This window comes from Streptomyces sp. NPDC001222, from assembly GCF_042896945.1.
GTDB lineage: Bacteria > Actinomycetota > Actinomycetes > Streptomycetales > Streptomycetaceae > Streptomyces > Streptomyces gibsoniae.
Genome location: NZ_JBIAXT010000018.1, coordinates 1 through 55,495, shown reverse-complemented (window position 1 = coordinate 55,495; position 55,495 = coordinate 1). Strand labels below are relative to the sequence as shown.

Below are 55,495 nucleotides of genomic sequence, written 5' to 3'. Positions count from 1 at the left end.
AGCGGTGACGACGTCATCGTGGACGCGCTGCGTACCGTGGTGCCCTGGGCGGCCATCGCGGGCGGCGTGGCCTCGGCGGCGGCGGTGCTGCCGCTCACCCGGACCGTGCAGCACCATGTCAACCAGACCCTGAGCGTGCTGCTCATCTTCGTGGTGACGCTGACGGCCGCCCGGGTCATCGCGGGCCTGGTGCGGACGGTCACCCAGTCCCGGTCCGGGGTCGCCGGCTCGGCCACGATCTTCGTCAACATCACCCGGGTCGTGGTGCTGGCCATGGGCTTCCTGGTGATGCTGCAGACGCTGGGCATCTCCATAGCGCCCCTGCTCACCGCCCTGGGTGTGGGCGGTCTCGCCGTCGCCCTGGCTCTTCAGGACACCCTGGCGAACCTGTTCGCGGGCATCCACATCCTCGCCTCCAAGACCGTTCAGCCCGGTGACTACATCCGGCTGAGCAGCGGCGAGGAGGGCTACGTCGTCGACATCAACTGGCGGCAGACCACCGTGCGCCAGCTCTCCAACAACCTGGTGGTCATCCCCAACGGGCAGCTCGCCAAGTCGAACATGATCAACTTCACCCGTCCCGAGCAGCGGTTGACCGTACTGGTGCAGGTGGGGGTCGGCTACGACAGCGACCTGGAGCATGTCGAGAAGGTCACCATGGAGGTCGTCGCCGAGGTGATGACGGAGATCACGGGCGCCGTTCCGGAGCATGAACCGGCCATCCGGTTCCACACCTTCGGCGACTCCCGGATCGGCTTCACGGTGATCCTGGGCGTCGGTGAGTTCAGCGACCAGTACCGGATCAAACACGAGTTCATCAAGCGCCTGCACAAGCGGTACCGGGCCGAGGGCATCCGGATCCCGGCGCCGGCCCGTACGGTGGCGCTGCAGCAGGGTGCGGCGCTCATACCGCAGCCGCGCAACGGCGCCGACCTGGTGATCGAGCACGGCGGCCCGGACGCCTCCTGACGCGCCCCCGCCGCCGGCCTCGCGCCGCCGGCCTGGACCGGTGGTCCCCCGCGGGAGACCGCCGGTCCTATGCTCGAAAGGAGCATGCACCCCTTCGCCGAACCCCCGATGCCCGACCGGACGCCCGGCCCGACGGCCCATCCGCTCGACGGGCGGCTGGACCGGATCGCGCGCCATCCCTTCCGCGCCAAGTTCCATCTGCGCGGGCGCGACCTGGCCACCGCCGAGCTGAAGGGCCCCGCCACGATCCGGTGGCACGCCTACGACCTCATCGCCAGGCGGCTGGCGCCGGCCGAGCCGTACAAGGACGGCAAGCAGACCCCCTACCGGGGCCACCCGGTCTTCGTCGCGCAGCATGCGACCGCCACCTGCTGCCGTACCTGCCTGGAGCGCTGGCACGGGATCCCGAAGGGGCGGGAACTGAGCCGTGCCGAGCGCGCCTACGTGGTGAACGTGATCTGCCGCTGGATCGAGCGCGAGGTGACGGGCGCGCCGGGCCCGGGACCCGGCGCACCGAGCGCGGACCGGCCCTGAGCCGCCCCGGCCGACCGCCTCGCGGCACGCCGGAGGCCGGGGGCGTGCGTACGGGTGGCCGTCCGCGGTGTCCGTGGCGTGGGCCACTGTCGAGAGGGGTCCGCACACGAGATATCTTGATGTCGAGCAATGTTGCAGACGTGGAGCGGAGCACCCGGTGACTGACTCGACCATCATCTACACGCACACTGACGAGGCCCCGGCCCTGGCGACGTATTCCTTCCTGCCGGTGGTCCGGGCATACGCCTCGCAGGCCGGTGTCGCCGTGGAGACGCGTGACATCTCGCTGGCCGGGCGCATCCTCGCGGTCTTCCCCGAATACCTGAACGAGGACCAGCGGGTCAACGACGCCCTCGCTGAGCTGGGCGAACTGGCCAAGACCCCCGCGGCCAACATCATCAAGCTGCCCAACATCTCGGCGTCCGTACCGCAGCTGAAGGCGGCCGTGGCCGAGCTGCAGGCCCAGGGCTACGCGCTGCCGGACTACCCGGACGAGCCGAAGACCGACGAGGAGCGGGAGATCCGCGCCCGTTTCGACAAGGTCAAGGGCTCCGCCGTGAACCCGGTGCTGCGCGAGGGCAACTCCGACCGCCGCGCCCCTGCCTCGGTGAAGAACTACGCCAAGACCCACCCGCACCGCATGGGCGCCTGGACCTCCGAGTCGAAGACGAACGTCGCGACCATGGGCGCGGACGACTTCCGCTCCACCGAGAAGTCCGCGGTGATCTCCGAGGCCGATTCGCTGCGCATCGAGCTGAAGGGCGACGACGGCTCCACCACCGTGCTGCGCGAGTCCGTCCCGGTCCTCGCCGGTGAGGTCGTGGACGCCTCCGTGATGCGCGTCGCCGCGCTGCGCGAGTTCCTGACCGCGCAGGTCGCCCGCGCCAAGGAGGAGGGCGTCCTGTTCTCGGTGCACCTGAAGGCCACGATGATGAAGGTCTCCGACCCGATCGTCTTCGGCCATGCGGTGCGCGCCTTCTTCCCGAAGACGTTCGCGAAGTACGGCGAGACGTTCGCCGCGGCCGGCCTGACCCCGAACGACGGTCTGGGCGGCATCTTCAAGGGCCTCGAGGGCCTGCCGAACGGCGAGGAGATCAAGGCCTCCTTCGACGCCGAGCTGGCCGAGGGCCCGGCCCTCGCGATGGTCGACTCCGACAAGGGCATCACCAACCTGCACGTGCCGTCCGACGTCATCGTCGACGCCTCCATGCCCGCCATGATCCGCACCTCCGGCCACATGTGGGGCCCGGACGGCCAGGAGCACGACACCCTCGCGGTGCTGCCGGACTCCAGCTACTCCGGCGTGTACCAGGCCGTGATCGACGACTGCCGCGCGAACGGCGCCTACGACCCCTCCACCATGGGCTCGGTGCCGAACGTGGGCCTCATGGCGCAGAAGGCCGAGGAGTACGGCAGCCACGACAAGACCTTCGAGATCCCCACCACGGGTACCGTCCGTCTCGTCGACCAGGCCGGCAATGTCGTCCTGGAGCAGACCGTCTCCGCCGGTGACATCTTCCGCGCATGCCAGACCAAGGACGCCCCGATCAAGGACTGGGTGAAGCTCGCCGTCACCCGCGCCCGCGCCACCGGCGACCCGGCGGTGTTCTGGCTGGACGAGACCCGCGCCCACGACGCCAACCTGATCGGCAAGGTCGAGGAGTACCTGCGGGAGCACGACACCGAGGGCCTGGACATCCGCATCCTGCCCCCGGTCGAGGCCACCAAGCTGTCCCTGGAGCGCATCCGCCGCGGCGAGAACACCATCTCCGTCACCGGCAACGTGCTGCGTGACTACCTGACCGACCTGTTCCCGATCCTGGAGCTGGGCACCAGCGCCAAGATGCTGTCGATCGTCCCGCTGATGGCGGGCGGCGGCCTGTTCGAGACGGGCGCCGGCGGCTCCGCCCCGAAGCACGTCCAGCAGCTGGTCAAGGAGAACTACCTGCGCTGGGACTCGCTCGGTGAGTTCTTCGCGCTCGTTCCGTCCTTCGAGCAGTACGCGAAGTTCACCGGGAACCAGCGCGCCCAGGTCCTCGCCGACACCCTCGACCGCGCCACGGCTACCTTCCTCAACGAGGACAAGTCCCCGACCCGTCGCGTCGGCGGCATCGACAACCGCGGCAGCCACTTCTATCTGTCCCTGTACTGGGCGCAGGAGCTGGCGCGGCAGACCGACGACGCGGAGCTGGCGAAGGCGTTCGCCCCGCTCGCCGAGTCGCTCACCGAGAACGAGCAGAAGATCGTCGACGAGCTGGTCGCCGTCCAGGGCAAGCCGGCCGACATCGGCGGCTACTACCAGCCCGACCCGGCGAAGGCCGCCGAGGTCATGCGCCCGTCGGCCACCTGGAACCAGCTGCTGACCACGCTCGCGTAAGCGGCGTCCGCGCGGCAGCCGCACCGGTGTGACCACCGCCCCGGCCGGATCCGATCCGGCCGGGGCGGTCGTGTCCGCGCAGCCCGGTGCGCTGGGGGCGCTACGAAGCCGCCCGCTCGGCCGCCGCCCCTGCGTCGGGGTGGGCCAGGCCCAAGTGGTCGCGCAGGGTCGTGCCCTCGTACTCCGTGCGGTACACACCGCGCTCCTGCAGCAGCGGCACCACGGTGTCCGCGAAGGCGTCGAGGCCGCCGGGGGTGAGGTGCGGGACCAGGATGAAACCGTCGGACGCGTCGGCCTGGACGAAGGCGTCGATCTCCCGCGCCACGGTGGCCGGGGAGCCCACGAAGCTCTGGCGGTTGCCGGTGTTGATGACCAGGTCCCGGATCGACCAGTGGTGCGCGGCGGCCAGCTCCCGCCACTCCCGGGCAGTGGTCAGCGGATCGCGGTACATCCGCACCTGGGCGCGGCCGCGCGCGATGGTGTTCTCGCCGGGCAGCGGGTCGATGTCCGGGAGCGGGCCGTCCGGGTCGTAGGCGGACAGGTCGCGGTTCCAGACGAACTCCAGGTGCTTGATCGCGGTGGCCCCGCTGACCTGCGCCCTGCGCACCTCGCGGGCCACTTCCTCGGCCTCCTCGTCGGTGTCGCCGAGGACGAAGGTCGCGGCGGGCAGGATGAGCAGCTGGTCGGGTCGGCGGCCGTGGGCGGCCAGGCGGCGCTTGACGTCCGCGTAGAAGCTCCGACCGGACTCCAGGGTGCTGTACCGGCTGAAGATGGCGTCCGCGCTCGACGCGGCGAACTCGCGGCCCTCGTCGGAGTCCCCGGCCTGGAAGATCACCGGGCGGCCCTGGGGGCTGCGCGGGACGTTGAACCGGCCGTGGATGTCGAAGTGCCGGCCGTGGTGGACGAAGGCTCCGGCCTCGGCGTCGCGCAGGAAGGTACCGGTCGCCGGGTCGGCGACGATCTCGTCGCCGTGCCAGGAGTCGAAGAGTTCGTTCGCCGTGGCGAGGAACTCCTTGGCCCGGGAGTAGCGCTCCTCCTGCGGCAGGAAGCCGCCGCGGCGGAAGTTCTCCCCTGTGAAGGCGTCCCAGGAGGTGACGACGTTCCAGGCGGCGCGTCCGCCCGAGAGGTGGTCGAGGCTCGCGAACTGGCGGGCCACCTCGTAGGGCTCGTTGAAGGTGGAGTTGATGGTGCCGGTGAGGCCGAGATGTTCGGTGACGGCGGCCAGTGCGGCGAGCACGGTGAAGGTGTCGGGGCGGCCGACGACGTCCAGGTCGTAGATCTTCCCGTCCTGTTCGCGCAGGCGCAGCCCCTCGGCGAGGAACAGGAAGTCGAACCTGGCTCGCTCGGCGGTCCGTGCGAAGTGCGCGAACGAGCTGAACTCGATATGGCTGCCGGCCTTCGGGTCGCTCCACACGGTGGTGTTGTTGACCCCGGGGAAGTGGGCCGCGAGGTGGATCTGCTTGAGCGGCTTGCTCATGGTCCGTCGGGTTCCTTCCGGCTCAGGCGGCGGGCGCGGCGTAGCGGTTGGCGGGGCGGGCGAGTCCGAGCAGCCCGCGCAGGGTGTCGGCCTCGTAGGCGGTGCGGAACGCGCCACGGCGCTGGAGTTCGGGGACGAGGCCCCGGGTGATCAGCGGCAGATCGTGCCGGGCGACGGCGGGGCGCAGCCGGAAGCCGTACAGCCCGGCCGACCTCAACTCCTGGATAAGGTCGGCGAGTTGGGCGGGAGTGCCGGTAAAGATCCGGGCGTCGCCGATGTACGGCTCTCCGGCGGCGGCGTCGAGGCGTTCCCGGCGGGCGGCGGCCTCGGCGGGGGTGTCGCCGAGGAAGACCACCAGGTCGCCGAAGAGGTGCAGCGGTTCGTCGGCCCGTCCCGCGGCGGCCTGCTCGGCCCGGACCTCGGTGACGATCGCGCGGGCCTGTGCGGCGTCGTGCGGGGTGACATAGCCGAGGTCGGTGGCGCGGGCGACGAGCCGGAACGGCAGGGTCTGGTGGGCGAGCGCGGTCACCAGGGGCTGGCCCTGGGGCGGCCGGGGGGTGATGGAGGGGCCCTTGACGCTGAAGTGCCGGCTTTCGAAGTCGATGTAGTGGAGCTTGTCGCGGTCGACGAACCGGCCGGTGGCCACGTCGCGGATCTCCGCGTCGTCCTCCCAGCTGTCCCAGAGCCGGCGTACGACCTCGACATGGTCGGCGGCCTCGTCGAAGAGGTCGGTGACCAGGTCCCACGCGCCGGGGCTGTCGTAGGCGTCGATACGGGGCAGGGTGCGGCGGCCGAAGTGCGCGGCCTCGTCCGGGCGCGCGCTGATCCGGACCCGCACACCCGCCCGGCCGGTGCTGACGTGGTCCAGGGTGGCGATGGCCTTGGAGATGTGGAACGGCTCGGTGTGGGTGACGACCACGGTCGGCACCAGCCCTATGTGCCGCGTCAACGGGGCCACCCGGGCGGCGACGAGGACGGCGTCGAGACGGCCGCGGACCTGGTCGGTGCGTTCGTCGGGGCCGAGGAGGTGTGAGGACTGGGGGCCGAGCCCGTCCTCGAAGGTCACGAAGTCGATCAGGCCGCGTTCGGCCTCCCGGACCAGATCGGCCCAGTAGCCGGCGGTGAACAGGTCCCGGGGCCGGGCCCCCGGCTCGCGCCAGGAGGCGGGGTGCCAGCCGGTGCCGTCGAGCGCGACCGCCAGATGCAGGGGGGAAGCAGAGGTTGAGGACACGAGTGGACGCCTTCCTGGATGTCCGTGACGAGATGGCCGGGCCCCCGCGCGACCGAGCACGGCGACGGGGGCGGTAATTTCGCGACACGCCCTGGCTGGCGGTCAGGAGTTGCCGAGCGGCAGGCCCGGCGGGTTGGTCTCCGACTTGGTGACGGCCTCGTTCGACAGGTTCCAGGCGGCCAGCCATCGGCCGTACTGGCCGTTCCGGATCAGGTGGTTGATGGCGTCGGCGACCGGCCTGGCCAGACCGCTGCCCTTCTTGGACGTCGCCGCGATCAGCCCCTGGAGCGTCTCGCCGGCGCCGGAGAACGTGCCCGCGTCGCGGGTGGCCCTGGGCGTGTGCGCGGTCCGGGTGAGGTGGTAGGCGACGGCGGGGTTGGGGCCGAAGTACGCGTCGATCCGGCCGGCGGCCAGCGCCAGATAGGTGCTGTTGTTGTCCTGGAAGTACTTGACGGTGAGCTTCTTGCCCTCCTTGGCGAGCTTCGCCTTCCAGGTCAGGAGGATCCGCTCCTGGTTGGTGCCGGAACCGACGGAGACAGTCCTGCCCGCGAGGTTCTCGTAGTCCCCGTCGAAGTTCCAGGTGCTCTTCTCGGGCACCTCGAAGGCGAGGGTGTCCTGGCGGTAGGAGGCGAACTCGTACTTCTTCTTGCGTTCCTCGGTGTCGGTGACATTGGAGAAGGCGACGTCCGCCCTGCCGCTGTCGATGCCGACGAAGAGGTTCTCCCACGTCGAGTTCTTCACCTCGGGCCTGAGTCCGAGGACCGCGGCCACCAGACGTCCGAGGTCGGGTTCGGCGCCGGTGAGGGTCCTCTGGTCGCTGCCGACGTACGCCAGGGGCGGGAAGCCGGAGGGCAGCGCGCCGACGCCGATCTCCAGGGTGCCTCTTCTGCGCACGGCCGCGGGCAGCTCGGCGCTGATCGACTTCACCTCGGACACCTTCAACGTGGTCTGCCGGGCCGCGCCGTCGGAGAGCTGTCCCACGGTGACCGTTCCGGGGGCGGCGCTGCCCACGGAGGTGGCGGCGTCGCTGTCGCCCCCGCAGGCGGCGAGCCCGGCGGCGAGGGTGACGACGGCGGTGCCCGCGGTGAGGCCGCGGCGCAGACGGATGCGGAGACTGAGGGTACGCATGGGTGTCCTTGTTCGGTGAAGGGTGACGGGAGGGGTGGAGGTGAGGTCAGAGCACCTTGCTCAGGAAGTCCCGGGTCCGCTCGTGCCGCGGGTGGTCGAGAACCTGGGCGGGCGGCCCCTGTTCGACGATCCGGCCGGCGTCCATGAAGACCACCTGGTCGGCGACCTCGTGGGCGAAGCCGATCTCGTGGGTGACGACGACGAGGGTGGTGCCGCCACGGGCCAGGTCCTGAATGACGGCGAGCACCTCGCCGACGAGTTCGGGGTCGAGGGCGGAGGTGGGTTCGTCGAAGAGGATGACTCCGGGGCGCAGGGCGAGCGCCCGGGCGATGGCCACACGCTGCTGCTGACCGCCCGACAACTGCCGGGGATACGCCCGGGCCCGGTCCGCGAGTCCGACCCGCCCGAGCAGGTCACGGGCCAGTTCCTCGGCCTCGGGTCTGCTCAGCGCGCCGGTCGCGACCGGGGCGGCGGTCACGTTGTCCAGCACGGTCAGATGCGGGAAGAGATTGAAGTTCTGGAAGACGAACCCGATACGGCTGCGCTGGGCCAGGATCGTCCGCTCGCTCAGCTCCTTCAGATGGTCGCCGTGCCGGCGCACGCCGATGGGTTCGCCGTTCACGCTGACATAGCCGCGTTCGGGCTTCTCCAGGTGGTTGATCACGCGGAGCAACGTCGACTTGCCGGAGCCGGAGGGGCCGAGGATCACCGTCACCTCACCCGGCCGTACGGTCAACTCGATGCCGTTCAGCACCCGGTGGGTGCCGAAGGACTTGTGCACGTCGTGGACCTCGACGGCGGCGGGAGGAGTCGAAAGCGCCTCGGTGGTCATACGGCGGCCTCCCTGCGCGCACGTTCCCGCAGGTCGCGAAGGCCGTTGCGGAGTCGGTGGAACGGGGTCGGCGGCAGGGACCGGGTGGCGCCCCGGGCGTAGTGCCGCTCGACGTAGAACTGGACGACCGACACGAGGCTCGTGAGGACCAGGTACCAGACGGTGACGACCAGCAGCAGCGGGACGATGTCGCCGGGGTAGGTGCTGCCCATGGTCTGCGCGGCGCCGAACAGGTCCAGCAGGGAGACGTAGAACACCAGCGAGGTGCCCTTGATCAGGCCGATCAGCTGGTTGACGTAGGCGGGGACGATGGACCTGAGGGCCTGCGGCAGGACGATCCTCCTGAACTGGTGGCCCCTGGGCAGCCCGAGGGCCGCGGCCGCCTCGTGCTGGCCCTGGTCGACGGAGAGGATGCCGCCGCGGACGACCTCCGCGGCGTAGGCGGCCTCGTTCAGGCTCAGGCCGACGACGGCGACGGCCATGTCGGTGGCGAGCCGTGACTCGTCGAAGGTGAGGAAGGCCGGGCCGAAGGGGACGCCGATGCTCAACGTCTTGTACAGCGCGCCGAGGTTGTAGAGGAAGATCAGCACCACGATCAGGGGTACGGAACGCAGCGCCCACACATAGGTCCAGCTCACCGCGCGCAGTACGGGGCTCCGGGAGAGCCGGGCCAGGGCGAGGAGGATGCCGCCGAGCAGGCCCAGTACCGCGCTGAGCGCGGTCACTTCGAGGGTGACGAGCAGTCCGTCGAGGAGGGTGGGCCGCAGGAACCAGTAGGCGAAGCGGTCCCACTGGTAGAAGGGGTTGGACACCAGCCCATGGACGAACTGGGCCACCAGCACGAGCACGACGGCGGTGGCGAGCCAGCGGCCCGGTCGGCGCAGGGGCAGCACCCGCTGTGCCGTCGGGGGCCCCGCGCTGATGGCGTCGGGCGGTGGCGGGGCGAGGGACACGGCGGCGCCGAGGGGTTCACTCAAGGCAGGCTCCAGCGGAGTCGGACACCCCGGGCGGCGCGCGCGACCGCACGGCCCGGCAGCAGGAGCGGCGGCCGGGAGTGAGGGGGCGTGGGAGGCGCACGGGACCGGGGGCGGGAGGGAAACGCGGGCGCACCGCGGCGGCGGTGCGCGTCAGGGAGGGGAAACGCCGTCAGCCGTGACAGCGGGCAGAGCCCGGGGTGGTACACAGTGCGCTGTTGACGCGCAGCAGATCGACGGAGCGGTTCGCGCACAGCAGGACGCAGCCCCGGGGCCGCGAAGCGGCTGTCCTCGAAGCTGCGTACATCACTGTCACCGTCACTCTTCCGGCCTGTGGGGCCACGCGCTTACCGAAACGTCATCCGGTCGGGTCGTCACCTGGGGCACCCCACCGCGGAGCGAGGGTTGCCGGTCAGCAAGCCAGGGCTTGTCGCTGACGCTCATGACCTTTCTGGCCGCTAGTTAAGACAGGCGCCCGAAGCGCTGTCAATGTGCGTCCGTCAGGTGATACGTGGGCGGGAGCGCCGGTTCCCGGTCAACAGGAGGCCGCCGCCGTGCCGTTGGGGATGTGCGCCGCCCAGTCGAGGATCTGCACGGCCGCGCCCGCTGCCTCGAGTCCGCGGCAGTGCGTGTGATGCCGTCGGGCGATCCCGTCGAGGTCGAGATGCGGGCCGAAGGCGGGATGGGCGGCCAGTCGGCGGGCGTAGGCCCACAGATGCGGATGGCCGGCCACACGGTGCACGGCGGCGGCGTCCAGGTGCCAGCGGTGCACGGTGTCGAGCTGCACCAGGCTGACCCACAACTCCACGTCTCCAGCGGTGAGTTGATCGCCCAGAAGGTGTTCCTGGTGGGCCAGCCGGCCGTCCAGTGACCGCAGGGTGCGCAGCAGCGAGGTGAGTGCGGCGCCCCGCTCCTCGTCGTCGGCGTCGGCGCGTCCGGCGCGCTGGGCGGCCGCGTCGATGCCCTGGGCGCACAGCCGCCGGACGCCCTCGATCTCCGCGTCGGCGCCCTTCGGACGGAGCCGGGGGCGGCCTGCGCCGAAGCGGCGTGCCAGATCGCGCGTGATGTCCGGGGCGTGCGTGCTGACGATGCGGCCCGACCAGTCGTCACTGAGCACCGGTGCCACGGCGGCTCCGGAGTAGCGATGGGCGCTCGCCTCGTACAGCGGGCGCAGCACGGAGTGTTCGCCGCCGGGCCCGTCGGGCACCGTGGGCAGCAGGGTGACGGGCAGGACCTCGTCGAGGCCGAGCAGGCTGTGGGTGACGGCGATCCGAAGACAGTCCGGACAGGACGGCGACAGGTGGAGGCGGTAGCGGCGCGGTACGGCGTAGTGGCCGCTGCGGGCGTCGCGGCCGATCCTGCCCCGGAAGGCGGGGGCGGGACGGGCGAGCGGGAGTGCGGTCGGGGCAGGGGCGGACATGTCTCTCCCAGGGGTTCGGTCGCGCGAGGGTGCGGTGGGTGGCGGCCCACGGGCGGGCGGCACTCCCCGGATGCGGGGCGGGACGGGACGGGCGCGGGCCCGGCGCCGCCGGTTCAGCGCAGGGGAGCGGACGCGCTGCAGACACGCAGCAGGTCGATGTGACGGCGGGAGGTCAGAAGGAGGGACGGCCGGCGGGGGCGGTGCACTCGGCCGAGGGCCGGCTCCAGGCGTCCCATGCTTCCCTACCTGTTCACTAGGAAATCCCTACTGGAGTGTCGATCGGGCTACGGCCCGCGTCAAGAGGGTGGTCCACGGAGTGAGAGCGCCGCATAGATGCCCAATTGGGGCGGATTACGGTGGTTGGTTCTGTTCTCCGGGCCGCCGACGGTCGGCCAGTAGACTGGGGAACCATGGCCGACTCCCCCGCCCCCGACGACCAGCCCGGACCCGACGGGACGGACGAGGACGGGCTGCTGCCGGCCGAACTGCGCGCCTGGATGCGGCTGCTGGCGGCGGCCGGAGCCATCGAGCAGCGACTGCGCTCCCAGGTCAAGGACGCTCTCGGGGTCTCCCACGACGAGTTCCTGGTGCTGTGCCTGCTGGCCGATCAGCCGGGCGCGGCCCTGCGGATGACACAGATCGCCGAGCTGCTGGGCCGCCCCAAGACCCGGCTGACCTACCAGATCGCCTGTCTGAACCATGCGGACCTGGTGACCCGCCGCTCCGTCTGCGGCGACAAGCGCGGTATCGAGGTCGCCCTCACCGACAAGGGACGGGGACTGCTGCGCGAGGTCTCTCCGGCGCTGGCCGAGACCGTCTCCCAGGCCGTCCTGGAGATGGTCGACCACCGGGAGTGCGACACCCTGCGCGGGCTGCTGTCGGAGGCGCCGGAGGCCACCGGGTGACGGCAGGGCCGAGCCGAGGGCCGTCTTGACAGGACAAAGTGTGACTGATTGACTACTCACATGCAGAAAGACCGCCCCCGCCAGCTGTCCACCGCCGAGGAGCGCCGCGAGACCGTGCTGCGCACCGCGATCGGGGCGTTCGCCGCGCGCGGCTACTTCGGCACCACCACGGCCGAGGTCGCCAAGGCTGCCGGCATCTCCCAGGCGTACGTCTACCGGCTGTTCCCCAACAAGGAGCTGCTGTTCGTCGCCGTGGTCGAGCACTGCTTCGTCCAGGTGCGGGCGAGTCTGGAACGGGCGGCGGCCGAGGCCGAGGGAAGCTCCCCCGAGGTGGTGCTCTCCGCCATGGGAGACTCCTACGCCAAGCTCATCAGCAACAACGACCTGATGCTGATCCAGCTGCACGCGCAGGCGGCGGCCGTCTCGGAACCCGCGGTGCGCGAGGCCGTCCGGCAGGGGTACGCCCGCATGGTGGAGTACGTGCGCGGCGCGTCCGGTGGCAGCGAGCAACAGGTGCAGGACTTCTTCGCCATCGGGATGCTGTGCCATCTGATCGTGTCGATGGGGGCCGACGAGGTGGAGGCCCCGTGGACGCGGACGCTGACAGCGGGGATCACCCACTACTGAGACCGAGACAGCGGCCGATCCCCCCTCGCTACCGCCCGAACGCGCGCTGACCAGCCATTTCCCTGATGTGTTCAGGTTGCTTTCAGGCTGGAGCGCCCCTGTGGCAACTCATGCACCAGAAGCCCCAAAACATTCGCAAAGAGGCCTGGGAGAGCGACGGTTGGGCATGTCATCGTGCGGGCCATGAGCATGTCCGCTCGGCGCCTCGATCGCCGACTGGATGGCCGTCGGTCCGGGCCGTGGCGGTCTGGGCTGGGGCCTGGGCCCGGTCACCCTGTCCTGGACGGTGGCCATCCTCGGCTTCGTGACCTATCTGGCGGTGTCGCGCCGGGACATCGCCACCGTCTGAGGCGGCGAGGCCGGCTCGTCGCATCGGTCCAAAACGGAGAAAGGCCGTGCGGAGGGGACACGAAACCCTCCGCACGGCCATCTTTGACGATGTGTCAGCTTGTCGCGCGGACGGCGTCGCGGATCAGGGCCGCGACCTCCTTCGGCTCCGAGACGGCGACGGCGTGCGAGGCGCCCGAGAGCTCGACGACGGTCGCCCCGGCCCGTTGGGCGCCGAAGCGCTCCACCTCCGGGTTGATCGCCTGGTCCGCGCCGGCCACGAGGGCCCAGGACGGCTTGGTCCGCCACGCGGCCGCCGAGGCGGTCTCCGTGAACGCACCGGCGGCCAGCGGGCGCTGCGCCACCGCGAGGACCTTCGTGACGTCCTCGGGCACGTCCGCGGCGAAGACCGAGGGGAAGGCGTCCTCGGCGATGGTGACCTCGACGGCCGTGTCACCCTCCCCGACGGGGTACGTCCATTCCTTCAGGTTGTTCACCAGCGGGGAGGCGGGGAAGCGGCCCTGCAGCTCGCCGAGGCTCTCGCCCTCCTCCAGGACGTAGGCGGCGACGTAGACGAGGCCGACGACGTTCTCCGTGGTGCCGGCCACGGTGATCAGCGCACCGCCGTAGGAGTGGCCGACCAGCACGACGGGACCGTCGATCCGGGAGGCCACGGAGGCGATGTACGCGGCGTCGGAGGCGAGGCCGCGCAGCGGGTTCGGGGGCGCGACGACCGCGATGCCCTCGCTCTGCAGCTCGGCGATGACCCCGGACCAGCTGGCCGCGTCGGCGAACGCGCCGTGGACCAGGACGACGGTGGGCGTGGAGGTGCTCATGTGTGCTGTCTTCCTCTGGTTCAGGCGGTGTGCAGGGCGGCGTGCAGGGTGCGGACCGCCATGGTGATGGCGGCCTCGGCGCCGTGCGTCTCACGCAGCGCGTTGAGCATCACGAAGTCGTGGATGACGCCCTGGATCCGTACGGCGGTGACGGGGACGCCGGCCTGGCGCAGCTTGTTGGCGTACGCCTCGCCCTCGTCGCGCAGCACATCGGCCTCGGCGGTGATGACCAGCGCCGGGGGCAGACCCGCGAGCTGCTCGGTGGTGGCGCGCAGCGGCGAGGCGGTGATCTGGGCGCGCTCGGCCTCGTCGGTCGTGTACTGGTCCCAGAACCACTGCATGCCGTCCCGGCGCAGGAAGTAGCCGGTGGCGAACTGGTGGTAGGAACCGGTGTCGAAGCTCGCGTCGGTGACCGGGTAGAACAGCACCTGCTGCACCAGCGGCACACCGCCCCGCTCCTTGGCCATCAGCGTCAGCGCCGCGCTCATGTTGCCGCCGACGGAGTCACCGGCCACCGCGATCCGGGTGGCGTCCAGGCCCTTGGAAGCGCCCTGCTCCACGACCCATCGGGCGACGGTGTAGTTCTGCTCGATGGCGACCGGGTAGCGCACCTCCGGGGAGAGGTCGTACTCGGGGAAGACCACCGCGGCGTCCGCCCCGACGGCCAGTTCCCGCACCAGGCGGTCGTGGGTGTGGGCGTTGCCGAACACCCAGCCCGCGCCATGGATGTAGATGATCACCGGCAGCGTGCCCTCGGCACCGGCCGGCTTGACGATCCGTGCCCGGACACTGCCCGTCGGACCGCCGGAGACGGTGATCCACTCCTCGTCCACCGCCGGCTTCTCGATCTCACCGGACTGCACCTCGTCGACCGCCTTGCGCCCCTCCGCGGGGGCCAGGTCGAACAGATAGGGCGGGTTGGCGGTGGCTTCCGCGAAGGCGGCCGCGGCCGGCTCAAGGACCGGCGTGACGGGCTCGATCAGTTCGACGCCATCGGACATGACTATCTCCTGCGTACTGAAGGGCGTTGCTTGTCGTTCCGCACGCTATAACCGGCTGACGGCCGGTATTTGACCCCGAGTGCACGGCCGCTGTGCCCACAGCGCACGGAATGGTGCAGCAGACGGCCCCGCTGGGAAAGGACCGGGGAATTCCTGTGCACTGTCGGTACGCATTCAGTGCACTGGGAGACCACTCGATACGGCGGAGCGGTTCTAGCGTGGCGCTCGAAGCATCCGCGGTCCATTCACTCGGGTTCGATTCCAGGAGGGTCACAAGGTGTCACCCATGCCGGTCGGGGGGCTGGTTCCCCGCACCACCGACGACGAAGCCGCGGAGCTGGTCGTCCGCAACGCGAAGATTCACACCGGGGATCCGCGCCGCCCCCAGGTGGAGGCGCTGGCCATCCGCGACGGTGTCATCACCGTGCTCGGGGACGACGAGGACATGGCTCCCCACATCGGCGCGCACACGAAGGTGGTGGACGCGCTCGGCCGCCGGGCGGTCCCCGGCCTCAACGACGCCCATCTCCATGTGATCCGCGGGGGGCTCAACTACGTACTCGAGCTGCGCTGGGACGGTGTGACCACCCTGCGGCAGGGCCTGGCGATGCTGCGTGAGCAGGCCGCGCGCACACCCAAGGGCCAGTGGGTACGGGTGGTGGGCGGCTGGTCGGCCGAGCAGTTCGCCGAACGGCGGCTGCCGACCGTCGCGGAGCTGAACGCCGCCGCCCCCGACACCCCGGTGTTCGTGCTGCATCTCTACCAGTCGGCGGTGCTCAACCGGGCGGCGCTCAAGGCCGTCGGCTACACCAAGGACACCCCCGACCCCAGGGGCGGGCAGATCGTCCGCGGCCGGGGCGGGGAGCCGACGGGCATGCTGCTGGCCGCGCCGAGCGCGCTCATCCTCTACTCGACCCTCGCCAAGGCGCCGGTGCTGGAGGGCGAGGACCGGAAGACGTCGACCCGTCATTTCCTGCGGGAACTCAACAGGTTCGGGCTCACGTCGGCGATCGACGCCGCCGGCGGTTTCCAGAACTTCCCCGAAAATTACAGCACCGTTGTGGAACTGGCCGCGGAAGGCCGCCTTTCCCTGCGTATCGCCTATCACCTCTTCCCGCAGACGGCGGGGCAGGAGATCGACGATCTCACCCGCTGGATTGAAATGGCCGATCCCGCGGACGGTGACGAATGGCTACGGCTCAACGGCGCGGGTGAGAACCTCACCTGGGCGGCCGCCGATTTCGAGAACTTCAACCAGCCCCGCCCGGAACTCTCCCCCGATTACGAGGCGGAGTTCGAGAAGGCGGTCCGGCTGCTCATGGAGAACGGCTGGGGCTTCCGGCTCCACGCGACCTATGACGAGACCATCCGCCGTGACCTCGCGGTGTTCGAGAAGCTCGCCGCGGAGGGGCTCTTCCCGGCCGGCAGCCGCTGGCTGTTCGACCACGCGGAGACGGTGTCCGCGGACAGCCTCGACAGGGTCGTGGCCCTCGGCGGCGCGCTGTCCGTGCAGAACCGTCTCTCCTTCCAGGGCGAGGCGTTCCTGCGCCGTTACGGCCCCGGCGCCGCCGCGGTCGCCCCGCCGATCCGGTCCATGCTGGAGCGCGGACTGACGGTGGCCGCCGGCACCGACGCCACCCGGGTCTCCACGTACAACCCCTGGGTGGCCCTGCACTGGCTGGTCAGCGGCCGCACCGTCGGGGATCTGGTGCTGCGCCCGGCGTCGAGCCGTGTCGACCGGCACACCGCCCTCGCGATGTTCACCCGCGCGGGCGCCGCGCTGACCGGCGAGGAGGAGGTCAAGGGAGTGCTGCGGCCCGGCTGTTACGGTGACCTCGCGGTGCTGTCCGACGACTACTTCACCGTGCCGGAGGCGGAGATCCCGCACATCGAGTCGGTGCTGACCGTCACCGGCGGCCGGATCGTCTACGCCGCCGCCGAGTACGAGGGCCTCGACGAGGAACTGCCTCCGGTCAGCCCCGCATGGAGCCCGGTGGCGCACTTCGGCGGCTACCAGGCGGCGCCCCGGACGGGCCTCGCGGGCGCCCGCCAGGCGGAGTTGCTCGGGCAGGCCGCCGCCGAGTCGGAGCAGCACCGGCAGTGGCGCGTACGGCGCGGCCTCACGGCCGACACCGCGAGCGCGCCTTTCGACCCCTGCTTCGACCTCTAGAACCCCCGGTCGGGGCCGGGCCCCTCGCCGCCCTGCCCGGGGCACCACCCCGCTCCCGTCCGCCGTACGGACGGTGCTTCGCGGCGCGGACGACCGTCCGCGCCGCTCCTCATGGAAAGGTACTCCCATGGTCGACATCTCCGAGGTCACCGCGGCCCCCAGCCCGGACCTGCTGACCCCCGACAACTGCGCGGTGCTCTTCGTTGACCACCAGCCGCAGATGTTCTTCGGGACGGGCAGCGGCGACCGCACCGCGATCATCAACGCCACCGTGGGCCTGGCCAAGGCCGCCAAGGTGTTCGACGTCCCGGTCGTCCTGAGCACCGTGGCCGCCGAGTCCTTCTCGGGCCCGATCATGCCGCAGCTGCCGGCCGTCTTCCCCGACCACAAGATCATCGACCGCACCTCGATGAACGCCTGGGAGGACGTCGCCTTCGTCGAGGCCGTCAAGGCGACCGGCCGCAAGAAGCTCGTGATCGCGGGCCTGTGGACCGAGGTCTGTGTCGTACTGCCCGCACTCTCCGCTCTCGCGCAGGGCTACGAGGTGTACGTCGTCACGGACGCGTCCGGCGGTGTCACCCCGCAGGCGCACGAGCACGCCGTCCAGCGCATGATCCAGGCCGGCGCGGTCCCGGTCACCTGGGTGCAGGTGCTGCTGGAGCTCCAGCGCGACTGGGCGCGGACGGAGACGTACGGCCCCGTCACGGACGTGGTCAAGGAGAACGGCGGGGCCTACGGTCTCGGCATCGTGTACGCGCAGGCCGTCATCGGCGCGCACGCCGCGGGCTGAACCCACCCTTCGACACAGTGAGGACGAGTCAGGAACAGGCAGGAACACGATGAACGCTGGACTGCTGCTGCTCCGGCTGGCGGTGGGCCTTCTCATCGCCGGCCACGGAGTGCAGAAGGTGAGTTTCCACCTCGGAGGCCACGGCCTGGCAGGCGGTACGGAGGAGTTCCGTCACGACGGGTTCCGAGGCGGCCGACTGACCGCGCTGGTCGCGGGAGGCGGTCAGATCGGTGCCGGCCTGTTCCTGACCGCCGGGCTGCTCACCCCGCTGGCCGCCATGGCGGCGATGGGTGTGATGACCGTGGCGGCCACCGTCAAATGGTCCAAGGGGCTGTGGGTGCAGAACGACGGCTACGAGTACCCGCTCGTCCTCGTCGTCGTCTCCGCGGCGCTCGCCCTGACCGGGCCGGGCCGGTGGTCCCTCGACCACACCCTGGGCATCACGTCCTGGCCGGTGTGGATCGCCGTCGCAGTGATCGTGATCGGGCCGCTGAGCGGACTGCTCACCCGGGTGGTGCTGCACCAGCCGTCCCCCACCGTGGAAAGGGCACCGCATGCGCGGCCTGCTGACTGACGCCTACCGTACGATCGTCCCGCCGCGGGGAGAGCGCCACGGCCCCCTGCCTCCGCTGATGCTGACCCTGACGGTGGTGACCGGCCTGGTCGACGCCGTGAGCTACCTCGGTCTCGGCCATGTCTTCGTCGCCAACATGACGGGCAACGTGGTCTTCCTGGGGTTCGCGCTGGCGGGAGCCCCGAACCTGTCCGCGGCGGCCTCCGTCGTCTCGCTGGCGTCGTTCCTCGTGGGCGCGCTGACCGGCGGCCGGCTGGGCACGCGGTTCGCGGACCACCGGGGCAGGCTGCTCAAGACGGCCACGGCCGTGCAGACGGTCCTGGTCGCCGTCGCCGTGGCCGCCGCCGCGATCGGCGACGGCAAGGTCACCACCGGCGTCGAGTACACGCTGATCGTGTTCCTCGGGCTCGCCATGGGCCTGCAGAACGCGGTGGCCCGGCGGCTCGGCGTTCCGGATCTCACCACGACCGTACTCACGCTGACCCTGACCGGGCTGGCCGCGGACTCGGCCCCCGCGGGTGGCGCGGCGCCCCGGCCGGGCCGTCGGACCCTGTCGGTGCTGGCCATGTTCCTCGGCGCCTTCATCGGGGCCCAGCTTCTGCTGCACGTCCGTCTCGTCCTGGCCCTGGGGCTCGCCCTGGCGCTGCTCGCGGTCACCTCCCTGGCCACGCACCGCCTGTCGTCCGGCGACGCCGACTGGGTCCGGGCACAGGCCTGAGACCGGGTCGTCACGCCCGGGTGCCCTCGGGTGCCCGGGCGGGTCAGGCCGTGGCCCGGCGCTGTTCCCGGGCCGCGCGCTCGACGGCACGCCGGATGGGCCCGTACCCGGTGCAGCGGCAGATGTTGGAGCCGACCACGTGGTCCATGGCCTCCGGGTGGTCGGCGAGGTCGGGGTCGGCGTCGAGCGCTCCGGCGGCCACCATGAGGAACCCGGGGGTGCAGAAGCCGCACTGGAGGGCGTGTTCGGCCGAGAACGCCCGCTGCAGCGGGTGGGGTTCGCCGTCCGGGCCGGCCAGGCCCTCCACCGTGCGCAGGGAGCGCCCGTCGGCCTGCACGGCGAGCACCAGGCACGAGCGGACCGGTTCGCCGTCCATGAGGATCGAGCAGGCCCCGCAGATGCCGTGCTCGCACCCCAGGTGCGTACCCGTGAGCCCGAGGCCGTCCCGCAGGACGTCGGCGAGCAGACGGCGGGGCTCCACGTCGAGCAAGTGGCCGGTGCCGTTTGTCGACGACGAGCTCCGGCCGGATGCGCCGTGAACGTCGGAAGCAGATAGTCCAGGAAGCCGCCGGCCAGATGCGGTACGCCGTCGTCGTCGAACCGCATGCCTTCGTAGAGCGCCTGACCGATGCCCTGCAGGGCCGATCCGTACGCCTGCCCGCGCACCACCGCGGGGTTGAGGATCACTCCGCAGTCGTGGACGGCCACGAGGCGCAGCATGTGCACGGTGCCCAGGTCCACATCCACCTCGACCACCGCCGCGTGCGTGCCGAAGGGGAACGCCTGACTGCTCTCGAACCGGTCCTCGACGCGCAACGGCCCGGTGTGCTTCACCAGTTCGCCGAGGTCCATGAGGGGCGTGCCGTCGTGGGCGGTGTGCACGGAGCCGTCCGTCCACTCGATCCGGTCGACCGGCAGATCCCACAGCCCCGCCGCCCGGGTGCGGTTCGTCGATCAGCAGGTCCGCCAGGTGCCGGAAGAGGGCGCCGTCGATCTGCGCCGAGCGGCTGGCGAACGAGCCCAGCCCTTCAGGCTGTTCGCCCTCGATGAGGCGGACCTGTGTCTCCGGCCCTCCGAGGCGCTTGGCGATCAGTGCGGGGAAGACCGTCTCGTGCCCCTGACCGCTGGCCGCGGCACCGCATCGCGCGGTGACCCTGCCGTCCTCGCCGACCTGGAGGCTGCCGGACTCGTGCAGGCCGCCGGCCTCGCCGCCGGAGCGCTCCGCATAGCAGGAGACTCCGATGCCCGGCGGAAAAGCGTCCGGAGCAGCCGCTCGTCCTCACGCCTGGTCCATTTCTCCACATCAACACCTCGATCGTGTCTTTGCGGGAATTCAGCCACCACGGTGTCACGGCCGACGCGCGGGGACGAGTCGTGTGGGGAACAGTGCGCTGTGGGCAAAGAAGTGTGCACTGCGGGGAAAGGCCGCCCGGCCGACGCCGGGCGGCTCGACGGTCAGCCGAGTTCCGTGTCCAGCCAGGCGAGAATCTCGGGCGTCACCGGGTCGGTGATGTCGGAGAACTCCTCGTGCTTCTTCAGGAACTTCGCCACGTAGGGGCAGACCGGCACGATGCGCTTCCCCTGGGCACGGACATCGGTGAGCGCCTCCTCGACCAGGCGGCCGGCCAGACCCTGGCCGGCGAAGGCCTCGTCGACCTCGGTGTGGTAGAAAACGCGCTGCGCGCCGTGGTCGCGGTACGCCGTCAGACCGGCGCGCTTGCCGTCGACCAGGATCTCGTAGCGGTGCCTGGCGTCTGCCCGCTCGACGACCGGAGCGGCGGAAGGCTGGCTCATGGGGTGCCTTTCGACTGAGTGTCGGGTGTTTCGACTGTTGGTCGACTGTCTCGACTGTGGGTCAGTGCTTTTGACTGGATGTCAGTGAATTGCGGTGCGCCTCAGGGCATTGGACTGTGCCCGTGACATCGACGGCGCGTCAGTCGCGCGGTGGATTCCTGCGCGGCGTAATGATGGCATTCGGCAGGGCGGGCGCGGGAAGGCGGTTCCCCGGATATCCCTCGACGGCGCCGAAGCGGTCGGAGTTGCTCTCCCAGTCCGCACGCGCCTCGACGATGTCGTCGTGGCTGCGGCCGATGAAGTTCCACCACATGACGATCTCCTCCTCGAAGGGAGTTCCGCCGAGCAGCACGGTCCGCGCGGGCTCCGCCGACTCGTTCGTCAGGGTCAGCGACTCGGTTCCGGGGTGGACGTAGGCCAACTCGGCGGGGCGCAGGGCCACATCGGCCACCCGCACATCCCCTCGGTCGACAAGGAGACCGTGCTCGAAGCCGGGGTCGACGGCGAGCGTGACCGTCGTACGGGGCTGGAGGACGATCTCCGCCCCGAGCAGCGGGGTGAAGGTCCGCACCGGGGACGACGCTCCGGCCAGGCTGCCGAGGAAGACGCTGATCTCGGCGCCCTCGACCCGCAGGGGCTCGGGCACATAGTGCTGGAAGTCCCGCGCGGTGTGCCGGTGTTCCTCCGGCAGCGCCACCCACAGCTGGACGCCGTGCAGGACCGTGGTGCGCGGGGTGGAGACCTCCGAGTGGCAGATGCCGTGGCCGCCCGTCATGAGGTTCAGCTCGCCGGGCTTGACGAGGGCATGGCTGCCCAGGCTGTCGCGGTGCTCGATCTCCCCGCTGAAGAGCCAGCTCACCGTCTGCAGCCCGGTGTGCGGATGGGGGGCGACATCCATGCCGCCGGTCGCGGCGACATCGTCGGGCCCGTAGTGATCGGCGAAGCACCAGGCCCCGATCAGGGTCCGGGCCCGCTGGGGCAGGGTGCGCCGCACGGTCATCGCGCGCGGGCCGCCGAGCGGTACGTCGCGCGCGGTGATCACATCGACCCGCGGCCCCTGTGCCGGCTGCCCGCTGTTCTCCGCCGCCCGGCAGCGCACCTCGACCGGCTCTGTTTCGACGTTGCTCACCGTGACCGCCTCCCGACCTTCCATAATGGTTTTACATTAAACAACTATCGCTCTGATCATAGGACGATGGTGATGTCACGTACACGATGGAACGACGGGTCGGAAGCGGCCGCCAAAGGAGTCCCGAGTTGACCACCCCCACGACGCACCCCGCCCACCAGCGCATCTACCTCGACAAGCAGAGCCCTTCGGCCTACCACGCGCTGGTCGGGACCTCGGAGGCGGTGCGCACCGTCGCCGCCGATGCGGGGCTCGAACGCACCCTCGTCGAGCTGATCAACCTCCGGGTGTCCCAGATCAACGGGTGCGCGTACTGCCTCAACGTACACACCCGCGCCGCCCTGCGCGCCGGCGATACCCCGCAACGGCTCGGGGTGCTGCCGGCCTGGCGGGACACCGAACTGTTCACGCCCGAGGAGCGCGCGGCCCTCGCCCTGGCCGAGGCCACCACCGAGCCGAGGGACGCCGCCGCCCAGGAGGCCTCGTACGAGGAGGCCCGGCAGGTGTTCACGGACGACCAGATCTCCGCGGTGATCTGGGTGGCGATCACCATCAACGCGTTCAACCGGCTCTCGATCATGAGCAAGCACCCGGTGCGCGGGATCGACGGCCAAAGCCGCACGATCATCGCCGGACGAGATGACTGACATCTGAAGCCATCTCCCGGAACGAGGAAGCAACGGGAGCCGCCGAGCGCTTGGTCCCGTGAGAGCACCGAGGAAGCTGCTCGACACCGCGTCTCCCCGAGCCGGCCCCGGCCGGCTCTGTTCCCGAAGAAGGTCCCGTGTCCCAGTCGTCCGCTCTGCGCACGCCCCGTAGCACCGAGACCACCGCCCAGGCCGCCCCCGGCGTCCCGGGCTGGCTGGTCGCACTGCTCGCCGTCGCCTCCGGAATGACGGTCGCCAACCTGTACTACGCCCAGCCGCTGCTGTCGTCGCTGCGCGACGTCTTCCACATCAGCACCGCCACGGCCGGCGTACTGATCACGCTCACCCAGGTCGGCTATGTGATCGGCATGCTCTTCCTGGTCCCGCTCGGCGACCGGCTGGAGAAGCGCGGCCTGGTCACCGTGCTGCTGGCGGTGACCACCCTGGCCCTGGTGGCGGCCGGCCTCGCGACCGGCTTCCCCATGCTGCTGGCCGCCTCCCTGGTCAGCGGGGCCACCTCCGTCGTCGCCCAGATCCTGGTCCCGTTCGCCGCGAGCCTCGCCCCGGACCACGCCCGCGGCCGGATCGTCGGCCGGGTGATGAGCGGGCTGCTCACCGGCATCCTGCTCTCCCGGACGCTGAGCAGCCTGGTCTCCGACCTCGCCGGCTGGCGCGTCGTCTACCTCGGCTCCGCGGTCCTGATGGCCCTCCTGGCCGTGGCCCTGCGTGCGGCACTGCCCCAGCACGCGCCCACCACCTCGGTGCCCTACCACCATGTGCTGCGCTCCACCGTCCGCCTGGTGCGCACCCACCCCGCGCTGCTGCGCCGAGGCCTCTACCAGGCCGCCATGTTCGGTTCCTTCAGCGCCTTCTGGACCACCGTCTCGTACGTCCTGACCGGCCCCCGCTTCCACTACTCCCCCGTCGGCGTCGGCATCTTCGCCCTCGTCGGAGCCGCCGGAGCCGCCGTGGCCCCGTTCGCCGGGCACTGGGCCGACCGGGGGCTGACCCGGCCCGTCACGGGCGTCGCGTTCGCCGTCGCCGCCCTGGCCTTCGCCGTCGCGGGTCTCGGCGGGCACAGCATCGTCCTGCTCGCCCTGGCCGCCATCGCAGTCGACATGGCCGTACAGACCACGCTGATCCTCGGCCAGCACACCGTCTACCAGCTCGACCCCGCCGCCCGGGCCCGGCTCAACAGCGCCTTCATCGCCACCTTCTTCCTCGGCGGCGCCCTCGGCTCACAGCTCGGCTCGGTCGCCTACCGCTCCGGCGGCTGGGGCGCGGTCACCGTCCTCGGCGCGGCCCTGCCGGTCCTCGCCCTGCTCTACTGGCTCACCGAGCACCGCGCCGCGGGCCGGCGGCAGGACCGGGACGCCGTGTGACGCGGCACGCTGTGGCGGTGCACCGGGGGACAACACCTCGTGCGCCCCACAGCAATCCGACCGCGCACACCCTCCTACGGTCGTCCTGAACCACACGAACGGTCGCCGACAGGGGACAGCATGCGACAGATTTCCACCGGTGCCGCGCACCAGCGCTCGATCACCTTCCGGCTGAAGGTCGAGGTCGCCGTCGCCCCGGACGGGCGGGTACCACTGCCGGCCGAGCTGCGGTACGACCGGACCGACCCGTATGCGGTGCGCCTGGACCTCGGCGCCCTCTCGCCCTTCAGCGTCGAGTGGGTGTTCGCCCGCTCTCTCCTCGCGGACGGCCTCCGGCGGCCCGCGGGGAGCGGAGACGTCCTGGTGACTCCACCGCGCGGCCGCCATCCGGAGGCGATCCGTGTCGTCCTCAGATCGCGGACCGGGTCGGCGGTCCTGGAGATCGCGGAGTCCGCGGTGGCCGCGTTTCTCCGGCAGACCGAGGCGGTGGTGCCGCAGGGCCGCGAGCACGACCACATCGATCTGGACGACCTCGTCGCTCGGCTGACGGCGCGCGGCGGCTGAGCCGCGCGGAACCGGCTCCATGGTCCGGCAGACGTCCGGGTGCGGGCGGCGCGTTCGGTGCGCGCACGGGCATCAGCACATGCGCTGCCGGACAAGGCGCGGCCCGCTCCGGCGCCTAACGTCGCCTCGTATCCACAGCACGGCACCGCAGGAGGCGCTTCATGACCACCAGCTCCAAGCCCACGAGCAGCCAGCCCTGGCTGCATCAGAAGGGCGAGATCATCCAGGAGTTCGGCACCGTCAAGCAGTTCCCCCTCGGCCTCTCCTACGACGCCCGGATGTATGCCTGTCAGCGGCTGAACCAGGTGCTGGCCGACACGCAGATCCTCCACGGCCTCTACAAGAAGCACCACTGGCTGCTGCGCGGTGCGACCTTCTACCAGCTGCATCTGCTCCTGGACAAGCACGCCGGGGAACAGCTGGAGCTCGTCGACACCCTCGCCGAACGGGTGCAGACCCTGGGCGGTGTCGCGGTCGGCGACCCGCGGCACGTCGCCGAGATCACCTCGATCCCGCGTCCGCCGGACGGCGTGGAGGAGGTCCCGGCGATGCTCTCGCGGCTGCTGGAGGCCCACGAGACGATCCTGGTGGACGCCCATGACGCCGCGGCCCGGACCGCCGAGCTGGGCGACGACGGCACCAACGACCTGCTGGTCTCCCAGGTGATCCGCACCGGCGAACTGCAGGCCTGGTTCCTGGCCGAGCACCTGGTCGACACTCCCCTGGTCCGCGCCTGAGCGGAGCGGGAACGGGCCGTACGTCCCCGCCCGCCGGGGACATACGGCCGCCGCCCGTCCGCGTACCATGCGACGAAGATCGTCGCCGGATCGGACGGGCGGGACATCACCGGGAGCGCATGATGGACCTGCGGCAGATGGAAGTCGTCGTCGCCGTGGCTGACACGGGCGGGTTCACGGCCGCGGCGAGGCAGCTGCACGTCGTCCAGTCCGCGGTCTCCGGCACCGTGCGAGCGCTCGAACGCGAGCTGGGCACCCCCTTGTTCACCCGCACCACGCACCGGGTGGCCCTCACCCCCGCCGGGGAGGCCTTCGTGCCCGCCGCCCGCGCGACGCTCCGGGCCGCCGAACACGCCCGCGAGGCGGTCGACGCGGCCAAGGGAGAACTGCGCGGCCAGGTCACCGTGGGCATCATGCAGGGCGTCTGGGCGGGACTGCACCAGGCCCTGGCCGAACTGCGCGCGGAGCACCCGGGCGTGGTGCTCCGGCTGCGGCAGGCACCGGTGGCCGACATCCGGCAGGCCCTGCGCGAGGGCACGGTGGACCTGGCCGTGGTGGCGCTGGACCGCCAGCAGCAGCGGGGGCTGGTGACCCGGCTGCTGTCCCGCGAGGCGATGGTCCTGCTGGTCTCACCCAGGCGGCGGCTGGACACGGCGACCGCGGAGGCCACGGTCACCTGGCCGGACGTCGCCCGGCTGCCGCTGGTGGACTTCACCCCCGGTTGGGCCATCCGCTACGCCGTCGACCGGGCCGCCCGCGCCGCCGGTGTGGAGCGCGGTACGACCTTCGAGGTCAACGACATCGTCGCGGCGGCCGAGTTGGTCCGCCACGACCTGGGCGTGTGCATCATGCCTCCGTCGATCGCCTCGCGCTTCCCCGACCTGGACCGTTACCGCTTCGCCCGGCACGCGCCGACCTGGCAGGTGATGGTGGTACGGCCGCCCGGCGAACCCCCCGTGGCGGTCGCGGCACTGCTGCGGCACATCACCTGACGCCGCCGATGTCCGGGGCCACGCGGCTACCCTTCCGTGTGACTTGTGTCTGACCTGGAGTGACACGCGCGCCGCGCGAGCTGTTGACCGTACGATCAGGCAATGCCTGACACGACCGAAACCACGCCCGGCTGGCTGTCTCCCGACGACCTCGAGCTGGCACGTGCCCGTATGCCGATCCTGTACGTGGAAGCCGTGCCCGTACGCGTCGACGACAGCGGTGAAGTCATCAGCGTCGGACTGCTGTTGCGGATCGGGCCCGAAGGGACCGTCAGCCGCACGCTCGTCTCCGGGCGGGTGCTCCACCACGAACGGGTGAGGGACGCGCTGCTGCGGCATCTGGAGAAGGACCTCGGACCGGTGGCACTCCCCCGCGTCCCGTCCTCCCTGCAGCCCTTCACCGTCGCGGAGTACTTTCCGACGCAGGGGATCACGCCGTTCCACGATCCCCGCCAGCACGCGGTGGCCCTCGCCTACATCGTCCCGGTGGCCGGGGACTGCCGTCCCCGTCAGGACGCGCTCGACCTGGAGTGGTTCAGCCCCCAGGAGGCGTCCTCGGCCGTGGTCCAGAACGACATGCCCGGGGGCCAGGGGGTCCTCCTCAAGCAGGCCCTGGCCCATGTCGGCTGTCTGCTGTGAGCGACACGCCGGCTGCACCGTCCGCCGGATCCCTTCCGTCCGGACCCTGGGGCCACGGGTCCGGACGGAAGGGGAGGTCTCCGCTGTCTCTGACGGACGCGTTGACCTCCTGACGTGAGGCCTCGGCAGCCGGGTCCCACTCCGGCCGGCCCTTGAACGGGCGACGGTGGCCCCGGCCACGCACTTCCCGGCCGTGGTCGACGATCTGCCGGTGGCGCGCGATCAGGTCCTGAGTCGTCACACTGCGGTCACCGGGAGGGAGTTGACGGGCGATGCGCGTCGCGGGGGTTGCCCCGAATGCGGAGCCATGTGACATAGTACTGGCGTGACCGAGCGACTGACCTGCGATGTCGTGGTCGTCGGCGCGGGCATGGTGGGCGCGGCCTGCGCCTGGTATGCCGCCCGGGCCGGGCTGGACGTCGCGCTCGTGGACCGCGGGCCCGTGGCCGGCGGCACGACCGGGGCGGGCGAGGGGAATCTGCTCGTCTCCGACAAGGCACCCGGACCGGAGCTCGAACTCGCCCTGATGTCCCTGAGGTTGTGGGCCGAGCTGGCCGAGGAGCTGGGTCCGGCCGTCGAGTACGAGACCAAGGGCGGTGTCGTCGTCGCCTCGGCCCCCGAAGATCTCGCCGCCCTCACCGACTTCGCCGCCGGGCAGCGGGCGGCCGGGGTGAGCGCCGTGGAGGTCGCCGCCGACGGGCTCCATGAGCTGGAGCCGCGACTGGCGCCGGGACTCGCGGGCGGCGTGCTCTACCCACAGGACTGCCAGGTGATGCCGGCCCTCACCGCCGCCCATCTGGTACGGGCGTCGGGCGTCCGCCTGCTGACCGGCCGGACGGTGACCGAGGTGCCGCGCACCCCGCGGGGTGCCGTGCGCGGGGTGCGGACGGACCGGGGGACGATCCACGCGGGGGCGGTCGTGAACGCCGCGGGGACCTGGGGAGGTGAGCTGGCCGAACGGGCGGGGGTGGGCCTGCCGGTGCTGCCCCGTCGCGGATTCGTCCTGGTCACCGAGCCGTTGCCGCGCACGGTCCGGCACAAGGTGTACGCGGCCGACTATGTCGCGGACGTGGCGAGCGACTCCGCGGCCCTGCAGACGTCTCCGGTGGTCGAGGGCACGGCCGCGGGACCGGTCCTGATCGGAGCGAGCCGTGAACGGGTCGGGTTCGACCGGTCGTTCTCGCTGCCGGCGGTGCGAGCCCTCGCGGCGGGGGCGACCCGGCTTTTCCCCTTCCTGGAGCGGGTGCGGGCGATGCGCGCCTATCTGGGCTTCCGGCCGTATCTGCCCGACCATCTGCCCGCGATCGGCGCCGATCCGCGGGCGCCGGGGTTGTTCCACGCCTGCGGTCACGAGGGCGCCGGGATCGGACTCGCCACCGGCACCGGACAGTTGATCGCGCGGCTCCTGAGCGGCGGGGTGCCGGAACTCGACCTCGCGCCCTTCCGGCCGGAGCGTTTCGAACAGGAGGCCCGGTGAATCCCCTGAACCGCACGCGGCCCCGGCCCGGCCCCGCCTTCACGGTCACCTTCGACGGCCGGGCGATCGAGGCCCGGCCGGGCTGGACGGTCGCCGCCGCGCTCTGGGCGGCGGGCATCGTCTCCTGGCGCACCACCCGGTTCGAGGGCCGGCCGCGCGGGGTCCTCTGCGGGATCGGCGTCTGCTTCGACTGTCTCGTGACCGTCAACGACCGGCCCAACCAGCGCGCCTGCCTGGTGCCGGTACGCCCCGGCGATGTGATCCGTACACAGGAGGGCACCCGGCATGCGGACTGACCTCGCGGTGATCGGCGCGGGCCCGGCCGGACTGGCCGCGTCCCTCGCGGCGGCGGCACGGGGCGTACGCGTCGCGCTGGTCGACGCCGCACCCGAGGCGGGCGGCCAGTTCTATCGGCAGCCCGCCCCCGCGCTCGGGGCGGCACGGCACCAGGGGCGCACCTGGAGGCGGCTGCGCGAGGAACTCGACCGGCACATCGCCGCCGGGCGTGTCCGCCATCTGAAGGATCATCATGTGTGGTGCGTGGAGCGGGAGTCCGCCGTATTCGCCGTGCACGCGCTGCTCGGTCCGGAGCAGGAGGATCCGGCCCTGGTGCGCGCCGCGGCCGTGCTGCTGGCCACCGGCGCCCATGAGAAGGTACTGCCCTTCCCCGGCTGGACGCTGCCCGGGGTCGTCACCGCCGGGGGCGCCCAGGCGCTGCTCAAGGGCGGACTCGTGGTGCCGGGGAGCCGGGCGGTCGTGGCCGGGACCGGGCCGCTGCTGCTGCCGGTGGCGACGGGGCTCGCCGCGGCGGGGACGACGGTCGCCGCGCTGGTGGAGTCCGCCGACCCCGGGCGGTTCGTCCGGCAGGCTTGGGCCCTGGCGGTGGAGCCCGGCAAGGCCGTCGAGGCGGCGGGGTACGGGGCGCGGCTTCTGCGCCACCGGGTACGCGTCCTGGTGCGCCACACCGTGGTGGCGGCGGAGGGCACCGGCCGGCTGACGGCGGTGACAGTGGCCGCACTCGACGCCGACGGCCGGGTACGGCCCGGCACCGGACGCCGCATTCCCTGCGACTCCCTGGCCGTCGGGCACGGCCTGCTGCCGCACACCGATCTCGCCGAGACACTGGGCTGCCGGGTCGACGGCGGGCGTGTGGGCGTCGACGACGAGCAGCGCACCGACGTCCCGGGGGTGTGGGCGGCGGGCGAGGCCACCGGGGTCGGCGGCGCGGCGCTCGCGCTCGCCGAGGGGCACCTCGCCGGACGGTCGATCGCCGCGCGGCTCGCGGGCGGCGCGCCCGATCCGCGCGATGGGGAGCAGGCCGCCGAACGCCGGGCCGCGCTCCGGAGGTTCGCCGCCGCGCTCGACCGTGCCTACGCGCCCCACGTCGGCTGGGCCGAGCGAATCACCGACGACACGGTGGTGTGCCGCTGCGAGGAGGTGCGGGCCGGGGCCGTACGGGAGGCCGTACACGATCTGGGCGCGGGCGATCTACGCACCGTCAAACTGCTCACCCGGGCCGGGATGGGGTGGTGTCAGGGCCGGATGTGCGGGACCGCGGTCGCCGGGGTCGCCGGCTGCCCGGAGACGGTGACACGCAGACCCTTCGCCCGGCCGGTGCCGTTGGGCGTGCTCGCCCGGGAACCGGAGGAGGGACGGCGGTCGACGGAAGGACAGTCGCAACCGCGGCAGGACGGGCCCAGTTGAGCGAAGGCATGGACGAGGGGAAAGGCACGGCATCAGTAATATGTCACACATCATCGAGGGGGGACCGCCCATGACCGTCCCGCAGCACCGGCCCTGGCACGGCGTTCTCGTGGCCACCGCGCTGCCGTTCACCGACCGGCTCACCGTCGACCACGCCAGATTCGCCGAGCACTGCGCCTGGCTCGTGGCGAACGGCTGCGACGGCGTCGTGCCGAACGGCTCGCTCGGCGAGTACCAGGTCCTCACCCCCGAGGAGCGCGCCAAGGTGGTGGAGACGGCGGTGTCCGCCGTCGGCGGGGCGCGGGTGATGCCCGGCGTCTCGGCTTACGGATCGGCGGAGGCCCGCCGCTGGGCCGAGCAGGCACGCGACGCCGGCTGTGCGTCGGTGATGCTGCTGCCGCCGAACTCCTACCGCGCCGACGAGCGGTCCGTGCTCGCCCACTACGCGGAGGTCGCGCGGGCGGGGGTCCCGGTCGTGGCATACAACAACCCTGTCGACACCAAGGTCGACCTGGTCCCCGAACTGCTCGCGAAGCTGCACGCCGAGGGGTGCGTCCAGGCGGTCAAGGAGTTCTCGGGTGACCCCCGGCGCGCCTATCGCCTCGCCGAACTTGCCCCGGATCTCGACCTGTTGATCGGCGCCGACGACGTCCTGCTGGAACTCGCGATCGCGGGCGCCAAGGGCTGGGTGGCCGGCTATCCGAACGCACTGCCCCGGGCGGCGGTGCTGTTGTACCGGGCCGCGGTCGCCGGCGACCTGGACGGCGCGCTGCCGCTGTACCAGCAGTTGCACCCGTTGCTGCGCTGGGACTCCCGGGTGGAGTTCGTCCAGGCGATCAAGCTGTCGATGGACGTCGTCGGACGGTACGGCGGTCCTGTGCGGCCGCCGCGGGTCCCCCTGCTGCCCGAGCAGGAGAGCGCCGTCCGGGCCGCCACGGAACAGGCCGTGGCCGCGGGACTCGGCTGAACCGGCGCACACCGAACGGAAGGAGACCGGTCATGCGCAGCAAGCTCGTCCTGCACGCCGTCGACTCCCACACCGAGGGGATGCCGACCCGGGTGGTCACCGGGGGCATCGGCACGATCCCCGGTGCCACCATGAACGAGCGGCGTCTGTGGTTCCGTGAACACCGCGACGGCATCAAGCGGTTGCTGATGGACGAACCGCGCGGGCATGCGGCGATGAGCGGCGCGATCCTCCAGCCGCCCACCCGCGCGGACTGCGACTGGGGCGTCGTGTACATCGAGGTCTCGGGCTATCTGCCGATGTGCGGGCACGGCACGATCGGGGTGGCGACCGTGCTCGTGGAGACGGGGATGGTCGAGGTCACCGAACCCCTGACCACCATCCGCCTGGACACCCCGGCCGGCCCGGTCGTCGCCGAGGTCGCCGTCGAGGGCGGTGCCGCCACCTCCGTCACCCTCAGCAACGTGCCGTCCTTCTCCGTCGGCCTCGGCCGCAAGGCCACCCTGCCGGACGGGCGGACGGTGACGTACGACCTCGCCTACGGCGGCAACTTCTACGCGATCCTGCCGCTGGAGGAGTTCGGGCTGCCCTTCGACCGCTCCCGAAAGGACGACATCCTCGCGGCGGGGCTGTCGCTCATGGACGCGGTCAACGCGAAGCAGGAACCGGTCCATCCGGAGGATCCGACGATCCGCGGCTGCCATCACGTCCATCTGTACGCGCCGAACGCCACCGCGCAACGGTCCCGGCACGCGATGGTGATCCATCCGGGCTGGTTCGACCGCTCCCCCTGCGGCACGGGCACCAGTGCGCGCATGGCGCAACTGCACGCACGCGGTGAACTCCCCCTGTACACCGAGTTCGTGAACGAGTCCTTCATCGGGACACGGTTCACGGGGCGACTGCTCGGCACGACGGAGGTGGCCGGCCTGCCCGCGGTGCTGCCCAGTTTCACGGGACGCGCATGGGTGACCGGCACGGCGCAGTACCTCCTGGACCCCGACGACCCCTTCCCCGCGGGCTTCGTCCTCTAGGGCCTGTCGTCAAACTCGTGGGGCAGGCGGGAGTTTGACGACAGGCCCCAGGGCACATATCCGCCGCTCCCCCGCCTGGGATACTCGTGGTGCGTGACATTGCACAATCTGCGGAACCGGGCTGTGCGATGCCGCTTCCCGCCCCCCGCAGGTGCCCGTACGAGGAGACACTTCATGGCCGCCCCGCGCACCGGTTCGCCGTCCGCCGCTCCCGCCCTGCCCACGCTGGGCGGAAAGAAGAGCAGCTATCGCGAGCGGGTCGCCGACGCCCTGCGCGCCGCTCTCGTGACGGGCGAACTGCGCCCAGGCGAGGTCTACTCCGCGCCGACCCTCGCCGCCCGCTTCGGCGTCTCGGCGACCCCGGTGCGCGAGGCCATGCTCGACCTGGCCAAGGAGGGCCTGGTCGACACCGTCCCCAACAAGGGTTTCCGGGTCACCGCCGTCTCCGAGAAGCAGCTCGACGAGTACACCCACATCCGCTCCCTCATCGAGATCCCGACCACGGTCGAGCTGGCCCGGAGCGCGGACCGCGTCTCGCTGGAGGCCCTGCGCCCGGCCGCGCGGGAGATCGTCTCCGCCGCGGCCGCCGGGGACCTCATCGCGTATGTCGAGGCCGACACCCGCTTCCACCTCGGTCTGCTCGCGCTCGCCGGCAACGGCCACCTCGTGGAGGTCGTGGGCGATCTGCGCAAACGGTCCCGGCTGTACGGGCTGACCGCGCTCGTGGAGGCCGGCCGGCTGCTCGCCTCCGCGCAGGAGCACCTCGAACTCCTGGACGCCCTGCTGGACGGGGACGGGGAGGCCGTACGGAAGGTGATGACGCGGCATCTGGGCCATGTGCGGGGTCTGTGGTCCGCCCCCGGCGAGGACGACCGGTACGCCGGCCCGAGGTGAACCGGTCGGCGATCCGGGTGCGGGAACGGTCGCCGGGGTGGCACTGTGGGCCTCGCCCCAAGGGATCGGAGGCCGAACAACCGTGACCGTCATCGCCTGGATCGTCGAAGGCAGCTGGCCCGCCTGCGTGGAGGCCGCCAGAACCCACGCCCCCGAGGGCGCCGACATCGTGCTGCTGCATGTCGCCGACCCCGGCGCGCCGGGCGCCGCCCATGGCGCCTTCGCCGGACTGCTCGGCCGCGCGCACCCCGACCGCGACCCCGGGACCGCGCTGGAGCACCTGGCCACCGCCGCCGGCGAACACCTCCTGACCGCGGCCGCGGAACGTCTGGGGCGGCCGTGCACCCGGCAGGAACGCACCGGCCGCGTGGAACGGGAGGTCGTGGCCGCCGCCGAGGGCGCCGATCTGCTCGTCCTCGCCCGGGACGGCGACCGCACCCGCCTCGGGCCCCACAGCCTCGGCCCCGCCAGCCGCTTCGTCGTCGACCACGCCCCGTGCCCGGTCCTGCTCGTCTGGCCCGAAGCCGCCCCCGGCACGGACACCATCCCACCGGCGCCGCCTCGGCCGCCGCACCACCGATAGGCCGGTCCCGCACCCTGTTCCCGGGCCCACCGGCCGGCCCGGCGGATGAGCGAGCGGCAGCCGAGTCGAGGCCCGGAGAACAGGGCGGTGCTGAAGTCTGTCCGGCGTGAATGCTGCGGGCTCGTCGGGTTGCGGTGTGCCGTTTACGATGTCCTTGTCATGGTCACATTGAAGGTTCTCGGCTCGTTCCGGGTCGAGGTCAACGGCCGCGCGGTTGATGCGGGTGGCCGGCTCGCCCGGACGGTTCTGGTCCAACTGCTGCTCGCCCGTGGGGCGGTCGTGCCCACGGAGCGGATCATCGAGAGGTTGTGGCCGACGCGTATCCCGTCGAGCTCGCAGGCGTCACTCCATGCCTACATCGCGCGTCTGCGGCGCCTCCTCGAACCGGAACGGGCGCCGCGGACGCCTGCGCGGCTGCTGGTCAGCGCCCCCTACGGCTACGCCCTCGCGGTGGACGAGAGCGCGGTGGACGCCTGGGTGTTCGAGGCCCGGGTGGCGGCTTGCTCAGCGACGGAGTTGCCTGCCCACGTCGCCGTCGAGGGCTTGACCGATGCGCTCGCCTCGTGGGGCGGGCAGCCGTACGCGGAGTTCGCCGACGAACCGTGGACTGCCGGTGAACGCGCTCGCCTGGAGGAGGTGCATCGCACCGCCCGTGAACGGCTCGCCGCGGCACGGCTGGGCTGCGGGCAGGCCGCACAGGCCCTCGCCGACGCGGGCGCTCTCACGCGGGAGCAGCCATTGCACGAGGAGGGCTGGCGGCTACTGGCCCTGGCGCTGTGGGCTCGCGACCGCCAAGGTGACGCCCTGGCCGCCCTGCGGCGGGCCCGGCACGTCCTCGGCGATGAACTCGGCGTCGAGCCCGGGCCCGCTCTGGTGGAGCTGGAGCAGGCTCTGCTGCACCAGCGTCTTGACGTTCTCCGCCGGGCGACCGGGGCACCCGCCGCGGTCACCGTTCGAGCCGAGTCGGCCGCCGTCGGGGCGGCGGTGGAGCGTCCGGTCGCGGTGGTCGGCCACGGGACGCCGACGGTGCTGGCGGCGGACCGGCTCCTGGGCCGTGACGAGGAGCTGGCGCGGATCGCCGCCGCGGCGGACCGGGCCCGGGGCGGCCGGGCTCAGGTGGTCCTGGTCTCCGGTGAGGCCGGCATCGGCAAATCGTGCCTGCTGGAGGCCGCCGTCCGTCAACTGCCGAGGCAGGGCTGGCTGGTCGGGTCCGGACAGTGCCCGGAGACCGATGGGGCCCCGCCCGGCCGGGCCTGGTTCGACATGCTGCCGAGTCTGGCGCAGGCCGCGCCGCCGGGCCCGTACGCCGATGAGCTCGCACCCCTGCTGGCTCCGGGCACCGCGAGCGACTCCGGGCAGCTCGACGGGAGCCCGGCCGGGCGCTTCCGCCTGCACCGGGCACTGCTCGGATGGCTGCGTGACACGGCCGGTCGGCGACCGCTGGCGATCGTGCTGGACGACCTGCACCGGGGCGACCAGGAGAGCATCGAACTGTTCGTGCTCTGCGCCGAGCAGTTGCGCGACGCACCGCTGCTCCTGGTGGGCTCGTACCGTACCGGTGAGGGCGATCTGACCGGGGCATTGGCGCGCCTGGCCGCCTGCTCTCCGCTACGTCTGGTGCTAGGCGGTCTGTCGGACGCCCAGGCGAAGGAACTGCTGCGGTCCGCCGCGACCGACATGAGCGATCGGGCTGCGGTGGCACTGGCCGAACGGGCCGGGGGAAACCCCTTCTACCTGCGCGAGAGTTCGCTCCTGCTGGCCGGTGAGGGCGAGGAGCAGGCGCTGGCCCGCGTCCCGCAGGGAGTCCAGGACGTGCTGCGGCGACGGCTGGCCCTACTCGCCCCGACCGTCACGGCCGGCCTGCGACTGGCGGCCGTCGCCGGACGCGAGGCTCCGGTGGCCCTCCTCATCCACGCCGCGGACAGCGATGCCGACCAGCTCCTCGACGCCTTGGACGCGGGCGTCACCGCCGGACTGCTCACCGAGCCGCGTCCGGGTACGGTGCGCTTCAGCCACGCCCTCGTACGGGACGCCCTGGAGGCCGACCTCACCCGGCTGCGGCTGGCCCGGATGCACTCCCGGCTGGGCCGGGGGCTGATCGCGCTCGGCTCGGACGACGTCGCCACCACGGCCCACCACCACCTTCGGGCAGCCACGGTCGTGACCGCCGATGCCACGGCGGCGGTCCACCACGCCCGGCTGGCCTGCGAACAGGCCGTGCGCCGCTACGCCCCTCAGAACGCCGAAGCCCTCCTGAACGCCGCCCTCGCCGTCCTCGCCGACCATCCGGCCGCCTTCGCCGACCAGGACGCCGCTCTGCTGCGCGTGATGCTGCTGGGACAGCTGGTGGACTGCCGGATCCGAATGGGGGCCGTCGTACCCGCCCGCGAGGCACAGCAACAGGCCGTACGGGTCGCCCGTGCGCAGGGCCGGCCCGACCTGCTGACCGCCGCATACACGACATGGACCGAACCGACGCCCTGGCGCGTGCGCGCGTACGCGGCCTCCGACCCCGAGGCCGTCGAGGAACTCGGAAAGCTGCTGGAGGACGGGGGCCTGACGGACCGGCAGCGGTGCCTGCTCCTCGACCAGCTCGCCGACGCGCTCGACGACGCCGATCCCCGGGCCGCGGCCGTGGGGCGCCAGGCCGTCGAACTCGCCCGGAGCATGGGCGAACCCCGCCTACGGGGTCTGACGCTCACGTCTCAGCTGCGCCGTGTCGACGGCGAACTCGATCCCGAGGCCTACCTGGAGCTCCACACGGAACTCGCCGCGGTGGCCGGCTCCCAGGAGAGCCCGGAATACTCCTGGATGAGTGCCTACACCGCCGCCCGGATCGCAGCCGGCCGCAACGACCCGGCGGAGATGGAACGGTGCCTCGTACGTGCCGACGAGATCGCCCGCGCGTACGAACTCCAGGGCGCGTTCGCAGTGGCCAGACTGCGCCGGCCCATGCTCGCCATGGCCCAGGGGCGCTTCGAGGAGGCGGAGCAGGCTCTGGGGTCGGCGGTGGCGGAGCTGCGGGCACGGGGCGCGGTGGATCTCAGCGGGCTGGCGGGCCTGGCCGTCGGCTGCATCCGGTTGCAGCAGGGACGGCTCGCCGAGGTCCTGCCCGTACTGCTCGCGGTGTGGGAGCAGTACCAGCCGCACAACGAAGCTCTCACCGCCCTCGCGCTGCTGGCCGCCGGCCGCCCCGAGGAGGCCCGGGAGGTCTTCGACCGGCGCGTGCCGCTGCGGCGCGACTTCGCCTACCCCGTCCTGGCCGGGCTGCGCGGCATGGCCGCCATCGCCTTCGGCGACAGGGCGGTGGCCGCCGAGGTCTACCAGGACCTGCTGCCCCTCAGCGGGCTCGCGGGCGGAGCAAGCAGCCTGAGCCTCGTCTTCCGGCCCGTGGCGCAGACCCTGGGCGAAATCGCCCAGTTCCTGGGCAGCCCGGAGGACGCCCGGGGCCACTACCTCGAAGCCGAGCGAGTGGCGGCCGCGTGGGGCTCCCCCCACTGGGCGGATGCCGCCCGGACCGCTCTGGGCGGACCGGCGCCGGCGTAGAGGCACCCTTCACGCCAGCGGCGGCCGGTGCGGGGAGGGCTCGGCCAGTTCGGCCATGAACGCTGCCGCCAGGTCGAGGAACTCCTCGGGCGAGTCCGTCGTCAACTGCAGGTCCACGAGTACCTCGTCGGTCTCCGCCTCGCACATCAACCGGAGGTGCTCGCAGATCTGGCGCACGGTCCCGCGGTGGTGGGTCTCCGCCGGGTCGGCCTCGGCCCTGGTGACCTCGGCGTTCACGCGGAACACCCGGCGCAGACCCGCCGGGTCCCGCCCCGCACGCTCGGCGGCCTCCACGGCGACCGCCCAAAGACCGTGGAAGTAGGGCAGCGGCATCGAGGCCGCGAGCCAGCCGTCCGCACGCCTGCCGACCCGCTCCAGCGCCAGCCCGGTGAAGCCGCCCAGCAGGATCGGCGGCCTCGGGCTCTGAAGCGGTTTGGGCAGGACGGTCGACTCGGGGATCGTCCACAGCGGGCCGGTGTGGACGACCGTATCGGAGCGCCATACGGCATCGAGGACGTCGAGGGTCTCCTCCAGCCGCGCGCCGCGGCCCCGCCACGGCACCCCGGCGGCCTCGTACTCCTCACGCATCCAGCCCAGCCCGATGCCCACGTCCAGGCGTCCGCAGCTGATCAGGTCGAGGGTCGTCAGCGCCCGGGCGAGCACGAGGGGCGGCTGCCACAGGGCGTTGAGCGTGCTGCTGCCCAGACGTATCCGTTCGGTCGCCGCGGCCGCCACGCCCAGCGCGAGCAGCGGGTCGAGATGGGTGCCGTACCGGACGGGCATCTCCTTCCCTCCGAGGTAGCCCTCGGGGGAGGCCAGCGGGGCCAGGAGCCGGTCGGCCACCCAGAGGCTGTGGCAGCCCAGCGCTTCCAGCGCCGTGCACATTCCGGCGGTGCGGTGGGGATCGGCGAACGGCCCGAATTGGGGTACGGAGAATCCGATGCGCATCAGTGAGAGTTCCTCGATCGGTACGGGGCGGAGCAGGGTAGCCGGCGGGCGGACAGGATCGGCCCGTCATGCGGTCGTGCGCCGGCCGCGGATCCGGACGGTCTCGCGGCGGTACTGCCGCCGCCCGAGAAGCCTCCACAGCACCCGGGCTGGGAGGGGCAGCCGGGCGAGGAACTCCCGACGCTCCTCGGGTGAGGCGTCCTCCAGGATGGCGCCCAGGGCGATCATCAGCCGGTTCCGGGGCGTCTCGGCGAGGCCCCGCTCCCCCACCGCATGCCACTGCTTCTCGTTCACGTGGAGCGCGACCAGCGGCATGACCTGCCGCTCCTCCTCGTCGAGATGGGCGCACAGCTGCCGGTGGTGCCTGCGCAGCGCCTCGACGAGCTCGTCGCGGTCCTCCGGCAGTGCCTGAGCCTGCCACCGGTCCATGAGGCCCTGGACCTCGGCGATCCCGTTGTCGAGCTCGCGGTGCTGCGCCTCCATCGCCAGGACCTGCTCGGCATCGAGGTCCAGGTGAGGCAGCAGGACCGGCCAGAGCATCTCGTCCTCGCCGGTGTGGTGGGCGTGCAGGCCGATGGAGTACTGCCGCCAGTGCTCGGCGAGGATCCGGGAGCGGGCGGTGTCGGTGGGGCGCACGTCCTGGAGGAGTTCGGCCAGCAGGCGCGACTCGCGGCGAAACACCTGGTGGATCATCGCCATCTCGCGGGTGTAGGGGTGGACGGTGGAATCGGAAGTGTTGCTCGAAGTCATGACACCCAGTCTTCGGAGCCCCGTTGCGAGGCACTTGCATCCGACTTGCCCCGCCCCGCCCTTGCGGGGCCGAACATGCCCACGTCGCTGGAGTATGTCTGGGACAACTACGACGCCATGCGCAAACCCTTGTTGACCTGGCTCGTCACAACAGCCCAGAACGCCGATCCGGAGGACCACGGCGTGGCGGCGCTGGCCGAACTCACCGTGCGGCACGGAACGGTGGACTACCTCACCGAGTTGGGCGAGCTCGTCGGCAGCAGCCGGCCAGAGGTGCTTGGTGCGGTCCTGGAAAAGGCCGTGCGCAACGAACACGTCGGCCGCCTGGCGTGGGCAGCGCCCTACGGGTGGGCGGAACAGAAGAGTTACGCGCCCGCCGTCATTGCACTGTGCCAACGGATCCTGGAGGACTCCTCGGTCGGCACATCTCTGGCCAAGCGCGCGATGATGCGCCTGCGCCGCGTCGCGCACAAGAACACCGACGCCGCGGGCCAAGTCCTGACCGCCTTCGACGATCTCCCCCAACACCCCACCGTGAAACAGCGACTGGTCGGTGAGGTCCAGGGCCGGCAACAGGGCAAAGTGTCCGCACGCAGCGGCTCACCGGCCTTCCTCGCGCTGATGACCGTTCGCCGTGACGGCGCGCCGTGGCTCGTGTCCACGCCTCCCCAGGACATCGACGTACAGCAAGCCCTCAACAGTCTGCTCTCCTCATCGGACACCGCTGCCCAGGTCATCTCGCGTCTGACGGACTGGATCCGCTCGTGCGCCGGCGATCCCAGCGCCTACACACAGTTGCGCGGCCAGCTCCTGCCTGCGCTACGCGGCCACAACATGTTCGAGGCCGGCATGAAGCTCATGAACGAGCTGCGTGGCATCTCCACGGCTGACGGCGTCAGCGTGGCTGAAGACTTTTACAACCACCTCGTCGACAGCCGCCTGCGCACGGTCTTCCCGCTCGAAGAGAACCTCACATGAGGTGGCCATGGCGCCGCGCGGTCCGTAGGAGTACGTCTGTCCAGCCGCGTCTGCTGCCAAGTGCCACAGACGGCATCGCGTTCGAGGCCGTGTACACGATCACCTGGCGACCACTCTGGCGTGTGCCTCCCAATGTGGAGGAGGCAGTGCGCGCCGCCCTGCATGCCACGGCCTCCGCTACAGCGGCACGTCTGACAGCCTCGGACGTACCCGCCGCTCAGGACGCCGTCAACGCCGCCCTCGGCTGTCTGCCCCGCCGCGCCCCGGACTACTGCCTGTTGAAGGTCTACGCGGCTCTCGGGCTGCCCAGGACCGCCCAGGACCTACTTGCACAGCGGGCAGAGGACGAACAACGCATCCGCCGTCTGCGTTTCTTGAAGGACAACCTCTACGATCACCCGGACCTCGTCGTCCTGGACCAACTTGAGCACCACGCCCCCAGCGCCCCGGGCGACGAGCACGTTGCCGAACTCCAGCGCCTCGCCCGCCTGATCTGCTCCTGCGACCGCTGGTGGTTCCCACTCCTGCAGCAATGGGAGCAGGTCGACCAAGGGTTCGCGGACATCGAGAAGCGACAGCAGCCATGCTCGTGCTGTCCGACTCCCTCAAGGCTCTTAACGGCGGCAGTCTGCCCAGCATCGCGCCGATGGATATACCTGGGTCCGACGAGACACCTCGAAGGGCGCATCCATGAAGCTCGTCCTGTGGCGAGTACTGCTTGCCTCTCTCACCAGCGCCCGAGCCGTACTCGTTCAACGACACAGCACAACGCCCCTGTCCTGTGACGCTGCCTGGCGGCAGGCCCGTCTGGACCGTTGTCCCGGCGAAATGGTCTATCGACTCCACGGCCACCAAGCCGCCAGCGCCTCCGATCAGACGTCCAGCGCCCGGGCGCCCTCCGGCCCCCCAAGAGCGACGAGCCGACCGACCGGCGTCCGTGACAGGGCCGGAAGCACACAAGCACCTTAGCCCTGTCGCGGAGGGCCGGATGGCCCACCTTGACTGAGTCAGGTGGGCTTTGGCCGTGTTCAAGCGGACTGGTCCCCAACAGGTCCCCGAAAATGATCAAAAGGCCACCTCAGATCCTCTCTGAAATGGCCTCTGACCTGCGACTCCGTAAAGTCGGGACGACAGGATTTGAACCTGCGACCCCTTGACCCCCAGTCAAGTGCGCTACCAAGCTGCGCCACGTCCCGGTGCGTCGTCCGCGGTGTTCCGCGTGATCACGCAGGTAAACCCTACCGCACGCTGCGGAGGGACCTCACCTGCGTGGGCGCCGACGGCCGGGCCGGGTGGTCATGAGACCGCCGTCAGGGCTCGGGGACGGGGTCGACGCCGGTCAGGGCACGGCTGGCGTCCCACAGCCGGGCGGCGACCGAGGTGTCGGTCAGATGGGCCCACAGCGGAACCGGACGGGGCCTGCCACGCAGACCGTAGGCGCGCGGGCCCCACAGCCCGCCGCCGCGCACGCCAGGGTCGAGCACGGCTCTCACCGCGGGCCATGCGCCCGCGTGCTTGCCCTGGAGGACGATGCCGGCGGGCCGGGCGCGCAGCCAGGCGCCGACGGTCCGCTCGTGCACGGGTGGCCGTGAGGGGGTGAGGGAGTCCAGGGCACCGCCGGGATGGACCAGAACGCTCGCCACCGTGCCGTCGAGTGCGCGCAGACGGCGGTCGAGTTCGAGGGCGAAGTACATCTGGGCGAGCTTCGAGCGGCCGTAGGCGCGTCGGGGCCGGTAGTCGCGGCGGGACTGGAGGTCGGCGAGGTCCAGCCGTTCGGACTTCGCGGCGAAGCTGCCCACGGTGACGACGCGGGCCGCCGGGGCGGCGGAGAGCAACGGCATCAGCCACCGGGTCAGCGCGAAGTGCCCGAGGTGGTTCGTGCCGAACATGAGCTCGTGACCGGCGCCGGTCTCCCGGCGCGGCGGGTCGTCGAGGGCGACCCCGGCGTTGAGGACCACCGCGTCGAGCCGGGCCGGTGCGAGCGACGCCACGGCGGCCTCCAGCGACGACAGGTCGGCGAGGTCCAGCCGCAGGGCGGACACCCGGGCGCCGGGGACCCGGGAGCGGAGCGAGGTCAGGGCGGCCTCCGCCCTCGCCGGGTTCCGGCTCCCCAGTACCACCGTGGCTCCGGTGGTGGACAGTTGCTCCGCGATGAAGTAGCCGATGCCCGCGTTGCCGCCGGTGACGAGGAAGACGGCGCCGTCGGCACGCGGCAGCCGGTGGACGTCCCAGGGAGCTACGGGCGGCATGGGTGATGCGGACGGCATGGCGGTGGGCTCCCTCGGTGGGCGACTCGACGTCGTGGCCGTCCACGAAGGGCCGGTCCGTCACCCACGGTGGCGGAGGCCGCCGACAGGTCGCCTACGGATCACCGACAGCCGCCGCGCCGACCGGGGTCCGGGCTCCGGATGTGTCCTTTGGCGCCTCAGGGCGAGGGCGTCTGCGCCTCGTCGGCCGGAGGGTTGGTGTCGTCCGTGGATGTCGGGCGTAGGAAGAGGAATTCCTCGAAGGCGGCCATCCCGAAGAGGATGGCCATCATCAGGACCGGCACGAGGAGGGCAATCAGGATCACAGGACCTCCCGTAGGTGGTCGGCCTGTGCGGCCTGGTGTGGTGGGCGGTTTCAGGATGCGGCCGAATGGCGGAACGCGCATGTCGTGGAGCCCCGTCGGGGACCGTTCCGCCTGGGCACCGGCGCCCGCAGGATCCCGATGTCACCCCTGGCGGGTGAGGTGCGCACGGGCAATGGGGGCGCACTCTCACTGGAGAGCGGTTGCGCACGGCAGCCGGACGCGGAAAGGAGAACTCCCATGGCCGCCACTACCCCGTCCCCTCGTCGCTCGCCCGGCGCTCTGACGGCGGCGGCAGCCATCGGCCTGACCCTGTTCGCCTCCGTGATGCTGTTCTGCTCCGGCGTCCTCGCGATCTACCGGGGCATCATGGCGCTCACCCAGGGCGGCGTCTTTGTCGCCACCCGTGACTACGTCTTCAGATTCCATGTGACGGGGTGGGGCTGGGTCCATCTGTGCCTCGGAGTTGTCGCCGTGGCCGTGAGCTTCGGGCTGCTGGCGCAAGCGGCCTGGGCGAGGGTCCTCGGGGTGGCCCTGACGGCCCTGGTGATCGCCGTCCGTGTCCTGTCCGCCCCGTACTACCTGGAGTGGTCGCTCCTGCTGATCGTGCTGTACGGCCTCATCATCTGGGCGCTGTGCGTGTCCGGCCGCAGGACCTTCCCGGGCCTCGGCAGGCGGAGGTGACCGGACCGGCATGCGCTGCGAGATCCGGGTCGACGGACCGCTGCCGAGGGCGCTGAGCGAGGCGTTCCCGGAGCTGGACAGTTGCGTCGTGTCCGACCAGACCGTGCTGTTCGGCCAGGTCACCGACGAGGCGCAGCTGTACGGCCTGCTGGCGCGCTGCCAGTCACTGGGCCTGCGGGTGGTGGAGTTGCGACATCTGCCGGGGTGATCCGCGCTCCGTCCGGGGCCTCACAGGAGGTCCAGCTCCCTCGCGCGGCGTACGGCCTCGCTGCGCCGGGTGACCGCCAGCTTGCGGTAGAGGCTCTTCAGATGGGTCTTGACGGTGTTCACCGACAGATACAGGTCGGCCGCGATCTCCTCCGTCGACATCAGCTGGGCCAGCCGCTGAAGCACCTCGCGCTCACGCTCGCTGAGCGTCTCCGTCACGGGCGCGGGCATACTCTCCTGGGGGGCGTCGCGCACCGGGGCGTGGCCCATCGGCCCGGCCCCCAGCCAGTCGTGGCCCTGGGCCAGGGCGGCGCGCCGCCGCGCCAGTCGCCGCAGCCAGGTGCCGCACTCCAGGAACGGCCGCCGCAGACGCTCGGGCCGGGCCACGGCGAGAGCCCGGGCGACCAGGCGGTGGGCCTCGGCGTCGTCGCCCCGTGCGTCCGCGGCCTGGGCCCGCGCGAGCAGCACCCGTACCTCGATGCCCGGCCCCTCGCCCCGGCCGACGGGGAGCCGCGCGAGCAGGACCTGTGCCGCCTCCTCGTCACCGGCGGCGAGACGGGCGCGCACCGCCGCGACCAGGGTCTCCGCTCCCCCGCCCCGCTCACCGAGGGCCCCCTCCAGCACCCGGGACGCGATGTCGGCACGGCCTTCGGCGAGATGGGCGGCGGCCATCGCCAGGGCCACCCGCTCCCGCAGCCAGGGCGAGGGTTCGACGGTGGCGGACGGTGGTCCCGGCGCGGCCACCAGCCGCAGCGCCGCCCGTGGCCTTCCCCGGGCGAGCAGCAGACGTGACCGCAGCAGTGCCAGGCCCGCGGTGACGAGCGGCTCGTGCGCGGCCGCCGCTGCGGCGTGGTCGAGGTGCGTACGGGCCGCCGCGAGGTCGTCGCGTTCGATGGCCACGGCAGCCAGCACCAGCTGGGCGACACCGGCCCGGGTGGCGGGCGGCAGACCGGCCCGCTCGGCCTCGGCGACCGCTTCCGCGGCGTGGGTCTCGGCGTGGCCCGGCCGGCCGTGCAGGAAGTCGATCAGGGCCAGCCCGCCGAGGCACTCCTGCCGCAGGTGCGCGGTCTGCGGACCGTCGTCCACCAGCGCGGCGGCGCTCAGGGCGGACCGGGCGGCCTCCAGGCGTCCCGCCCACAGCTGGGCCGACCCCAGGTCGCTGAGCAGCAGGGCGGACAGTTCCGGATGGCGGGCGAGCCGGTCGGCGGGCAGGGCGCGCCGGGCCGTCTCGGCGTCCCGGGCGGCGGCCTCGGCGAGGTCGGCCGAGCCGGTCGTCCGGGCGGCGAGGACGCGCAACAGGGCACAGCTCAGGCGCAGGGCGGCGGAGTCGGGGGCGTCGTCGGCGGGCAGGTGCCGCTCGGCACGATACAGATGGCCAAGGCCCCGGTCGAGGTCGTGCGAGGCCAGTGCGCGGGCGGCGCGCACCAGGTCCGCGGCCGGTCCTCGGGCGTCCGGCGGCATCCGGGAGAAGAGTGCGTCGAGGCGTTCGGCGTCGAGTCCGGTGAGCAGCCGTCCGATCGCCGGTTCAGCGATGAACCGGGTGGTGGCCGGCTCCCAGTCGCCGGCCGCCGCGGCGTGCGGGAGTGCCTCGGTGAGCAGTCCCGCCTCGCACAGCCAGCGGCCGGCCCTGCGGTGGAGTTCGGGCTCCAGGCCGGGGTGCCTGACGCGCAGATGGACCCGGAGGATCTCGGCGAACAGGGGGTGCAGCCGGTACCAGGCCCCGCCGATGCTCTCGACGAAGGCGTTGGCGCGCTGCAGTGCCGCGAGGATCCCTTCGGCGTCGTCACGGCCCGTGAGGGCGCCCGCGAGCCCGGGATGGATCTGTTCGAGGACGCTCGTGCGCAGCAGCAGGTCCTGGGTCTCGGCCGGCTGGGCGTCGAGCACCTCGGCGAGCAGAAAGTCGGCGAGGGTGCTGCGGCCCGCCTCGAAGTCCTTCAGGAAGGTCTCCGGGTCCTCGGCGCCCTGCGCCGCGAGGATGCACAGCCTCAGACCGGCCGCCCAGCCACCGGTCCGCTCGGTCAGGGCCCGGGTGCCGGCGTCCGACAGCCGCAGGCCGTGGCGGTCGAGGAGCGCGGCGGCCTCCTGCGGGCTGAGGGCGAGGTCGGCGCCGCGGATGTCGGTGACCTCGCCGGCGGCCCGGTACCGGTGCAGCGGCAGCAGGGGCTCCGTACGACTGATGATCAGCAGGCGCAGTCCGCCGCCCGCGTGACGCAGGACGAACTGGAGTTGCTCGGCGACCTCGGTCGAGGTCACGATCCGGTCGAACTCGTCGAGGACGAGGATCAGGGGCTGCGTCCGCCGGCTGAGCCGCGCGGCGAGCCTGGTCAGCAGGGAGTGGTCCACCTCGCCGGGGCGGGCCGGACTGCCGATCTCCTCGGGGGCCTCCAGGCCGTGGCGGCGCAGGGCTTCCAGGGCGTAGGTCCAGAACACGCCGGGCGCGTTGTCGTCGGCCGCCACCGTCAGCCATGCGGTGCGGCCCGGAGCGCCCCCAGCGGTGATCCAGTCGGCGACGAGCAGGGTCTTGCCGGCGCCGGCGGGGCCGTTGACCAGCGTCAGGGGTCCTTCGACGCCCTGTTCCAGCCGCTCCGTCAGGCGAGGTCTGCGCAGACAGGTGCGGGGCGGGGTGGGCACGGTGAACCGCGCCGCCAGCAGGGGGTCGCCGTTCGGGGCCAGCGGCCCCGGGGGCGGATCCCGGTGTCCGCCGGATGCAGGAAGCGGCATGACAGGTCCACCAACAGCCCTCGGGTCATACAGCCGGACAGTCCCTTCTCGGATCTTCGCGTCACGCCGGGGAAGCCGCCATCGGAGAGCGCCCGTCCGGACGTACGCGGACGCCCCGCCCCTTGCCCGGCCTGCCCAAGCGCCCCGTGCCCGCCGACCGGCCGGGAACCGCCGGCCGGTGGTCTTCAGATGCTCCCCAGGCTCCTTGGAGAGCCCGTTGTCATTCTTCGACTCGGCCCTGGCGTGCCGCTGTGTGGACGGGGCCCCACCTGGTCGGAGAAGGAGATTGCCATGCCCCCAGCCCCGCGGACAGAACCCGGGAAGGTCGCGTTCACCGACGTGGAGCCGAATCGTCGCCGGGGCGGCGACCTGCGCGTCCTCCTGAGCCCGAAGACCTGCGGCGCCACCGCCGGCTTCATGGGTGCGGGGACCTTGCTGCCCGGGGAGTTCGTCTCCGAGCACTACCACCCGTACTCCGAGGAGTTCTTCTACATCGTGCGCGGACAGATGACGCTCCGCCTCGACGGACAGCCGGTCGAGCTGTCGGCCGGCGACTCGTTCATGGTGCCGAAGAACGTGCGGCACCGGATGGACAACGACGGCGACGAGGACCTGTTCGCGGTCTTCTTCCTCGGCCCGCTCGCCCCGCGCCCCGACCTGGGGCACGTGGACACCGAGGAGCTGCCCGGCGAGGGCGGCCTCCCCCAGGTCGGGGGGCGCGCATGAGCGAGCGGCGTGTCGTCGTCACCGGCATCGGCGTGGCGGCTCCCGGCGGCCTCGGTGTGCCCGCGTTCTGGGACACCCTGATGGCCGGCCGCTCGATGACCCGGCGGATCACGCACTTCGATCCGTCCGGCTTCCGCTGCCAGGTCGCTGCCGAGATCGACTTCGACCCGGCGGCGAACGGGCTCTCCCCGCAGGAGGCCCGCCGCCTGGACCGGGCGGGGCAGCTCGCGCTGGTCGCCTCGCGGGAGGCGCTGGCCGACAGCGGTCTGGCCGCGGACGCGCTGGACCCGTCCCGGGTGGGCGTGTCGCTCGGCAACGCCATCGGCTGCACCGAGCTGATGGAGCGTGAGTACGTCGTCCTCAGCGACGGCGGCCGCAAGTGGCTGGTGGACCCGGAGTACGCGGTGCCCCAGTTGTACGACGTGATGGTGCCGAGCTCGATGGCGGCCGAGGTCGCCTGGACCGTGGGCGCCGAGGGCCCGGTGGCGCTGGTGTCCACCGGCTGCACCTCGGGCATCGACGCGCTCGGCCACGGCTTCGAACTCGTCCGGGAGGGCAGCGCCGACGTGGTGCTGGCCGCGGGCACGGACGCGCCGGTCTCGCCCGTCACGGTGGCGTGCTTCGACACCCTGCGCGCCCAGTCCACCGCCAACGACGACCCCGAGCACGCGTGCCGGCCCTTCGACCGTGACCGCAAGGGGCTGATCCTCGGCGAGGGTTCGGCCGTGATGGTCTTCGAGGAGCGGGAGCACGCCCTGCGCCGCGGCGCCCGCGTGTACTGCGAGGTACGCGGCTACGCGAGCCGGGCCAACGGCTACCACATGACCGGACTCAAGCCCGACGGGCGGGAGATGGCCGAGGCGATCCGGGTCGCCCTGGGCCAGGCGCGGCTCAACCCGGAGGACATCGACTACATCAACGCGCACGGCTCGGGCACCAAGCAGAACGACCGGCACGAGACGGCCGCGTTCAAGGTCAGTCTGGGGCACCACGCCTACGAGACGCCGGTCAGCTCCATCAAGTCGATGATCGGGCACTCGCTCGGCGCGATCGGCGCCATCGAGGTCGCCGCCTGCTGTCTGGCGATCGACCGCGACGCGATCCCGCCGACCGCCAATCTGTCCGTCCCCGACCCCGAGTGCGATCTGGACTATGTGCCGGTCACCGCCCGGGAGCAGCGCACCGACGCGGTGCTCAGCGTCGGCAGCGGGTTCGGCGGTTTCCAGAGCGCCATCGTGGTGGCCGCACCGGAGAGGACGTACGCATGACACGCCGAGCGGTGGTGACGGGGCTCGGCGTACTGGCGCCGACCGGCATCGGGGCCAAGGCGTACTGGGCGGCCGCGCTGGACGGCCGCAGCGGGCTCGGCCCGATGACGCGCATGGACCCCTCCGGCTATCCGATCAAGGTCATCGGCGAGGTGCCCGACTTCGTGCCGGGCGATCTGCTGCCCAGCCGGGTGGTCGTGGAGACCGCGCTGATGACGCAGTTCGGACTCGTCTGCGCCGACGAGGCGTTGCGCGACGGCGAGTTGGACCCCGGGGAGCAGCCCGAGTACGAGATGAGCGTCGTCACGGCCAACGCGACGGGCGGCGCCGAGTTCGGCCAGCGGGAGATGCAGAACCTGTACGCCAAGGGGCCGTCCCAGGTCGGCGCGTACATGGCCATCGCCTGGTTCTACGCGGCCAACTCCGGTCAGATCTCCATCCGGTACGGGATGCGCGGCCCGAGCGGGGTGTTCATCACCGACCAGGCCGGCGGTCTCGACTGCGTCGGGCAGGCGCGGCGGGTGATCCGCAACGGCGGTACGTTCGCGCTGTCGGGCGGCACCGACTCGTCCTTCTCCCCTTCCGGTCTGGTCGGGCAGATCCCGCCGGGTCTGGTGAGCCTCGACACGGACCCCGGCCGTGCCTATCTCCCCTTCGACGTGGCGGCCCACGGGTACACGCCGGGCGAGGGCGGGGCGATCCTGCTGGTCGAGGAGGCCGCCTCGGCCCGGGCCCGGGGGGTGCGGCCGTACGGGGAGATCGCCGGGTACGCGACCGCCTTCGACCCGCATCCGCGCACCGGGCGCGGGCCGAACCTCCGGCGCGCGATCGAGGGCGCCCTCGCCGATGCGCGGACCGCCCCAGAGGACGTGGACGTGGTGTTCGCCGACGGTTACGGCGTGCCACGTCTGGACCGGCTGGAGTGCGAGGCGCTGGCCGGTGTGTTCGGGCCCGGTGGGGTGGCGGTGACCGTGCCGAAGACGGCCACCGGCCGGATGTACGCGGCGGGGCCGACCGTCGACCTCGTCGCGGCGCTGCTGTCCCTGCGGCACGGGGTGATCCCGCCGACCCTGAACGTCACCGACGTCTCGCCCGACTGCCCGGTCGACCTGATCCTCGGGGACCCCCGGGAGGCGCGGGTGCGTACGGCGCTGGTGATCGCCCGTGGCCACAACGGGTTCAACGCGGCCGTGGTGGTCAAGTCCGTCGCCTGACCGGCCGGCTCAGGCGGCAGGGCACGGGGCGGGAGCCCTCGACGGCGCCGCCCCGTGCCCCGGCAACCGCTCAGCTCCTCAACGACCTCAACGACTCGTCATGGAACGGAGACAGACATGGACGAACTGACCCTCGACGGCCTCCGCGAGATCATGCGGCACTGTGTGGGCACGGGTGAATCGGTGAACCTGGACGGCGACATCGGCGACACGGCGTTCACCGACCTCGGGTACGACTCGCTGGCCGTCCTCGAGGTGGTGACCCAGGTGCAGGGGCGGCTGGGCGTGGCCATCCCGGACGAGGCGCTCAACGACATCGAGACGCCGGGCGCGCTGGTCGAGTACGTGGCCGCGCAGAAGGCGGGGGCGTGACCATGGCCGCCGGGCACACCGAGTCCAGCGTGGTGATCGAGGCCCCCATGGACCTCGTCTGGGGGATGACGAACGATGTCGCGTCCTGGCCGGACCTGTTCACCGAGTACGCGTCGGTGCAGATCCTCGACCGGGACGGTGACACCGTGCGGTTCCGGCTGACGATGCATCCGGACGAGGAGGGGATCCAGCGGTCGTGGGTCTCGGAGCGCACCACCGATGTGCGGACGCGCACGGTACGGGCGCACCGGATCGAGACCGGGCCCTTCGCGTACATGAACATCTTCTGGGAGTACCGGACACTCCCGTCGGGCGGGATCGAGATGCGGTGGGTGCAGGACTTCCATGTGCGGGACGAACTGCCCTACGGCGACCCGGAGATGGCCGAGCATCTGCTGAAGAACACGAAGGTGCAGATGAGTGCCATCAAGGAGCGGATCGAGCGGGTGGCCCGCACGGAGGCCGCTCCGGCCGGCTGAGCGGGCCGGGGGACAGCGGATCGCGCCCGGCCGGGCCCGTCGTGGGGGCGGGTACCGGCCGGGCGTTCCGGTTGCGCGGTTCCGGTCGGTCGTGCCGGGGCGCCGACGGCATGAGGGTGGCCCGGGGAGCACGTCTGACGTGCTCCCCGGGCCACGTGGCCCGTCAGTGCGCGGGGGATGTCACACCGACGGGAGTCGGGGGTCGGAGCCATGGCGGCGGACGCCCCGGCCGGGGCGTCCGCCGCCGTGACCGAAGGGGCCGCCGTGGCCCATCGGCCGGCCTCCGCCCGGGAAGTGGCCGTCCGGGCCGCCCCGTACGCGGCCCGGACGGCGATCGTGGCCGGTGCGGTGGGGGCGGCCGCCCAGCAGCGCCACCGCGATCCCGCCCACGAGCAGCAGCCGGGCCGGCCAGGACAGCAGCCAGTCCGCGCCGAAGAGGACCCCGCCGGCCCCCCAGGCGGCCAGGGCGAGGGCCAGGGCGCGCGTGCCGCGCCGCGACTTCAGCCGGGCGGCGGCCGTGGCCCACCGGCCCCGGCGTTTCTGATCCGGCACCGGCACGGAAGGCTCCGGCAGGTCGTGCAGCGCCTCGTCCAGGGCGGGCGCTGTCTCGGCGGCGAGCACCACGCCGAGCCGCTCGTCGAGCTGGCTCTTGGTCAGACGGCCGCTCGCGAAGTGCTCGCCCAGTTGCCGGGCGGCGGACTCCCGCTCCTGGTCGCCGATGCGGTGGTGGATGGGTGCGGCCATGGTGTCCGTGCCTCCTTGGCAGTCGTTCCCGACGTCGTACGGCCGTCGTACGGGGTTGTACGGGAGTCGGGCGAGGTTCAGCGGCGGGGTCGCGCGGTGGCGGACTCCGAGGCGCCGGGCTCTCCCGTCCGTGCGGGTCCCGGCACCGGGACAGCGCCCCGGGCCGCCGCCGGCACCGCCTGGCGGGCGAGTGCGCTCGGCCACCACAGCCGGGGACCGACGTCCAGGGCGAGCGCGGGAACGAGCAGGGTGCGCACCAGCAGGGTGTCGAACAGGACGCCGACGGCGACGAGCATTCCCATCTGCAGCATGCTCACCGCGGGCAGCACCCCGAGCACGGAGAACGTGGCGGCCAGCACCAGCCCCGCACTCGTGATCACGCCGCCGGTGACCGCGACCGCGCGCACCACACCGGCCGCGTGACCGCGTACGGCGGCCTCCTCGCGGGCCCGGGTCACCATGAAGATGGTGTAGTCGACGCCGAGGGCGACCAGGAACAAAAAGCCCATCAGGATCAGCGACTCGTCCGAGCGGGGATGCCCGATACCGCGGAAGAGCAGGACGGAGATGCCGAGGGCGGCGAGGAAGGACAGCGCCACGCTGGCGAGCAGCAGCACCGGCGCGACCAGGGCCCGCAGCAGGGCGACGAGCACCAGGAAGACGACGGCGAGGACGAGCGGGATGACGGTCCGTTCGTCGTGCGTGTAGGCGCGGGCGGTGTCCAGCCGGGTCGCGGTGTCGCCGCCCACCAGGGCCGAGGAGCCGGGCACGGCGTGCACCGCGTCCCTGACCTGCTCGATGGTGTGTTCGGCGGCTTTGCTGTCGGGCGGGTCGGTGAGCACGGCCTTGAGATGCACCCAGTCGCCGGACCGCTGCGGGTCCAGGACGCGGGCGACGCCATGGGTGCGTTCGAGTGCCGCGGTGACCTCGGTCGTACGGTCGGCGGCGGCGTAGACGTCGAAGGGGGAGGCGGAGCCGGCCGGGAAGTGCCGGGCCACGACGCTCTGGCCGACGACGGACTCCTGGGTGGTGGTGAACGAGTCCGCCTGCGTCAGTCCGGTGCGCAGACCGAGGCCGCCGAGGGCGCAGGCGGCCAGCGCGACGGCTCCGACGAGCCAGATGGTGCGCGGACGGCGGGCCACCCAACGGGCGATGCGCCCCCAGACGCCGTGTTCCTCGTCCGTGGTGGTGTCGGCGCCGGCGCGCGGCACGAACGGCCAGAACAGCCAGCGGCCGAGGATCACCAGCAGGGCGGGGAGCAGGGTGGTCATGGCGAGATAGGCGACGACGATCCCGACGGCCGCCACCGGGCCGAGACCGCGGGTGGAGTTCATGCGCGCGGCGAGCAGGCAGAGCAGGCCGAGTGTGACAGTGGTGGCGGAGGCCAGGATCGCGGGCAGCGAGCGGCGCAGCGCGAGCGCCATCGCCTCGTGGCGGTTGGCGTGGTGGCGCAGCTCCTCGCGGTAGCGGGCGATGAGCAGCAGGGCGTAGTCGGTGCCCGCGCCGAAGACGAGGACGGTCAGCACGCTGGCGCTCTGGCCGTTGACGACGAGTCCGGCGTGGGTGGCCAGCAGATAGACGACCGCGTTGGCCAGGGCCGCGCTCAGGCCCACGGACAGGAGCGGGACGAGCCAGAGGACGGGGCTGCGGTAGGTCAGCAGCAGGACGAGGGCGACGACGGCGATGGTGGCCAGCAGCAGGGGTCCGTCGACGCCGCCGAAGACACCGGCGAGGTCGGCGGCCGAGCCGCCGGGTCCGGTGACGTCGACCTGGAGGCCGCCCGGGGCGCCCGTACGGGCCTGGTGACGCATGTCCTTGACGTGGTCGACGAGTTGGTTGAAGCCGTCGTCGCCGTGCATGGTCAGCGGGACCGTGAGAAGCAGCGCCTTGCGGTCCTGGGAGGCGGCGACGGGCGCGAGGGCGCCGTCGCTGTAGTGGCCGAAGCGGGCGCGGTCCGCGTCGGCCTTCGCCCGGTCCTCGGCGGTGACGGCGCCGTCGCGGGAGTAGACCACCACCGCCGGCAGGGTGTTGCCGACGCCGAAGTGGTGCTTGCCCGCCTCGAAGGCGAGGGTGGACTCGGCGCTCTTGGGCAGCCAGGCGGTGGCGTCGTTGCTCTGGGCCGAGGTGAGCTTGGACCCCAGCGGCCCCGCCACGAAGGCGAGTAAGAGCCACAGCAGCAGGACCGCCCACTTGGTGCGGGAGCCCGCGGGCCAGACCGCGAGCCGCTTCCAGACCGGCATCGGTGTTTCCTTTCCCGACCCGCCCGGTGAGGCGGGGTTGTGGAGGTACGAAGGTGCGAAGGTGCGAGGCAGGTACGGGAGGTGCCGGCCGGCTGGGCCGTCCCCTCCCCGCCCGGGGGACGGCGGGGAAGGGACGGCGGGGTGAACCCCCGCCGGTCAGCCGGCGGCCTCGGCGGGGGTCTCGGTGGCGGTGCCGCCCCAGCCGCGCTGTTCGAGCACGACGTCCTTGAGGAACAGGGAGGCGGCGAAGCCCACGGCGAGGATCACCGCGGCGGTCAGGAAGACCGGGCTGAGCGCATGTGCGTAGGCCTGGGCCAGTCCGTCGCGCAGGCTTTGCGGTTGGTGCTTGAGCCACTCGGGGCCGATGGACCCGCCCGACGGCAGACGGCTCGCGTCCTTCGCCGAGAGATACCGGGGGATCTCGTGGCCCAGCCGGTGGTTGAGGATCGTCGCGAACACGGAGACACCGAAGGAGGTGCCGAGCATCCGGCTGAAGGTGACCGTGGAGGTCGCGGCCCCCATGTCGCGGGGCGGCGCGGCGTTCTGCACGGCGACGACGACCACCTGCTGGGACAGGCCCGCGCCGACGCCGAGCAGGAACATGTAGAAGCCGGAGGTGACTCTGCCGGTGTCGGCGTCCATGGTGGAGAGCAGGTAGGCGGCGATGCCGGAGACGGCCATGCTGGCGACCGGGAACCACTTGTAGCGGCCGCTCTTGGCGACGGCGCCGCCGACCCCGAAGGAGGCGATCATCAGGCCGAACATCATCGGGAGCAGCAGCAGGCCGGAGTTGGTGGCCGTGGCGCCCGAGGAGATCTGCAGATACAGCGGCAGGAAGAAGACGAGACCGAAGCCGGTCAGGCCCGCGACCAGGGACACGAGGTTGCAGATGTCGAAGGTCGAGTCGCGGAACAGATGCAGCGGGATGACAGGCTCGGCGGCCCGGCGCTCCACGACGACCCAGGCCACCAGCAGGGCGAGGGCGCCGGTGAAGAGCCCGATCACCACCGGGGAGCCCCAGGCGTACCTGGTGCCCGCCCAGTTGGCGGCCAGGACGAGGGCGACGAGTCCGCCGGACAGCAGCAGCATGCCGAGGTAGTCGATGCGCGGACGCTCCACGTGCGTACGGCCCTTGAGGAAGACCGCGACGAGCGCGAAGGCCACCGCTCCGATGGGCAGGTTGACGTAGAAGACCCAGCGCCAGGTGAGGTGGTCGGAGAAGAAGCCGCCCGCGAGCGGCCCGCCGATGGCGGACAGGGCGAAGACGCCTGCCGAGTACCCCTGGTACTTGGCGCGTTCGCGGGGGCTGAACAGATCGCCGGTGAGGGCGAACATCGCGGCCATCACTCCGCCGCCGCCGATGCCCTGCACCACCCGGAAGACGATGAGCTGGGTCATGCTCTGGGCCGCGCCGCAGGCCGCGGAACCGGCCAGGAAGACGACGGTGGAGGCGAGGAACACCGGCTTGCGGCCGAGGAGATCGCCCAGTTTGCCGGCGAGCGGCATCACCGCGCTGGTGGCGAGGATGTAGGCCGCGCCGACCCAGCCGATGCGGTCGAGTCCGCCGAGGTCGCCGACGATCGTCGGCACCGCGGTGGCCACGATGGAGGAGTCGAGGGTGGCCATCAGCATCGCGAACAGCAGACCGAAGTAGACGAGCATCACCTGCTGATGGGTCATGGTCGGCGTCGCCTGCGATGCGATGGCACCGTCGCGCGCCTCGTGGGCGGTGGACACGGGCAGCCCCCTGGAACGAAGGATTTATTTGACAATTGCACATACGTGCCAAAGTCAATTACATGCCTTCAGCATAGAACTGCCTAAGTCACACGTCAACGGCTACCATGGGGACATGACCAAGCCCGTGGACTCGACCTCCTCCTACGACGCCTCCGAGGCCGCCCCCACGGCCCCCCTGACCGACCACGACCCCGAGCCGGATCCGGCGTTGGTCGCCGTCGAGCGCGCCATGGTCCGCATCCGGCGCAACCAGACCAAGCGGACCCTGGGCCGCTTCGTGACGAGTCGGCTCGACCGGTCCATCGACCTGACGCACACCGTCGTGGTCGACGCCGTCGAGGAGGAACCCGAGGAGCCGGGCCAGGAGGTGACGGTGGGTCTGGTCGCCGAACGCCTCGCCGTGGACCCCTCACGGGCGAGCCGGCTGGTGGCGGCGAGTGTCGAGGCGGGCTATGTGCGGCGGGTGCCGTCACAGGCCGACAGCCGGCGCGCCTGCCTGGAGCTGACCGAGGCGGGACACGACCTGGCCGCCCTGGCGCACCAGGTGCGCCAGGAGTACTTCGGCGAGATCATGCAGGACTGGTCCGCCAGGGACCGCAAGGACTTCGCCCGGCTGCTGAGCAAGTTCGCGGGCGTCCCCGTCCGCAGCCAGTACGCCTACGACCCGGCCGAGGACGGCGAGGACGAGCACGCCGGAAACTGACCGGCCGGACACACGAACGCGCCGCCGGGGATGGAGCTCCCCGGCGGCGCGTCGGTGCCTCCTCCGGTGCGCCGCGCCCTAGAGGGCTGATGAAGATCTTGGTGAGGGGCTGTCCGGCCGTTAGGCCGGGCAGCCCCTGTTCGCTATGCGGTGGCCGGGGCGAGTTGCCAGCG

At 71.9% G+C, this 55,495-nt stretch carries 51 protein-coding genes, 1 tRNA gene, 4 pseudogenes and 1 riboswitch (1 of these 57 cut by a window edge); of the genes and pseudogenes, 33 read left to right on the top strand and 23 right to left on the bottom strand.

Translation table 11 applies throughout. The annotated features are described in order from the left end of the window. From ACFY2Z_RS23565 to ACFY2Z_RS23555, 3 genes are all read left to right on the top strand, one after another. On the top strand, positions 1-969 hold the 3' portion of the coding sequence (locus ACFY2Z_RS23565; protein ID WP_390746065.1) for a mechanosensitive ion channel family protein. Its footprint begins 129 nt before the window's first position; only the last 969 of its 1,098 coding nucleotides appear in the window; the start codon falls outside the window, past its left edge; the stop codon is at positions 967-969. 84 nt (positions 970-1,053) lie between these two features. Beyond that, positions 1,054-1,503, top strand: a complete 450-nt coding sequence (locus ACFY2Z_RS23560) for a DUF4186 domain-containing protein (RefSeq protein ID WP_390746064.1) — start codon at positions 1,054-1,056, stop codon at positions 1,501-1,503. Positions 1,504-1,660: 157 nt separating this feature from the next. After that, complete coding sequence (locus tag ACFY2Z_RS23555) at positions 1,661-3,880, top strand: NADP-dependent isocitrate dehydrogenase (RefSeq protein ID WP_390746063.1); 2,220 nt, start codon at positions 1,661-1,663, stop codon at positions 3,878-3,880. A gap of 100 nt (positions 3,881-3,980) precedes the next feature. Here ACFY2Z_RS23555 and ACFY2Z_RS23550 read toward each other — a convergent pair whose 3' ends face one another. The 6 genes from ACFY2Z_RS23550 to ACFY2Z_RS23525 form a co-directional block, all read right to left on the bottom strand. After that, positions 3,981-5,357 carry an NtaA/DmoA family FMN-dependent monooxygenase gene (locus ACFY2Z_RS23550; protein ID WP_390746062.1) on the bottom strand — a complete coding sequence of 459 codons (1,377 nt, stop codon included), beginning with the start codon at positions 5,355-5,357 and terminating at the stop codon, positions 3,981-3,983. Between the two features lie 22 nt (positions 5,358-5,379). Further along, positions 5,380-6,588, bottom strand: coding sequence for an LLM class flavin-dependent oxidoreductase (locus ACFY2Z_RS23545; protein ID WP_390746061.1), 1,209 nt, complete (start codon positions 6,586-6,588; stop codon positions 5,380-5,382). 102 nt (positions 6,589-6,690) lie between these two features. Further along, positions 6,691-7,716 (bottom strand): transporter substrate-binding domain-containing protein, encoded by a 1,026-nt coding sequence (locus tag ACFY2Z_RS23540; protein WP_390746060.1) that lies wholly within the window; start codon positions 7,714-7,716, stop codon positions 6,691-6,693. A 46-nt stretch (positions 7,717-7,762) separates the two neighbouring features. After that, a complete protein-coding gene (locus ACFY2Z_RS23535; RefSeq protein ID WP_390746059.1) occupies positions 7,763-8,548 on the bottom strand; it encodes an amino acid ABC transporter ATP-binding protein in 786 nt (261 codons plus the stop codon). Beyond that, positions 8,545-9,525, bottom strand: coding sequence for an amino acid ABC transporter permease (locus ACFY2Z_RS23530; protein ID WP_390746058.1), 981 nt, complete (start codon positions 9,523-9,525; stop codon positions 8,545-8,547). The genes ACFY2Z_RS23535 and ACFY2Z_RS23530 overlap by 4 nt, the downstream gene beginning before the upstream one ends. 335 nt (positions 9,526-9,860) lie before the next feature. After that, positions 9,861-9,970, bottom strand: a riboswitch (SAM riboswitch). Between the two features lie 87 nt (positions 9,971-10,057). Further along, on the bottom strand, positions 10,058-10,942 hold the full coding sequence (locus ACFY2Z_RS23525) for a glutathione S-transferase C-terminal domain-containing protein (RefSeq protein WP_390746057.1): 885 nt from the start codon (positions 10,940-10,942) through the stop codon (positions 10,058-10,060). Between the two features lie 410 nt (positions 10,943-11,352). On the opposite strand from ACFY2Z_RS23525, the gene ACFY2Z_RS23520 reads away from it, so the two are divergent. From ACFY2Z_RS23520 to ACFY2Z_RS23510, 3 genes and pseudogenes are all read left to right on the top strand, one after another. Then, positions 11,353-11,847, top strand: a complete 495-nt coding sequence (locus tag ACFY2Z_RS23520; RefSeq protein ID WP_390746056.1) for a MarR family winged helix-turn-helix transcriptional regulator — start codon at positions 11,353-11,355, stop codon at positions 11,845-11,847. A gap of 60 nt (positions 11,848-11,907) precedes the next feature. Next, on the top strand, positions 11,908-12,474 hold the full coding sequence (locus ACFY2Z_RS23515; protein WP_390746055.1) for a TetR/AcrR family transcriptional regulator: 567 nt from the start codon (positions 11,908-11,910) through the stop codon (positions 12,472-12,474). Between the two features lie 205 nt (positions 12,475-12,679). Continuing rightward, a pseudogene (locus ACFY2Z_RS23510) lies at positions 12,680-12,823 on the top strand (hypothetical protein); the annotation flags it as partial. Between the two features lie 94 nt (positions 12,824-12,917). Here ACFY2Z_RS23510 and ACFY2Z_RS23505 read toward each other — a convergent pair. Further along, entirely contained in the window at positions 12,918-13,637 is a 720-nt protein-coding gene (locus tag ACFY2Z_RS23505; RefSeq protein ID WP_390746054.1) for an alpha/beta fold hydrolase, read from the bottom strand. Between the two features lie 20 nt (positions 13,638-13,657). Next, positions 13,658-14,638 (bottom strand): alpha/beta hydrolase, encoded by a 981-nt coding sequence (locus ACFY2Z_RS23500; protein WP_390746053.1) that lies wholly within the window; start codon positions 14,636-14,638, stop codon positions 13,658-13,660. Between the two features lie 286 nt (positions 14,639-14,924). Here ACFY2Z_RS23500 and ACFY2Z_RS23495 point away from each other — a divergent pair, with 286 nt between their 5' ends. The 4 genes from ACFY2Z_RS23495 to ACFY2Z_RS23480 all read left to right on the top strand — a co-directional run bounded on the left by ACFY2Z_RS23495 (position 14,925) and on the right by ACFY2Z_RS23480 (position 18,890). Further along, the gene (locus ACFY2Z_RS23495) at positions 14,925-16,808 is read left to right on the top strand and encodes an amidohydrolase (RefSeq protein ID WP_390746052.1); all 1,884 of its coding nucleotides are present in this window, start codon (positions 14,925-14,927) and stop codon (positions 16,806-16,808) included. A gap of 127 nt (positions 16,809-16,935) precedes the next feature. Further along, positions 16,936-17,598 carry a hydrolase gene (locus ACFY2Z_RS23490; RefSeq protein ID WP_390746051.1) on the top strand — a complete coding sequence of 221 codons (663 nt, stop codon included), beginning with the start codon at positions 16,936-16,938 and terminating at the stop codon, positions 17,596-17,598. Positions 17,599-17,647: 49 nt separating this feature from the next. Further along, on the top strand, positions 17,648-18,172 hold the full coding sequence (locus ACFY2Z_RS23485; RefSeq protein ID WP_390746050.1) for a DoxX family protein: 525 nt from the start codon (positions 17,648-17,650) through the stop codon (positions 18,170-18,172). Beyond that, positions 18,153-18,890 carry a YoaK family protein gene (locus ACFY2Z_RS23480; RefSeq protein ID WP_390746049.1) on the top strand — a complete coding sequence of 246 codons (738 nt, stop codon included), beginning with the start codon at positions 18,153-18,155 and terminating at the stop codon, positions 18,888-18,890. The genes ACFY2Z_RS23485 and ACFY2Z_RS23480 overlap by 20 nt, the downstream gene beginning before the upstream one ends. Positions 18,891-18,933: 43 nt before the next feature. On the opposite strand, the pseudogene ACFY2Z_RS23475 reads toward ACFY2Z_RS23480, so the two are convergent. The 5 genes and pseudogenes from ACFY2Z_RS23475 to ACFY2Z_RS23455 all read right to left on the bottom strand — a co-directional run. Then, a pseudogene (locus tag ACFY2Z_RS23475) lies at positions 18,934-19,395 on the bottom strand ((2Fe-2S)-binding protein); the annotation flags it as partial. Positions 19,396-19,475: 80 nt separating this feature from the next. Then, positions 19,476-19,772: pseudogene (locus tag ACFY2Z_RS23470) on the bottom strand (molybdopterin cofactor-binding domain-containing protein); the annotation flags it as partial. 139 nt (positions 19,773-19,911) lie between these two features. Continuing rightward, a pseudogene (locus ACFY2Z_RS23465) lies at positions 19,912-20,085 on the bottom strand (molybdopterin cofactor-binding domain-containing protein); the annotation flags it as partial. A gap of 260 nt (positions 20,086-20,345) precedes the next feature. Next, a complete protein-coding gene (locus ACFY2Z_RS23460; protein WP_390746048.1) occupies positions 20,346-20,684 on the bottom strand; it encodes a GNAT family N-acetyltransferase in 339 nt (112 codons plus the stop codon). Positions 20,685-20,823: 139 nt separating this feature from the next. Further along, positions 20,824-21,813, bottom strand: a complete 990-nt coding sequence (locus ACFY2Z_RS23455; RefSeq protein ID WP_390746047.1) for a pirin family protein — start codon at positions 21,811-21,813, stop codon at positions 20,824-20,826. A 128-nt stretch (positions 21,814-21,941) separates the two neighbouring features. On the opposite strand from ACFY2Z_RS23455, the gene ACFY2Z_RS23450 reads away from it, so the two are divergent. The 14 genes from ACFY2Z_RS23450 to ACFY2Z_RS23385 all read left to right on the top strand — a co-directional run bounded on the left by ACFY2Z_RS23450 (position 21,942) and on the right by ACFY2Z_RS23385 (position 36,979). Further along, positions 21,942-22,460: a carboxymuconolactone decarboxylase family protein gene (locus ACFY2Z_RS23450; protein WP_390746046.1), complete on the top strand. Its 519-nt coding sequence runs from the start codon at positions 21,942-21,944 to the stop codon at positions 22,458-22,460. Between the two features lie 245 nt (positions 22,461-22,705). Further along, entirely contained in the window at positions 22,706-23,842 is a 1,137-nt protein-coding gene (locus ACFY2Z_RS23445; protein WP_390746150.1) for an MFS transporter, read from the top strand. A gap of 120 nt (positions 23,843-23,962) precedes the next feature. Beyond that, positions 23,963-24,406 (top strand): SsgA family sporulation/cell division regulator, encoded by a 444-nt coding sequence (locus ACFY2Z_RS23440; protein WP_390746045.1) that lies wholly within the window; start codon positions 23,963-23,965, stop codon positions 24,404-24,406. A 161-nt stretch (positions 24,407-24,567) separates the two neighbouring features. After that, positions 24,568-25,143 (top strand): Dps family protein, encoded by a 576-nt coding sequence (locus tag ACFY2Z_RS23435; protein WP_390746044.1) that lies wholly within the window; start codon positions 24,568-24,570, stop codon positions 25,141-25,143. A 119-nt stretch (positions 25,144-25,262) separates the two neighbouring features. After that, entirely contained in the window at positions 25,263-26,135 is an 873-nt protein-coding gene (locus tag ACFY2Z_RS23430; protein WP_390746043.1) for a LysR family transcriptional regulator, read from the top strand. A gap of 102 nt (positions 26,136-26,237) precedes the next feature. Further along, positions 26,238-26,774, top strand: a complete 537-nt coding sequence (locus tag ACFY2Z_RS23425) for an NUDIX hydrolase family protein (protein WP_390746042.1) — start codon at positions 26,238-26,240, stop codon at positions 26,772-26,774. Positions 26,775-27,099: 325 nt separating this feature from the next. Continuing rightward, positions 27,100-28,251, top strand: a complete 1,152-nt coding sequence (locus tag ACFY2Z_RS23420) for an NAD(P)/FAD-dependent oxidoreductase (RefSeq protein ID WP_390746041.1) — start codon at positions 27,100-27,102, stop codon at positions 28,249-28,251. Further along, positions 28,248-28,547 (top strand): (2Fe-2S)-binding protein, encoded by a 300-nt coding sequence (locus tag ACFY2Z_RS23415; protein WP_390746040.1) that lies wholly within the window; start codon positions 28,248-28,250, stop codon positions 28,545-28,547. The genes ACFY2Z_RS23420 and ACFY2Z_RS23415 overlap by 4 nt, the downstream gene beginning before the upstream one ends. Continuing rightward, positions 28,537-29,955, top strand: coding sequence for an FAD-dependent oxidoreductase (locus ACFY2Z_RS23410; protein ID WP_390746039.1), 1,419 nt, complete (start codon positions 28,537-28,539; stop codon positions 29,953-29,955). The genes ACFY2Z_RS23415 and ACFY2Z_RS23410 overlap by 11 nt, the downstream gene beginning before the upstream one ends. A 70-nt stretch (positions 29,956-30,025) precedes the next feature. Next, on the top strand, positions 30,026-30,922 hold the full coding sequence (locus ACFY2Z_RS23405) for a dihydrodipicolinate synthase family protein (protein ID WP_390746038.1): 897 nt from the start codon (positions 30,026-30,028) through the stop codon (positions 30,920-30,922). Positions 30,923-30,954: 32 nt separating this feature from the next. Next, on the top strand, positions 30,955-31,956 hold the full coding sequence (locus tag ACFY2Z_RS23400) for a proline racemase family protein (RefSeq protein ID WP_390746037.1): 1,002 nt from the start codon (positions 30,955-30,957) through the stop codon (positions 31,954-31,956). Between the two features lie 174 nt (positions 31,957-32,130). Beyond that, entirely contained in the window at positions 32,131-32,850 is a 720-nt protein-coding gene (locus ACFY2Z_RS23395) for a GntR family transcriptional regulator (RefSeq protein WP_390746036.1), read from the top strand. A gap of 82 nt (positions 32,851-32,932) precedes the next feature. Next, on the top strand, positions 32,933-33,433 hold the full coding sequence (locus tag ACFY2Z_RS23390) for a universal stress protein (protein ID WP_390746035.1): 501 nt from the start codon (positions 32,933-32,935) through the stop codon (positions 33,431-33,433). A gap of 159 nt (positions 33,434-33,592) precedes the next feature. Next, positions 33,593-36,979, top strand: coding sequence for a BTAD domain-containing putative transcriptional regulator (locus tag ACFY2Z_RS23385; protein WP_390746034.1), 3,387 nt, complete (start codon positions 33,593-33,595; stop codon positions 36,977-36,979). Between the two features lie 9 nt (positions 36,980-36,988). Here ACFY2Z_RS23385 and ACFY2Z_RS23380 read toward each other — a convergent pair whose 3' ends face one another. Both ACFY2Z_RS23380 and ACFY2Z_RS23375 read right to left on the bottom strand, forming a co-directional pair. Then, complete coding sequence (locus ACFY2Z_RS23380; RefSeq protein WP_390746033.1) at positions 36,989-37,927, bottom strand: TIGR03619 family F420-dependent LLM class oxidoreductase; 939 nt, start codon at positions 37,925-37,927, stop codon at positions 36,989-36,991. Positions 37,928-37,993: 66 nt separating this feature from the next. Next, entirely contained in the window at positions 37,994-38,677 is a 684-nt protein-coding gene (locus ACFY2Z_RS23375; RefSeq protein WP_390746032.1) for a hemerythrin domain-containing protein, read from the bottom strand. Positions 38,678-38,752: 75 nt separating this feature from the next. On the opposite strand from ACFY2Z_RS23375, the gene ACFY2Z_RS23370 reads away from it, so the two are divergent. Further along, positions 38,753-39,655, top strand: coding sequence for a hypothetical protein (locus tag ACFY2Z_RS23370; RefSeq protein WP_390746031.1), 903 nt, complete (start codon positions 38,753-38,755; stop codon positions 39,653-39,655). Positions 39,656-39,978: 323 nt separating this feature from the next. Here the strand turns inward: ACFY2Z_RS23370 and ACFY2Z_RS23365 are convergent, their stop codons facing one another. The 4 genes from ACFY2Z_RS23365 to ACFY2Z_RS23350 all read right to left on the bottom strand — a co-directional run bounded on the left by ACFY2Z_RS23365 (position 39,979) and on the right by ACFY2Z_RS23350 (position 42,227). Then, complete coding sequence (locus tag ACFY2Z_RS23365) at positions 39,979-40,206, bottom strand: hypothetical protein (RefSeq protein WP_390746030.1); 228 nt, start codon at positions 40,204-40,206, stop codon at positions 39,979-39,981. 571 nt (positions 40,207-40,777) lie between these two features. After that, a tRNA-Pro gene (locus tag ACFY2Z_RS23360) sits at positions 40,778-40,851 on the bottom strand. A gap of 114 nt (positions 40,852-40,965) precedes the next feature. After that, entirely contained in the window at positions 40,966-41,922 is a 957-nt protein-coding gene (locus ACFY2Z_RS23355; RefSeq protein ID WP_390746029.1) for an SDR family NAD(P)-dependent oxidoreductase, read from the bottom strand. A gap of 158 nt (positions 41,923-42,080) precedes the next feature. After that, complete coding sequence (locus ACFY2Z_RS23350; protein WP_390746028.1) at positions 42,081-42,227, bottom strand: hypothetical protein; 147 nt, start codon at positions 42,225-42,227, stop codon at positions 42,081-42,083. A 237-nt stretch (positions 42,228-42,464) separates the two neighbouring features. Here ACFY2Z_RS23350 and ACFY2Z_RS23345 point away from each other — a divergent pair, with 237 nt between their 5' ends. Further along, positions 42,465-42,908, top strand: a complete 444-nt coding sequence (locus ACFY2Z_RS23345; protein ID WP_390746027.1) for a hypothetical protein — start codon at positions 42,465-42,467, stop codon at positions 42,906-42,908. A gap of 10 nt (positions 42,909-42,918) precedes the next feature. Then, positions 42,919-43,116 carry a hypothetical protein gene (locus tag ACFY2Z_RS23340; protein WP_390746026.1) on the top strand — a complete coding sequence of 66 codons (198 nt, stop codon included), beginning with the start codon at positions 42,919-42,921 and terminating at the stop codon, positions 43,114-43,116. A 20-nt stretch (positions 43,117-43,136) separates the two neighbouring features. Here ACFY2Z_RS23340 and ACFY2Z_RS23335 read toward each other — a convergent pair whose 3' ends face one another. Then, positions 43,137-45,836 (bottom strand): LuxR C-terminal-related transcriptional regulator, encoded by a 2,700-nt coding sequence (locus ACFY2Z_RS23335; protein ID WP_390746025.1) that lies wholly within the window; start codon positions 45,834-45,836, stop codon positions 43,137-43,139. 291 nt (positions 45,837-46,127) lie between these two features. Between ACFY2Z_RS23335 and ACFY2Z_RS23330 the strand changes: the two genes are divergently transcribed. The 5 genes from ACFY2Z_RS23330 (at position 46,128) to ACFY2Z_RS23310 (ending at position 49,895) form a co-directional block, all read left to right on the top strand. Next, positions 46,128-46,562, top strand: coding sequence for a cupin domain-containing protein (locus ACFY2Z_RS23330; RefSeq protein WP_390746024.1), 435 nt, complete (start codon positions 46,128-46,130; stop codon positions 46,560-46,562). Beyond that, positions 46,559-47,830 (top strand): beta-ketoacyl-[acyl-carrier-protein] synthase family protein, encoded by a 1,272-nt coding sequence (locus ACFY2Z_RS23325; RefSeq protein ID WP_390746023.1) that lies wholly within the window; start codon positions 46,559-46,561, stop codon positions 47,828-47,830. The genes ACFY2Z_RS23330 and ACFY2Z_RS23325 overlap by 4 nt, the downstream gene beginning before the upstream one ends. Beyond that, positions 47,827-49,044 carry a ketosynthase chain-length factor gene (locus ACFY2Z_RS23320; RefSeq protein ID WP_390746022.1) on the top strand — a complete coding sequence of 406 codons (1,218 nt, stop codon included), beginning with the start codon at positions 47,827-47,829 and terminating at the stop codon, positions 49,042-49,044. Before ACFY2Z_RS23325 ends, ACFY2Z_RS23320 begins: the two co-directional genes overlap by 4 nt. 117 nt (positions 49,045-49,161) lie before the next feature. Continuing rightward, positions 49,162-49,416, top strand: a complete 255-nt coding sequence (locus ACFY2Z_RS23315) for an acyl carrier protein (RefSeq protein ID WP_365162573.1) — start codon at positions 49,162-49,164, stop codon at positions 49,414-49,416. A 2-nt stretch (positions 49,417-49,418) separates the two neighbouring features. Next, complete coding sequence (locus ACFY2Z_RS23310; RefSeq protein WP_390746149.1) at positions 49,419-49,895, top strand: SRPBCC family protein; 477 nt, start codon at positions 49,419-49,421, stop codon at positions 49,893-49,895. Positions 49,896-50,075: 180 nt separating this feature from the next. Here ACFY2Z_RS23310 and ACFY2Z_RS23305 read toward each other — a convergent pair whose 3' ends face one another. The 3 genes from ACFY2Z_RS23305 to ACFY2Z_RS23295 form a co-directional block, all read right to left on the bottom strand. Further along, positions 50,076-50,639, bottom strand: coding sequence for a DUF1707 domain-containing protein (locus ACFY2Z_RS23305; protein WP_390746021.1), 564 nt, complete (start codon positions 50,637-50,639; stop codon positions 50,076-50,078). A 77-nt stretch (positions 50,640-50,716) separates the two neighbouring features. Beyond that, a complete protein-coding gene (locus ACFY2Z_RS23300) occupies positions 50,717-52,879 on the bottom strand; it encodes an MMPL family transporter (protein WP_390746020.1) in 2,163 nt (720 codons plus the stop codon). 156 nt (positions 52,880-53,035) lie between these two features. Next, positions 53,036-54,616: an MDR family MFS transporter gene (locus tag ACFY2Z_RS23295; protein WP_390746019.1), complete on the bottom strand. Its 1,581-nt coding sequence runs from the start codon at positions 54,614-54,616 to the stop codon at positions 53,036-53,038. 115 nt (positions 54,617-54,731) lie between these two features. On the opposite strand from ACFY2Z_RS23295, the gene ACFY2Z_RS23290 reads away from it, so the two are divergent. Continuing rightward, positions 54,732-55,322, top strand: coding sequence for a MarR family winged helix-turn-helix transcriptional regulator (locus ACFY2Z_RS23290; protein WP_390746018.1), 591 nt, complete (start codon positions 54,732-54,734; stop codon positions 55,320-55,322). The last annotated feature ends 173 nt before the right edge of the window (positions 55,323-55,495 follow it).

Coding starts and splice junctions, on each gene's coding strand:
- ACFY2Z_RS23335 (WP_390746025.1), bottom strand. CDS start 45,836: ATGCCGCTTCCTGCATCCGGCGGACACCGGGATCCGCCCCCGGGGCCG.
- ACFY2Z_RS23340 (WP_390746026.1), top strand. CDS start 42,919: ATGCGCTGCGAGATCCGGGTCGACGGACCGCTGCCGAGGGCGCTGAGC.
- ACFY2Z_RS23395 (WP_390746036.1), top strand. CDS start 32,131: ATGGCCGCCCCGCGCACCGGTTCGCCGTCCGCCGCTCCCGCCCTGCCC.
- ACFY2Z_RS23410 (WP_390746039.1), top strand. CDS start 28,537: ATGCGGACTGACCTCGCGGTGATCGGCGCGGGCCCGGCCGGACTGGCC.
- ACFY2Z_RS23325 (WP_390746023.1), top strand. CDS start 46,559: ATGAGCGAGCGGCGTGTCGTCGTCACCGGCATCGGCGTGGCGGCTCCC.
- ACFY2Z_RS23290 (WP_390746018.1), top strand. CDS start 54,732: ATGACCAAGCCCGTGGACTCGACCTCCTCCTACGACGCCTCCGAGGCC.
- ACFY2Z_RS23525 (WP_390746057.1), bottom strand. CDS start 10,942: ATGTCCGCCCCTGCCCCGACCGCACTCCCGCTCGCCCGTCCCGCCCCC.
- ACFY2Z_RS23400 (WP_390746037.1), top strand. CDS start 30,955: ATGCGCAGCAAGCTCGTCCTGCACGCCGTCGACTCCCACACCGAGGGG.
- ACFY2Z_RS23425 (WP_390746042.1), top strand. CDS start 26,238: ATGCCTGACACGACCGAAACCACGCCCGGCTGGCTGTCTCCCGACGAC.
- ACFY2Z_RS23515 (WP_390746055.1), top strand. CDS start 11,908: ATGCAGAAAGACCGCCCCCGCCAGCTGTCCACCGCCGAGGAGCGCCGC.
- ACFY2Z_RS23305 (WP_390746021.1), bottom strand. CDS start 50,639: ATGGCCGCACCCATCCACCACCGCATCGGCGACCAGGAGCGGGAGTCC.
- ACFY2Z_RS23370 (WP_390746031.1), top strand. CDS start 38,753: ATGCCCACGTCGCTGGAGTATGTCTGGGACAACTACGACGCCATGCGC.
- ACFY2Z_RS23500 (WP_390746053.1), bottom strand. CDS start 14,638: ATGTCCGATGGCGTCGAACTGATCGAGCCCGTCACGCCGGTCCTTGAG.
- ACFY2Z_RS23380 (WP_390746033.1), bottom strand. CDS start 37,927: ATGCGCATCGGATTCTCCGTACCCCAATTCGGGCCGTTCGCCGATCCC.
- ACFY2Z_RS23405 (WP_390746038.1), top strand. CDS start 30,026: ATGACCGTCCCGCAGCACCGGCCCTGGCACGGCGTTCTCGTGGCCACC.
- ACFY2Z_RS23485 (WP_390746050.1), top strand. CDS start 17,648: ATGAACGCTGGACTGCTGCTGCTCCGGCTGGCGGTGGGCCTTCTCATC.
- ACFY2Z_RS23435 (WP_390746044.1), top strand. CDS start 24,568: ATGACCACCAGCTCCAAGCCCACGAGCAGCCAGCCCTGGCTGCATCAG.
- ACFY2Z_RS23385 (WP_390746034.1), top strand. CDS start 33,593: ATGGTCACATTGAAGGTTCTCGGCTCGTTCCGGGTCGAGGTCAACGGC.
- ACFY2Z_RS23320 (WP_390746022.1), top strand. CDS start 47,827: ATGACACGCCGAGCGGTGGTGACGGGGCTCGGCGTACTGGCGCCGACC.
- ACFY2Z_RS23550 (WP_390746062.1), bottom strand. CDS start 5,357: ATGAGCAAGCCGCTCAAGCAGATCCACCTCGCGGCCCACTTCCCCGGG.
- ACFY2Z_RS23355 (WP_390746029.1), bottom strand. CDS start 41,922: ATGCCGTCCGCATCACCCATGCCGCCCGTAGCTCCCTGGGACGTCCAC.
- ACFY2Z_RS23330 (WP_390746024.1), top strand. CDS start 46,128: ATGCCCCCAGCCCCGCGGACAGAACCCGGGAAGGTCGCGTTCACCGAC.
- ACFY2Z_RS23310 (WP_390746149.1), top strand. CDS start 49,419: ATGGCCGCCGGGCACACCGAGTCCAGCGTGGTGATCGAGGCCCCCATG.
- ACFY2Z_RS23300 (WP_390746020.1), bottom strand. CDS start 52,879: ATGCCGGTCTGGAAGCGGCTCGCGGTCTGGCCCGCGGGCTCCCGCACC.
- ACFY2Z_RS23535 (WP_390746059.1), bottom strand. CDS start 8,548: ATGACCACCGAGGCGCTTTCGACTCCTCCCGCCGCCGTCGAGGTCCAC.
- ACFY2Z_RS23540 (WP_390746060.1), bottom strand. CDS start 7,716: ATGCGTACCCTCAGTCTCCGCATCCGTCTGCGCCGCGGCCTCACCGCG.
- ACFY2Z_RS23345 (WP_390746027.1), top strand. CDS start 42,465: ATGGCCGCCACTACCCCGTCCCCTCGTCGCTCGCCCGGCGCTCTGACG.
- ACFY2Z_RS23430 (WP_390746043.1), top strand. CDS start 25,263: ATGATGGACCTGCGGCAGATGGAAGTCGTCGTCGCCGTGGCTGACACG.
- ACFY2Z_RS23460 (WP_390746048.1), bottom strand. CDS start 20,684: ATGAGCCAGCCTTCCGCCGCTCCGGTCGTCGAGCGGGCAGACGCCAGG.
- ACFY2Z_RS23490 (WP_390746051.1), top strand. CDS start 16,936: ATGGTCGACATCTCCGAGGTCACCGCGGCCCCCAGCCCGGACCTGCTG.
- ACFY2Z_RS23440 (WP_390746045.1), top strand. CDS start 23,963: ATGCGACAGATTTCCACCGGTGCCGCGCACCAGCGCTCGATCACCTTC.
- ACFY2Z_RS23495 (WP_390746052.1), top strand. CDS start 14,925: ATGCCGGTCGGGGGGCTGGTTCCCCGCACCACCGACGACGAAGCCGCG.
- ACFY2Z_RS23480 (WP_390746049.1), top strand. CDS start 18,153: ATGCGCGGCCTGCTGACTGACGCCTACCGTACGATCGTCCCGCCGCGG.
- ACFY2Z_RS23445 (WP_390746150.1), top strand. CDS start 22,706: ATGACGGTCGCCAACCTGTACTACGCCCAGCCGCTGCTGTCGTCGCTG.
- ACFY2Z_RS23520 (WP_390746056.1), top strand. CDS start 11,353: ATGGCCGACTCCCCCGCCCCCGACGACCAGCCCGGACCCGACGGGACG.
- ACFY2Z_RS23375 (WP_390746032.1), bottom strand. CDS start 38,677: ATGACTTCGAGCAACACTTCCGATTCCACCGTCCACCCCTACACCCGC.
- ACFY2Z_RS23505 (WP_390746054.1), bottom strand. CDS start 13,637: ATGAGCACCTCCACGCCCACCGTCGTCCTGGTCCACGGCGCGTTCGCC.
- ACFY2Z_RS23560 (WP_390746064.1), top strand. CDS start 1,054: ATGCACCCCTTCGCCGAACCCCCGATGCCCGACCGGACGCCCGGCCCG.
- ACFY2Z_RS23315 (WP_365162573.1), top strand. CDS start 49,162: ATGGACGAACTGACCCTCGACGGCCTCCGCGAGATCATGCGGCACTGT.